At 41.7% G+C, this 57,671-nt stretch carries 52 protein-coding genes (2 of these 52 running past the window's edge); 38 read left to right on the forward strand and 14 right to left on the reverse strand.

All coding sequences use genetic code 11. The features are described from left to right. The 13 genes from AAHF22_RS16630 to AAHF22_RS16690 form a co-directional block, all read left to right on the forward strand. Positions 1-796 carry the 3' portion of a hypothetical protein gene (locus tag AAHF22_RS16630; RefSeq protein WP_347326144.1) on the forward strand. 281 nt of this gene lie to the left of the window's left edge, so the window shows 796 of its 1,077 coding nt (coding positions 282-1,077); its start codon lies beyond the left edge, outside the window; the stop codon is at positions 794-796. 5 nt (positions 797-801) lie between these two features. Continuing rightward, positions 802-1,311: a hypothetical protein gene (locus AAHF22_RS16635; RefSeq protein ID WP_347326145.1), complete on the forward strand. Its 510-nt coding sequence runs from the start codon at positions 802-804 to the stop codon at positions 1,309-1,311. Continuing rightward, positions 1,301-1,579 (forward strand): hypothetical protein, encoded by a 279-nt coding sequence (locus AAHF22_RS16640; RefSeq protein ID WP_347326146.1) that lies wholly within the window; start codon positions 1,301-1,303, stop codon positions 1,577-1,579. Before AAHF22_RS16635 ends, AAHF22_RS16640 begins: the two co-directional genes overlap by 11 nt. A gap of 608 nt (positions 1,580-2,187) precedes the next feature. Next, a complete protein-coding gene (locus AAHF22_RS16645) occupies positions 2,188-3,090 on the forward strand; it encodes a 3'-5' exoribonuclease YhaM family protein (RefSeq protein ID WP_347326147.1) in 903 nt (300 codons plus the stop codon). Positions 3,091-3,361: 271 nt separating this feature from the next. Beyond that, the gene (locus AAHF22_RS16650) at positions 3,362-4,705 is read left to right on the forward strand and encodes a hypothetical protein (RefSeq protein ID WP_347326148.1); all 1,344 of its coding nucleotides are present in this window, start codon (positions 3,362-3,364) and stop codon (positions 4,703-4,705) included. A gap of 45 nt (positions 4,706-4,750) precedes the next feature. After that, positions 4,751-5,710, forward strand: coding sequence for an LLM class oxidoreductase (locus AAHF22_RS16655; protein ID WP_347326149.1), 960 nt, complete (start codon positions 4,751-4,753; stop codon positions 5,708-5,710). 24 nt (positions 5,711-5,734) lie between these two features. Then, the gene (locus AAHF22_RS16660; RefSeq protein WP_347326150.1) at positions 5,735-6,709 is read left to right on the forward strand and encodes an ABC transporter ATP-binding protein; all 975 of its coding nucleotides are present in this window, start codon (positions 5,735-5,737) and stop codon (positions 6,707-6,709) included. 71 nt (positions 6,710-6,780) lie between these two features. Further along, positions 6,781-7,524: an ABC transporter permease gene (locus AAHF22_RS16665; protein ID WP_347326211.1), complete on the forward strand. Its 744-nt coding sequence runs from the start codon at positions 6,781-6,783 to the stop codon at positions 7,522-7,524. A 2-nt stretch (positions 7,525-7,526) separates the two neighbouring features. Then, positions 7,527-8,318, forward strand: coding sequence for an ABC transporter permease (locus tag AAHF22_RS16670; RefSeq protein ID WP_347326151.1), 792 nt, complete (start codon positions 7,527-7,529; stop codon positions 8,316-8,318). Between the two features lie 23 nt (positions 8,319-8,341). Then, positions 8,342-9,736 (forward strand): class I adenylate-forming enzyme family protein, encoded by a 1,395-nt coding sequence (locus AAHF22_RS16675; RefSeq protein ID WP_347326152.1) that lies wholly within the window; start codon positions 8,342-8,344, stop codon positions 9,734-9,736. 29 nt (positions 9,737-9,765) lie between these two features. Continuing rightward, entirely contained in the window at positions 9,766-10,908 is a 1,143-nt protein-coding gene (locus tag AAHF22_RS16680; protein ID WP_347326153.1) for a RidA family protein, read from the forward strand. A gap of 22 nt (positions 10,909-10,930) precedes the next feature. Then, on the forward strand, positions 10,931-11,197 hold the full coding sequence (locus tag AAHF22_RS16685; protein ID WP_347326154.1) for an acyl carrier protein: 267 nt from the start codon (positions 10,931-10,933) through the stop codon (positions 11,195-11,197). Further along, entirely contained in the window at positions 11,194-12,252 is a 1,059-nt protein-coding gene (locus AAHF22_RS16690; protein WP_347326155.1) for a hypothetical protein, read from the forward strand. The genes AAHF22_RS16685 and AAHF22_RS16690 overlap by 4 nt, the downstream gene beginning before the upstream one ends. Positions 12,253-12,479: 227 nt before the next feature. On the opposite strand, the gene AAHF22_RS16695 is transcribed toward AAHF22_RS16690, so the two are convergent. Continuing rightward, entirely contained in the window at positions 12,480-13,262 is a 783-nt protein-coding gene (locus AAHF22_RS16695) for a class I SAM-dependent methyltransferase (RefSeq protein ID WP_347326156.1), read from the reverse strand. Between the two features lie 659 nt (positions 13,263-13,921). Between AAHF22_RS16695 and AAHF22_RS16700 the strand changes: the two genes are divergently transcribed. The 3 genes from AAHF22_RS16700 (at position 13,922) to AAHF22_RS16710 (ending at position 16,388) form a co-directional block, all read left to right on the forward strand. Beyond that, positions 13,922-14,905: a tRNA dihydrouridine synthase gene (locus tag AAHF22_RS16700; RefSeq protein WP_347326157.1), complete on the forward strand. Its 984-nt coding sequence runs from the start codon at positions 13,922-13,924 to the stop codon at positions 14,903-14,905. A 296-nt stretch (positions 14,906-15,201) separates the two neighbouring features. Beyond that, entirely contained in the window at positions 15,202-15,648 is a 447-nt protein-coding gene (locus AAHF22_RS16705; protein WP_347326158.1) for a hypothetical protein, read from the forward strand. Between the two features lie 191 nt (positions 15,649-15,839). Further along, positions 15,840-16,388, forward strand: a complete 549-nt coding sequence (locus AAHF22_RS16710) for a GNAT family N-acetyltransferase (protein ID WP_347326159.1) — start codon at positions 15,840-15,842, stop codon at positions 16,386-16,388. A gap of 394 nt (positions 16,389-16,782) precedes the next feature. Here AAHF22_RS16710 and AAHF22_RS16715 read toward each other — a convergent pair whose 3' ends face one another. Further along, complete coding sequence (locus tag AAHF22_RS16715; protein WP_347326160.1) at positions 16,783-18,102, reverse strand: anti-phage deoxyguanosine triphosphatase; 1,320 nt, start codon at positions 18,100-18,102, stop codon at positions 16,783-16,785. Between the two features lie 554 nt (positions 18,103-18,656). On the opposite strand from AAHF22_RS16715, the gene xynA reads away from it, so the two are divergent. After that, positions 18,657-19,295 carry an endo-1,4-beta-xylanase XynA gene (xynA, locus tag AAHF22_RS16720; protein WP_347326161.1) on the forward strand — a complete coding sequence of 213 codons (639 nt, stop codon included), beginning with the start codon at positions 18,657-18,659 and terminating at the stop codon, positions 19,293-19,295. Between the two features lie 354 nt (positions 19,296-19,649). Here xynA and AAHF22_RS16725 read toward each other — a convergent pair whose 3' ends face one another. Beyond that, positions 19,650-19,847: a YqaE/Pmp3 family membrane protein gene (locus tag AAHF22_RS16725; protein ID WP_347326162.1), complete on the reverse strand. Its 198-nt coding sequence runs from the start codon at positions 19,845-19,847 to the stop codon at positions 19,650-19,652. A 596-nt stretch (positions 19,848-20,443) separates the two neighbouring features. Between AAHF22_RS16725 and AAHF22_RS16730 the strand changes: the two genes are divergently transcribed. From AAHF22_RS16730 to AAHF22_RS16755, 6 genes are all read left to right on the forward strand, one after another. After that, a complete protein-coding gene (locus AAHF22_RS16730) occupies positions 20,444-20,635 on the forward strand; it encodes a PspC domain-containing protein (RefSeq protein WP_347326163.1) in 192 nt (63 codons plus the stop codon). A 915-nt stretch (positions 20,636-21,550) separates the two neighbouring features. Beyond that, on the forward strand, positions 21,551-23,038 hold the full coding sequence (gene nikA, locus AAHF22_RS16735) for a nickel ABC transporter substrate-binding protein (RefSeq protein WP_347326212.1): 1,488 nt from the start codon (positions 21,551-21,553) through the stop codon (positions 23,036-23,038). Further along, the gene (nikB, locus tag AAHF22_RS16740; RefSeq protein ID WP_347326164.1) at positions 23,038-23,985 is read left to right on the forward strand and encodes a nickel ABC transporter permease; all 948 of its coding nucleotides are present in this window, start codon (positions 23,038-23,040) and stop codon (positions 23,983-23,985) included. The genes nikA and nikB overlap by 1 nt, the downstream gene beginning before the upstream one ends. 3 nt (positions 23,986-23,988) lie before the next feature. After that, positions 23,989-24,855 (forward strand): nickel transporter permease, encoded by an 867-nt coding sequence (gene nikC, locus AAHF22_RS16745; RefSeq protein ID WP_347326165.1) that lies wholly within the window; start codon positions 23,989-23,991, stop codon positions 24,853-24,855. Further along, a complete protein-coding gene (locus AAHF22_RS16750; RefSeq protein WP_347326166.1) occupies positions 24,855-25,676 on the forward strand; it encodes an ATP-binding cassette domain-containing protein in 822 nt (273 codons plus the stop codon). The genes nikC and AAHF22_RS16750 overlap by 1 nt, the downstream gene beginning before the upstream one ends. Then, positions 25,673-26,560 (forward strand): ABC transporter ATP-binding protein, encoded by an 888-nt coding sequence (locus tag AAHF22_RS16755; RefSeq protein WP_347326167.1) that lies wholly within the window; start codon positions 25,673-25,675, stop codon positions 26,558-26,560. The genes AAHF22_RS16750 and AAHF22_RS16755 overlap by 4 nt, the downstream gene beginning before the upstream one ends. A 412-nt stretch (positions 26,561-26,972) precedes the next feature. Here the strand turns inward: AAHF22_RS16755 and AAHF22_RS16760 are convergent, their stop codons facing one another. Continuing rightward, complete coding sequence (locus AAHF22_RS16760) at positions 26,973-27,542, reverse strand: helix-turn-helix domain-containing protein (protein ID WP_347326168.1); 570 nt, start codon at positions 27,540-27,542, stop codon at positions 26,973-26,975. Positions 27,543-27,780: 238 nt separating this feature from the next. Here AAHF22_RS16760 and AAHF22_RS16765 point away from each other — a divergent pair, with 238 nt between their 5' ends. After that, entirely contained in the window at positions 27,781-28,515 is a 735-nt protein-coding gene (locus tag AAHF22_RS16765; protein ID WP_347326169.1) for an AzlC family ABC transporter permease, read from the forward strand. Beyond that, the gene (locus AAHF22_RS16770) at positions 28,512-28,835 is read left to right on the forward strand and encodes an AzlD domain-containing protein (protein WP_347326170.1); all 324 of its coding nucleotides are present in this window, start codon (positions 28,512-28,514) and stop codon (positions 28,833-28,835) included. The genes AAHF22_RS16765 and AAHF22_RS16770 overlap by 4 nt, the downstream gene beginning before the upstream one ends. A 303-nt stretch (positions 28,836-29,138) precedes the next feature. Here AAHF22_RS16770 and AAHF22_RS23975 read toward each other — a convergent pair whose 3' ends face one another. The 4 genes from AAHF22_RS23975 to AAHF22_RS16785 all read right to left on the reverse strand — a co-directional run bounded on the left by AAHF22_RS23975 (position 29,139) and on the right by AAHF22_RS16785 (position 33,179). Continuing rightward, positions 29,139-29,306 (reverse strand): hypothetical protein, encoded by a 168-nt coding sequence (locus tag AAHF22_RS23975; protein ID WP_417629380.1) that lies wholly within the window; start codon positions 29,304-29,306, stop codon positions 29,139-29,141. A 312-nt stretch (positions 29,307-29,618) separates the two neighbouring features. Next, the gene (locus AAHF22_RS16775; protein WP_347326171.1) at positions 29,619-30,305 is read right to left on the reverse strand and encodes a Na-translocating system protein MpsC family protein; all 687 of its coding nucleotides are present in this window, start codon (positions 30,303-30,305) and stop codon (positions 29,619-29,621) included. A 389-nt stretch (positions 30,306-30,694) separates the two neighbouring features. Beyond that, positions 30,695-32,098 (reverse strand): pectate lyase family protein, encoded by a 1,404-nt coding sequence (locus AAHF22_RS16780; protein WP_371834083.1) that lies wholly within the window; start codon positions 32,096-32,098, stop codon positions 30,695-30,697. Positions 32,099-32,810: 712 nt separating this feature from the next. Beyond that, positions 32,811-33,179, reverse strand: coding sequence for a YtxH domain-containing protein (locus AAHF22_RS16785; RefSeq protein ID WP_347326173.1), 369 nt, complete (start codon positions 33,177-33,179; stop codon positions 32,811-32,813). Positions 33,180-33,580: 401 nt separating this feature from the next. Here AAHF22_RS16785 and AAHF22_RS16790 point away from each other — a divergent pair, with 401 nt between their 5' ends. Beyond that, on the forward strand, positions 33,581-34,045 hold the full coding sequence (locus AAHF22_RS16790; protein WP_347326174.1) for a GNAT family N-acetyltransferase: 465 nt from the start codon (positions 33,581-33,583) through the stop codon (positions 34,043-34,045). A 409-nt stretch (positions 34,046-34,454) separates the two neighbouring features. Here the strand turns inward: AAHF22_RS16790 and AAHF22_RS16795 are convergent, their stop codons facing one another. The 4 genes from AAHF22_RS16795 to AAHF22_RS16810 form a co-directional block, all read right to left on the reverse strand. Further along, positions 34,455-35,648, reverse strand: coding sequence for a M20 metallopeptidase family protein (locus tag AAHF22_RS16795; protein WP_347326175.1), 1,194 nt, complete (start codon positions 35,646-35,648; stop codon positions 34,455-34,457). Between the two features lie 537 nt (positions 35,649-36,185). Beyond that, positions 36,186-36,722: a DoxX family protein gene (locus AAHF22_RS16800; protein ID WP_347326213.1), complete on the reverse strand. Its 537-nt coding sequence runs from the start codon at positions 36,720-36,722 to the stop codon at positions 36,186-36,188. A 289-nt stretch (positions 36,723-37,011) separates the two neighbouring features. Next, positions 37,012-37,248, reverse strand: coding sequence for a hypothetical protein (locus AAHF22_RS16805; RefSeq protein ID WP_347326176.1), 237 nt, complete (start codon positions 37,246-37,248; stop codon positions 37,012-37,014). A 564-nt stretch (positions 37,249-37,812) separates the two neighbouring features. Then, the gene (locus tag AAHF22_RS16810; protein ID WP_347326177.1) at positions 37,813-38,883 is read right to left on the reverse strand and encodes a hypothetical protein; all 1,071 of its coding nucleotides are present in this window, start codon (positions 38,881-38,883) and stop codon (positions 37,813-37,815) included. Between the two features lie 342 nt (positions 38,884-39,225). Between AAHF22_RS16810 and AAHF22_RS16815 the strand changes: the two genes are divergently transcribed. Next, the gene (locus AAHF22_RS16815) at positions 39,226-40,101 is read left to right on the forward strand and encodes an aminoglycoside 6-adenylyltransferase (protein WP_347326178.1); all 876 of its coding nucleotides are present in this window, start codon (positions 39,226-39,228) and stop codon (positions 40,099-40,101) included. Between the two features lie 198 nt (positions 40,102-40,299). Here the strand turns inward: AAHF22_RS16815 and AAHF22_RS16820 are convergent, their stop codons facing one another. After that, complete coding sequence (locus AAHF22_RS16820; protein WP_347326179.1) at positions 40,300-41,349, reverse strand: BtrH N-terminal domain-containing protein; 1,050 nt, start codon at positions 41,347-41,349, stop codon at positions 40,300-40,302. Positions 41,350-41,726: 377 nt separating this feature from the next. On the opposite strand from AAHF22_RS16820, the gene htpG reads away from it, so the two are divergent. The 7 genes from htpG to AAHF22_RS16855 all read left to right on the forward strand — a co-directional run bounded on the left by htpG (position 41,727) and on the right by AAHF22_RS16855 (position 51,566). Further along, on the forward strand, positions 41,727-43,628 hold the full coding sequence (htpG, locus tag AAHF22_RS16825; protein ID WP_347326180.1) for a molecular chaperone HtpG: 1,902 nt from the start codon (positions 41,727-41,729) through the stop codon (positions 43,626-43,628). Between the two features lie 584 nt (positions 43,629-44,212). Further along, positions 44,213-45,424 carry an ABC transporter substrate-binding protein gene (locus AAHF22_RS16830; RefSeq protein ID WP_347326181.1) on the forward strand — a complete coding sequence of 404 codons (1,212 nt, stop codon included), beginning with the start codon at positions 44,213-44,215 and terminating at the stop codon, positions 45,422-45,424. A 326-nt stretch (positions 45,425-45,750) separates the two neighbouring features. Further along, positions 45,751-47,592, forward strand: coding sequence for an ABC transporter permease (locus AAHF22_RS16835; protein WP_347326182.1), 1,842 nt, complete (start codon positions 45,751-45,753; stop codon positions 47,590-47,592). Between the two features lies 1 nt (position 47,593). Then, entirely contained in the window at positions 47,594-48,802 is a 1,209-nt protein-coding gene (locus AAHF22_RS16840; protein ID WP_347326183.1) for an ABC transporter ATP-binding protein, read from the forward strand. Further along, complete coding sequence (locus tag AAHF22_RS16845) at positions 48,799-49,578, forward strand: PHP-associated domain-containing protein (RefSeq protein ID WP_347326184.1); 780 nt, start codon at positions 48,799-48,801, stop codon at positions 49,576-49,578. Before AAHF22_RS16840 ends, AAHF22_RS16845 begins: the two co-directional genes overlap by 4 nt. A gap of 205 nt (positions 49,579-49,783) precedes the next feature. After that, positions 49,784-50,620, forward strand: a complete 837-nt coding sequence (locus tag AAHF22_RS16850) for a MurR/RpiR family transcriptional regulator (protein ID WP_347326185.1) — start codon at positions 49,784-49,786, stop codon at positions 50,618-50,620. A 322-nt stretch (positions 50,621-50,942) separates the two neighbouring features. Further along, positions 50,943-51,566: a DUF6707 family protein gene (locus tag AAHF22_RS16855; RefSeq protein ID WP_347326186.1), complete on the forward strand. Its 624-nt coding sequence runs from the start codon at positions 50,943-50,945 to the stop codon at positions 51,564-51,566. Between the two features lie 383 nt (positions 51,567-51,949). Here AAHF22_RS16855 and AAHF22_RS16860 read toward each other — a convergent pair whose 3' ends face one another. After that, the gene (locus AAHF22_RS16860) at positions 51,950-54,277 is read right to left on the reverse strand and encodes a hypothetical protein (RefSeq protein ID WP_347326187.1); all 2,328 of its coding nucleotides are present in this window, start codon (positions 54,275-54,277) and stop codon (positions 51,950-51,952) included. 292 nt (positions 54,278-54,569) lie between these two features. Between AAHF22_RS16860 and AAHF22_RS16865 the strand changes: the two genes are divergently transcribed. The 4 genes from AAHF22_RS16865 to AAHF22_RS16880 form a co-directional block, all read left to right on the forward strand. After that, on the forward strand, positions 54,570-55,169 hold the full coding sequence (locus tag AAHF22_RS16865; RefSeq protein WP_347326188.1) for a HEAT repeat domain-containing protein: 600 nt from the start codon (positions 54,570-54,572) through the stop codon (positions 55,167-55,169). Between the two features lie 49 nt (positions 55,170-55,218). Continuing rightward, positions 55,219-55,482, forward strand: coding sequence for a NifU N-terminal domain-containing protein (locus tag AAHF22_RS16870; RefSeq protein WP_347326189.1), 264 nt, complete (start codon positions 55,219-55,221; stop codon positions 55,480-55,482). A 411-nt stretch (positions 55,483-55,893) separates the two neighbouring features. Beyond that, positions 55,894-56,853, forward strand: a complete 960-nt coding sequence (locus AAHF22_RS16875) for a glycosyltransferase family 4 protein (protein ID WP_347326190.1) — start codon at positions 55,894-55,896, stop codon at positions 56,851-56,853. Between the two features lie 297 nt (positions 56,854-57,150). Then, positions 57,151-57,671: the 5' portion of a DUF4261 domain-containing protein gene (locus AAHF22_RS16880; protein WP_347326191.1), read on the forward strand. The gene runs 403 nt beyond the window's last position; only the first 521 of its 924 coding nucleotides appear in the window; it begins with the start codon at positions 57,151-57,153; the stop codon falls past the right edge of the window.

Below are 57,671 nucleotides of genomic sequence, written 5' to 3' on the forward strand. Positions count from 1 at the left end.
ACATAATGGAGATGAAATCGATCAGGCAATAATGCCATCTGGACTTAAATCATTTATCAACCGTGATGGTATAAGTAGACCAGAGATTGGATTTCATCGACTTATGAGAGGACACGACCCTTTTTCTAAGTCTGGTGATAATCCATTTCAATTACTTTGCAATCAGCACGGACTTTTAAAGGGTATTTTGCAAGTATTTCGACATCTTACAGCTGATACATTTTCAAAACAGGGACTACCAATTCCATTTCATTCTTTTTTTGATTATGAAAAAGAAGGTAAGTTGAGTAACTGGTTGCTCAAGGTCACCAAAGATAGCGTCAAAGGTAATAATGTCAATCAAGTAACAGCTTTTAATCATATATTTACAGTTCGTATGCAGGATATTGCATCTCAAGGATTACTATACGCATTGTGTGAGGCATATTTTTTAGCTCGCGAAATAAAAGATGATATACGTAAAACGCAGTTGAGAATCATCACGTATACAAGTGGTTTTCTCACACATGGAATTACAGGTATGGCACGTCAGAGTGGTGTGCCTTATATTAATTGGCCGATGCTCTCTATGCTAATGAAAGAGATGTGCGTTTTTTTAAGGCTTAATTATCAGGAAATTAAAGCTATGGAGCGGATAACAGCTTCAATTATCGACGAAAATAAATTATTAGAGAGGCAGGTATTTGAAACTGGAAAATCACTCATCAGCTATTCAGATGGGAGCGGATATATACGAGAATTACAGAAACAGGACACAATTTTTGAGGATTTGGTTGATTTTTTTGAGGAGGAATAATAAATATGGCATTACCTATACTAGTACCGATTATTGCTGCACTAGGCGGTGTAGTTGCAGGGGCCTTATCCCGCCAACCTGAAGTTAATCGTTTAAAACAACAAGTTCGAAAATTACAATCCGAAATTCAACGACTTCAGCAGCTTGTGCAAGAGCAAGATCGGCAAATCAAAAATCTTAAAATTCGTTATAATGCGCTCAAAGCGTATCAGTTTACTGAAAAAATGAAACAAAAATCTAAACTAAAGGGAGTATTGATGTTTCAGTATTCTTTCAAAGAATACATGGATCTTCTTGTTGTACAAGTTAAGAATGATAATTATCTTCTGAGTGAAGATGAAATGTACTTTTTTAATTCATTTGAACGTCTTATGAATACTCAAGAAATTTCTATTGAGGAGAGACTACTGATTCGTACTTACATCCGAACAAAGTACGCTCATGAAATCGATAATCAAATTGATCCACAAATGAATGATATAATGGATAAGGTGGAGAACATCAATGTGGCTTAAGTCTGTTTTATGGTATTTGCTCTATTATTTAAAATATTTAGCTGCTGGAGCATTTATAAGTGCGATTATTGCATTTTTTTTTCCTACGGCTGCATTAGTTTTAATGGGAATAATATTAATTGGTGGTTTGCCAGCGTCTTACAAAGATCTGAAAGAGAAGCGGGTTCCACTTATGAAGGCAAAGAAGGTTAATAACCAGTACTCTAAACTAAAGAATGAATTTGAAGGATTTGAAGAAGCACTAAGGCTAACAAAGAGAAATTTTTAGTAATGCGTTTTAAATTCTGAGTATTGAGTTTTCGCTAAAATAAATTTTCTATTTTAGATGTGAACAGAAACTCTTTATTGAGGTATTTTCATAAAAACCGTCTCCGCGAGACATGCTGATTTGGTCGTCAATTTTAGACAGTATATCGTGTTACAGATTAGATGTGACAGGCATGGTCAATGTGAATGATCACGCTTGTCATGTCTTTTTGTTTGTGGAAAGATTTATAGAATGTATCTCGATTTTATAAGCTATAATTTCAATATATAAAGCTCTTTTTATCACCGGTCTATATAACTAGAGTTTGGTAAAATGTTGTTAGGAGATGTATTTAATTTATTGTTAGGCTGAGTGATCCTTAAATTCTATGAACTTGATGTAGTGGAAAATAAAGAATTTATCACTTATGATTAATTATGACAAGAATTAAGTAAGCATTATCAGCTAGAAGAAACACGTATAATATTGATTAATAAAAGATACATTGAAAAAAAGAATATATTATACTGGAAAATCATGAATATACTTATTAACAAAGGTGGTCGAACACCATTCTTATCAACCAACTCAAAGTAGGCGAAGAATTCATCGGCTTCTACTTACTCAAAATGCTCGAAACCAAACAAACCAACACCACACCAGCCAAAGACTATTTCGATATCATCCTCATGGATGCAACTGGAGAAGTTTCCGCCAAATATTGGGACGTAACCGCGGACGAAAAAGAAGCCTTCGCTGCGATGGAGCTAGTCAAAGTACAAGGTAGTGTGCAAACCTACCGAGATAAGCTCCAGGTGAAAATTAGCCGTATCCGCAAAGCCGTAGAAGAAGATCAGATTTCGCTAACCGATTTTATCAAAGCAGCACCGATCAGCCCGACCGATCTGATCCATACGATTCAAAACACAATGAATGAGATCCACGATCCAACAATCAAACAAATCGTATCCTATTGTGTTGCCAAAGTCGAAGACAAGCTGATGGAATACCCGGCGGCCAAATTTCATCACCATGCCTACTTTGCAGGACTCGCTTATCATATCGTGCGCATGCTGGAGCTTGGCGATTTTGTTTGTAAACAGCGTCCTTTTTTAAATGCGGATCTTGTGAAAGCCGGCATTATTCTCCATGATATTGCGAAGCCGGAAGAGATGAATGCACAACTAGGTATCGTGACAGATTATAGTGACCACGGCAAGCTGATCGGGCATATCGTGATGGCTTCCAATTGGATTGTGGAAGCAGCCATCACTCATCATATACCGCTGGACGCTAAGCAAGTAGTTGCTTTACAGCATCTGGTTCTGTCTCATCATAATTTGGGCGAATGGGGTAGCCCGGTACAGCCTCAATTGCCGGAAGCGGTCGCCCTGCATTATATCGATGTACTTGATGCGAAATTACAAATGGTGGAGGATGCTTTAGCCAATACATCTGCAACGGAATCGTGGACACCTATGATTAGAGGGCTGGAGAATAAAGCGTTATTGCGTATGACGTTTGATGAATAAATAGATGAAACTGGTATGTTGTGCCTTTTAAGAGAGTTAGCTGTATTGTTATATTTAGGCTAGAATAAGTATTAAACTAATAAATTATCAATAGTAAAATGATCTAAAGGGACGGTGAAATTCAGAGGACTAATCCTGAGCTTATCGTCCCCTTTATTTTATTGCTATCTATATTGTATATGTATAGTTAAAAATAAATTGTTGCCTAAATGATTGTGATGGTTTATATTGTACATATTATTTTTATGTTTTATTCGAGAGGAGTGTTATAGTGAAGGACGGTGTTTTTCTTGCACCTAGTAATCTTTTGAAATTGAAAATGGCTTTACATATTCCCATACCGACAGTCCCAGAAACTCATGTTATTCCTCCAATTGCTTTTTCAACTAGCGATAATGGACAGATTGCCATCATGGATAAGAAATTAGCTCATGGTCTTTTAGAAATCATGTTGATAGAAGTAAGTGAAAGAGAGAAGCGAACTATAAATCAGCTTTCTGAAGAGGAAGCTACATTATATACTGAATTAGTTGAGCTTTTTCTTTGTTTTATTAATGAAGAGGATATAAAAAAAGAATTTAATTTACATAATACAGTATCAAGAATCGTATTTAATTATGATCCTTGGACTGAGGACCGTGATGGTTTACAACCTGTAAAAAGATTTCATACTCATCTTTATATAGTGGATGATCATGTGATAAATCAATTAAATAAAAATACAGTCGTATATGAAGATTTACAAAGTAGATATGAGCGTAGGAAATTAGTAGATCCTTTTAGTTTTATTGGAACAAGCATTTTATTCGATATTCATCAAAATTTGTTGAATAAAAAAGATCTAAATATAAAAATAATGAACGTTGATCCCGTAGAGGCAATAGAACAAGGCTTACCTTTAGGATTAAATATTAAACTACGTAAAAATAGAAATGGAACCGTTAACAAAAAACTCAAAGAATACATATTAAAGATTAATGAGCTTATTGAAAATTCGTTTATTGATATTTATAAGGCTGTAACGGGAAGTATACCTCCAGCACAAAAATATAAGCGTCATGATCTGTTAGATACAGAAATAGCGATGGAAAATCTAAGTCAAATTAGTTGGTTATCAGAAAGAAGTATGAAGGGTTTATATGAGGTAGTCACAACGTTAAATTCGGAATCTTACAAGTTATTTCAAAGAAAAAAACACTTGGATCTTCTTCTATTTCATAATTTATTAAATGGATTAGCCTATACTTTTTCGATCAATATGAATATAGGTGAACCTCATTCAGAAATTGATATTTTAGATATTAATATTTCTGTGAGATTGTTTGGAGATTCAGGTGGTGCGGGCATGTTCGGTTTGAAAGAAAAAAGTATTGTATTGTTCAATCGTGGCGAAGGTATTTATAATAAAGAGCAACTGGCAAGAAGACATCAATTTCAAAGAAGATTTCAAAAGTATGTAATTGAGAAATTAAAACTGCAATATACGTACAATACGATAGAGGCAGTTAAAGCAAACAGATTATTGAATAAGTATTACAATAACAAAATAAAAGAAAGTCAAGGAATTACAGAGAAGATTTTATTGGAGATTATTGATTATCATCGAAATAAGTAAGGGTTTAGTTAACATCCTAAATCTAAAATGAAAGGATTAACAACATTGCATATCTATTCACAAACGCCTCATGCTGCTGGAATTGAAAACTATTATCAGCATGTAATTCAATTAGCACAATGCTCCGAGAAATATAATTATAGAGGGCTTCTTATAACATATTCCACAAGCAATATAAATCCGTGGTTAATTAGTAATCTTGTACTGGATAAAACTAAAAATATACGCCCACTCGTAGCTCTGCAACCAGATACTATGTCTATTGACACTTTGGGTAACATTATTAAAAGTACTATATATTTACATAAACGTGAAATCGCTTTAAATTTGATTGATGGTACTTCAAAAAGGCTTAACGGAACTACAGAAGATAGTTATAAAACTAATCGATATGATTGGCTTCTTGATTATATGCATGATCTACAGCAGAAATTATCTAGCACTGAATCCGATTATGATCATGGTCTGTATAATCAAAAAACTTATTTTGCTAATGAAAATAATTACCCGCTAGATTTCTTTATATCAGGGACGTCAAAGTATGCCTTTGAAAGTAGTAAAAATGGGGCGAATGGTTTTTTAACGGTTCCTGGGCCTATTGATTCCTTTAAACAAATGTTTGGAGAAATTACAGATTGTGATTTTGGTGTTTGTTTTGGCATTATTGCTCGAACTACAAGTGAAGAGGCTTGGGAAGTAGCTAAAGCAACTTTTCCATCATCCAGAGAAAATGAAATCCAACTATTACTCAAAAAAAATTCTAAGATGAATGCAGTAAGACAATTAGCTAATCTAGCTCTGGAAAATGAAGTTCACGATTCTGTATATTGGTTGGGTGTGTTTAAAAATGGTAGAAATATTTATCCCTATTTAGTAGGAAGTTATGATCAAGTCGCAAATTATTTAAAAAAATACAAAAATCATGGAGTGAAATCTTTGATTTTAAATGTACCTTTTAGCTTAGAAGAGTTTGAGCACAGAGAGCAGGTATTTAAGCGAATGTAACTACACTCAGGAGGAACTATAGCTATGATACAGGTAGAAAATTTATACAAAAAATATTACGTAAAGCAATATAGACAGGGTTTGATGGGTGGCATCAAAGATCTGATCAAACCTGTATGGCAAGATAAAGAAGCGGTAAAGCATATCAATTTCAATATAGAAAAAGGAGAAGTGGTTGGATATATCGGCCCTAATGGTTCGGGAAAATCGACAACGATAAAAATGCTAACAGGTATTTTAACTCCTTCTGATGGAAAAGTTTTAGTGAATGGTTTAGAACCTTATAAAGATAGAAAGAAAAATGCAATGAACATTGGTGTAGTTTTTGGTCAACGAACGCAATTATGGTGGGATTTAGCCATTAGGGAATCATTTGAGTTATTTAAATATATTTATAGAGTGCCTGATTCTATTTTTAATGAAAATCTAAACAAAATGATAGAGCTACTCAGTTTAAATGAGTTTTATTCTACTCCAGTAAGACAGCTAAGTTTAGGTCAGAGAATGCGTGCGGAAATTGCTGCGGCTTTTTTACATAGTCCTTCTATTGTGTTTTTGGATGAGCCTACCATCGGATTAGATGTTGTTGCTAAAGAGCAAGTGAGGAGCTTTCTTAGAGAAGTAAATAAGGAAAAAGAAACGACCATTATACTAACTACTCATGATATGGACGATATTGAACAGGTTTGCGATCGCTTATTGATGATTAATCAGGGTGTACTTATTTTTGATGGACAAATGAAGTCCTTTATTGACACCTATGGTAATGAAAGAATTATAACGGTGCAATTCGAGAAACCTATTCCGAATGTACAATTTGAATTTGGAAGCGTTTTATCGAATGAAGGAAACAAGGTAAAAATTTTATTCCAAAAAGAGCATGTTTCAGCAACTAAAATTGTACAAGAACTTTCCCGCAAGTTTCCTGTGGTAGATTGTCATTTAGAAGAACCCAAAATCGAACATTTAATTAGACAGGTGTACGAAGGCAGGAGTTGAAAGTAATGACAAGATCTTTATATTCGATTAGAACGTTTTATTATATTGCTCGGCAATCATTTTTAAATTCGATGGTGTTTAGGGCGAATTACTTTATTGATGTACTGATCGATATTGTATTTATCTATTTAAGCATTGCATTGTGGAGTACGATCTTTATGGATAATCCAGGAAATAACATGGTAAGTAAACCTGAATTAATTACATATATGGTTCTTGCAAGAATTGCAGCCAGAATCGATATGGGATTCGTTATGGAAGTGCAGAATCGCATATTAAATGGCGAAATTGCTAGTGATCTTACCAGACCGTTAAGTCTAAAGTTTTATCACTTTTCCCAAGAAGTAGGTAGTTATCTAAACAATCTATTGATTAAAGTCGTTCCTATTTTTTTAATAACAAATATGGTTTTTGATCTGAAATGGCCTCCAAGTATATATCAAACGTTTTTGTTTTTGATAAGTCTTTTGCTTTCATTTTTTTTAGTATTCAACCTCAACTTTATTGCAGCGATTATGGCTTTTTGGATTACGAAGTTGTTCAGTTTGAGTGTATTTAAAGATCAAACGATTCGATTGTTATCCGGAGCTATAGTACCATTGTGGTTTTTTCCAGAATCTATATTACCGTGGGTGAAGCTACTGCCTTTTTCAGGTATCGTCTTTATGCCTATTAATATCTATCTTAATAAAACAACAAATGAAGATATTATAACTACTTTTATAGTTCAGATTTTTTGGATTATTGTAACATCGGTTATAGGGAGGTATTTGTGGAATAAGGCTACAAAAAGGATCTCTATTAATGGGGGATAAGCATGTTTGCTATCAAATTGTATATCAAATCGATGTTGGTACAGATCAAAGGTAATCAGCAATACAGATTTAATTATTTTCTAACACTATTTACAGTCGTATTTCATTATTCTGTACAACTACTGGCGATCTGGATCACTTTGAGCCATTACGACAGTATAAGAGGTTGGAATATTTACGAGGTAAGTTTTATTTATATGTTTTTTATATTATCGTACGGAATTATGATCACTTTTTATGCAGGATTCAGAGATTTTTCTGGGATGATTCACAATGGTGAATTTGATGTGATACTCATTCGTCCGCATAATCCAATGTTACAAGTGATGAGTGGCAGGCTAGAACTCACTTCATTTGCACAAATAGGAAGTGGAATATTTCTATTTTTCTGGTGCAATCATTATTTGGAAATTCATTGGTCAGCCTACCAGATCTATTTATTCATACAAGGAATTATTGGCGCTGCCTTTATACAAGCCGCTTTATTATTATTATGGTCATGTTTAGGATTCCGAATCACGAACACATCCGCATTAACCCGATTCGGCTGGACATTAAATGCTAATTACTTAACCTATCCACTTGGGGCATTTAACAAAACGACTAAGCTTTTATTTACAGTATTTCCGCTGGGCTTCATCAGTTACTATCCTGCCAATGCAATTCTGGATAAAGATCATTTTGCATTTTCTAATTTGGGTAATTTTAGTGGAATCATAGGTATTTTATTTTTCATGTTAGTTTATTTATTTTGGGAGTATTCGATACGGCATTATAAAAGTACGGGAAACTAAGTATAACGTTAAGGAGAAGAATCGTGACTATTGGAATCCAGGCGAAAAACTTATATTCTTTTTTGATCAATACTAATTGCTCTCCTGCAAATACATTTATGTATGCTGGCGCAGAAAAGGTAACATATGGAGAATTACATGAACAAATTGAAAAACGAAGGAAAGAAATCGAAGAACAAGGCATATTAGAAGGGGATTTAGTAGCTGTACAGCTTCCTAGTTCACATACATTAATATACTTGTTATTAGCACTTTGGAAACAAGGCGCAAGTGTTTTTCTAATAGATGTTCGCTTAAAGGCTGATGAAAGGCTTGAATTATTTATAAAAACAAAACCTCGATATTTTATTAGTAGTGAAAGTTCTTTAAGCATTGCTGCAATTTCAGAAATTGAAATGAAGATAGAAAAATTGGACGATTCTACTATCGGAATCGATGCTCCGCTACTATTATCAACTTCGGGTTCTACCGGTTCTCCTAAAATTGTAGGTAGAACCTATGAGTCAATACATAAAGAAATAATTCGTTTCATAAGTATTCCAGATGGTATACATGCTAAAGATGTAATTATGATCCTTTCACCTATTACATTTTCGTATGGTTTAATGAGCGCATTACTGCCAAGTTTGTATATAGGTGCAAGTATAATTATGCCATCGATAAGAACTAATGACATCATATCAAGTATTTTAAAATATAAGGTTTCTGTTATTTACGGCGTTCCTTATCATTATAATCTACTTCAGTCGACATATGATGAAACTTCAAAACAAGCGAATTTATCTTCTTTAAGGGCTTGTATCTCAGCAGGAGAAAGACTAACTATAGAAGTTTTTAATTTGTTTAAAGACAAATTTGGTGTGAAAATTGGACAGTTATATGGGATGACTGAAATCGGATTGATTTCTGTAGATTTTAAGGGGGAATATGATGACTCGGTAGGAGTACCCTTATTATCTTTACAATTGAAAGATAACCACATTTTTGTTGAACAAAAGTATTCTCCTTATATTTATAATATGGATGAATCTTTGTATACTTCTCCCTGGTTGAAAACTGGCGACGTCGGAATTTTGACAGAACAAGCTCTGTACATAAAGGGAAGAAGTGATTCATTAATTATAAAAGGTGGAATTAAATTTTATTTATCTGAAATAGAAGAGGTTTTAAGAAGAAGTATTTATATTAAAGATGTGACGGTACAGCGCAACCCTAACAGCGGGGATATAATTGCATATTTAGAAATAGAAAAGATAGAGAGTATCGATCTTATTGTGTCTTATATAAGAAGTAATATATCCAATCATAAATCACCTGGGAAATTAGCTTTTTTGAAAAGTTTCCCGCGTACTATGTCAGGAAAGTTAGATAAAAAGCAACTAAACCATATTACTCCAATTAAAGAAGTCAAACTATAATTCATTTTAGAGAAAGGTTGGATTTGAAAATGAGTTCAGAAAATATAACCGTAAAGAAGCTGGAGCAAAAAGATTATGTCAGGCATTATTTAACACTTAACTTAAATAAAGCTTATAGTATAGAACAAATTGAAAAAGAATATAAAAATGCCTATCAGTATTTTATCGATTTAAATATGGATATCGTCTATGAGAAATGTTTTGGATTATTAAATACTAAAAATAAGTTGAGTTTTTTAAGAGAAGAAATATCTAATCATTATAATATTCAGCTTCCGCCGTTATCTTATATAGAAGGTACTCCAGCTTATGGAACCGCTCTTTCAAGTATTACAATTTATGGAATACATAAGAAAGATAAAAATGTTCAACTTGAATATATAACCAATGAGTCAGGAGGTACTATTGGAACTAAAGTAATAACGAGTCAAATGGAGTATATCTATTTGATGAATATTAATAATGTTCATCATAGTTACACAATGTCTGAGTTTGCGGCTACTTTTGCATGGTTAGGCGATTTTATGAAAAAGAATGAATTGTTAGGCCCTCATTTAGTGAGAACATGGATATATTTAAATGATATTAACAATAATTATGAGCAACTTAATACAGATCGCAGGGTGTTTTTTGAAAGATTTGCTATAGACTATAGTGAAAAATCAAATATTTTACCTGCTAGCACTTGTATCGGTGGAATATCAGATAAGAAGTGCAATATTTCTATGGATGTGATGTTTCTAAAAAGAAAAAATGATCGTCCTATAATTGAAAGAGTCTATACTGCATTGTTGAATGAAGCAGAAGGTGTCGAGTATTTATTTAAACCTACTTTTTCCAGAGCTTTGAAAATAGAAGATGAGGGAAATATAGAAATTCAACTTTCTGGAACAGCAAGTGTTAATTCTTTAGGGAGAACAGAATTTAAAAATGATGCTTACAAACAAATTAAAAAAGCATTAGAAAATGTCACTAGTATTCTTGAATCTAATAATCTTACTTTTGATCATTTTTATCAATCTACATGTTTTTTTAAGCGGCAACAAGACGTACATATCTTTGAAAAATTGTTAAAAGAGCTTAATATCCCAGCTTTTGCTAATACTTTTGTTGTCAACGATGTTTGTAGAGATGACTTATTATTTGAAATTGATGGTATTATTATTAAATAATTCTATTTAAGGAGAATTTGAAATGACTAATAGCACTTTGACCAAATTAGAAGCTGTTGTAGGAACTATTTTAAATAATCAAGAAAAAGTAGGATTGGAAGACAGTTTATCGACTTGGGGACTTGATTCATTGAAGACAGTAGAATTAATAGTTCTACTTGAGAAGGAATTTGATATCACATTTGATAATAGCGATCTATTACTTACTAATTTTAAAGATTTGAAACATATACTATTTTTGTTGGAAAACAAAATAAATAAACCGAAGACGATAGGAGATACTTTATGAATGCTGTAAAATTGCCAATTATTAAACCAGACATACACGGATATTTATGTAATGCCTATCCTCTCTCAGTTGCCATGCAACACCAATCGGCAGAGGCCTGGTTCTATAGCAATTATATTCAACTCATTTGTGCTGGCAATTTTCCAGAAGGCAAGTTTTTCTCATTTTATACATCCAATTTATCATGGTATGATTTTTTCTTGAGTTGTCCATTGATCAACTATCAACAAATAGATTACCGTTTTCTTGATAAGTACGAGGATGGACTTATTGGATTTATATGTGATTCTATTCATACAGGTCAGTATGTCTATCTGTATGTAGATGAGAGTTATATTTCTCACAAGAAAGCATACAAGAAATATCCTTTGCCACATGAGATGTTGATTTTTGGATATGATAAAGAGAATAGAAAATTTCATGTCTCTGGTTACAATGCTGATATAATTTTTGGAGAATACGAAGTAAACTTTGAAGAGTTTTTGCTTGCTTTTAATAATTGCGATAAAACTAAAAATAATCGACACTATATATCTTTGTTGGAATACAATGAAAAACATACTTATCGTTTTGATATAAACTTAGTTATTCAATCTTTAACCGAATTAAAGGATAGCTTGAATTCTTCATTTCATTTTCGCTCACTGTCGCCTCCTTCGAATTGGATTTATGGTTTGTCTATTTATGATCACATTATTCGTTATCTCGAATACGAAATTATCACATTAACAGAAAAAATAGATGTTCGAATTTTCCATACATTATGGGAACATAAAAACGTTATGGTTGGTAGATTGAAATATATGAAAGAGAATAAATACTTAAACCATTCAGAAAAATTTATTGAAAAGTATACAGAAATCGAGTCGATCTCTATGACTTTAAGAAGTATTGCTATGATGTATAATTTGAATGATAATCCAGCGCGTATAGGTTCTTTAATAGAGAAGTTAAAAGAGCTAAAGCAGATGGAAGAATCTATTTTGAGTGAATTGATTGTACAATTAGAGCAGATGGACCGAACAGAGATTTTGCAAGATCATTATTACTTATAATTATAACTAGTAAACTGAATGATATTAAAATGGCCTTTCCCGAAATGTATTCAGGAGAGGCTATTTAGTTTGCCGTATAAAACATTTTGATTTCAACAGTATTGAATGACATGTCATTCATACGATATTGCAACGTATAGCGTATTTACTTACTCTGCATCATAGTAGTATAGATTTCGCTAGCAGCTCTGGGCAGGTTAGGTTTCGATAGGATTGAACACTGTACACTACCCTTGCTTTACAGCAAACCAAACCGTCCAGCGATCCTGCTCCACAATCGGAAGCTCAGTCCCTTGTAGCTTATCGGCAATATAAGCGACTAACTCCTGCAACTCCTCCTCGGTCAATTCATGCAAAATAGAGCGGCCCGTTCGTAGCAGCAGGTCTTGCTCCAATTGTTCCATCGTCTCGTACACGCGTCTTGTTTCCCAAAGCGGTACGGTTTGAAATAAGCGCAAGCCGCTGGCTGTTAATGCTTGTTCCACTTGAATAGAATCGTATCGGGAAGTGGTCTCGCGATCTTTTAGACGAGAGAATTTTTCGAAAAAATAGCCTCTAATGTGACTTTGATCGCCAGGCAATAAGCAATCTTCAGGTGTGCGATCTTGCACGATAAAGATGCCGTTCGGTTTTAAAACTCGTGCCACTTCCTTAAAGCATTTTTCCAGATTGTTGAGATGATGGATCAATGCACGTTGAAGCACGATATCGAGTTCATGCGCAGGCAGGTTGGAGTGGTAGGCATCCCCTTTGTGAAAAGTTGCGTTGACCATATGCCTACAATTGTGCGTAGCTGCTTTTAACATTTCATCTGAAAAATCGACGCCAGTGACATGCGCAGCGCCCATTTCGATTAGTGCTTTTGTATAGATGCCACCACCACAGCCGATATCGGCGATTCGTTTGTGCGGGACATCTACATGTTTGGTAATGGCAGAAATCCAGGATGGATCTGCGTTTCGAGTAGCATATGTTTCTCGGTTTTGTTCATCGTGGAAGTTGATTGGCATGTGAATCGTCCTCCTGTTGATTTCGTTTTTTTGTTGATGTCGTTTTTTGCTAGATCTTCGTGGTCACTTGAAATGTTTATCTTTTATTCTTTTGCAACTATTCTCTTATGGTATCTATGTTCTTCTATTTAGTTTCGTCAGATGGAACAGTGTTTCGTTTTTATTTTAGCATGTTGTTGTATTAATTTCTACAAAAGCAGATAGAGTGTGAGCGGTAAGGTAGTATAGATTGTACATTGTATGATGAACATCTATATTTTCATTTATATTTTTATTAATACGGCTTATGTGTATTCGTTTATCGGACTACACCTAATTACATCTGACTCCCATCATGACTGAAGCGATGGCTATCATGGATTGGGATGGGATGTTCTATTCGCTGAGGTAGTCATCGCTACATGTTATTTCCACATTAATCGCTGAAATCATTGACATTTGCAGGTGTTTGTTTAAAGATGTTTAAGGACGCAATCGATAGAATGGATTGCATTGTAATTTAATGGTTGTTGTCGTTGAATCAAACGTTTGGAAGTACTTCACTTGCTGTGATCGTAAAGTACGAGCTTGAAGCATCATTTTAAAAGATGATCGTGAAGCAACTAGACGCACCCGTGTATCAATAATGAACGTGGATATAGAATGAAAGGATTTTTAATATGACAGACAATTTTTGGCGTGATTTACCGAAACCGTTTTTTATACTGGCTCCGATGGAGGATGTGACGGATGTGGTATTTCGTCATGTCGTGAGTGCGGCGGCGAGACCGGATGTGTTTTTTACGGAGTTTGCGAATACAGAGAGTTATTGTCATCCAGAGGGCAACCACAGTGTGCGTGGACGGCTGATGTTTACGGAAGATGAGCAGCCGATGGTGGCGCATATCTGGGGCGACAAGCCGGAATATTTCCGGCAGATGAGTATCGGGATGGCGGAGCAAGGGTTTAAAGGCATTGATATCAATATGGGCTGTCCGGTGCCCAACGTCGCTGAACATGGTAAAGGCAGCGGGTTGATCTGTCGTCCGCAGCTAGCAGGTGAGATCGTGCAGGCAGCGAAAGCGGGTGGTCTGCCGGTCAGCGTGAAAACACGATTGGGCTTTAGCGAAGTGGACGAATGGCGTAGCTGGCTGACGCATATTTTGCAGCAGGAGATTGCGAATCTATCGATTCACCTGCGCACGCGTGACGAGATGAGCAAAGTGCCAGCACACTGGGAGTTGATTCCTGAAATTAAAAAGCTGCGTGATGAGATTGCACCGCAAACGCTGCTGACGATTAACGGGGATATTGCCGATCGTGCAGCAGGGCTGGAACTGGTGGAGAAGTATGGGGTAGATGGTGTGATGATCGGGCGCGGGATTTTCAGTAATCCGTTTGCGTTTGAGCATGAGCCGAAGGAGCATACGAGTGAGGAACTGCTTGATCTGCTGCGACTGCATATGGATCTGCATGATAAATATTCGGCGATTGAACCGAGATCGTTTAAGCCGTTGCCACGGTTTTTTAAGATTTATGTGCGTGGCTTCCGCGGAGCGAGTGAGCTGCGGAATGAGTTGATGGGTGCACGTTCGACAGATGAGGTGCGGGCGATGTTGGATGCGTTTAAGGTGAAAGCGGTGGAATTGGAAGGATCGAGATAAGACCCATTTCTATTTAATTAAAATTGTATTATAAAGCTATGATGAATACGGAATTAGATTCAAGTAATTTAAGATTAGCTAAAAGTTGAACGTATAAATTATAGATACAGAGCCGGGACTTATAATGAGTCTACGGCTTTTTTGTATTCAGGCAACGTATTCCATTAAAGTGCATTGGACTTCGTATAATTCGCTATAGAGAAAAATCCACAACGCCTTTATAATGGAATTAATGGATATAGATTATAAAATATTCCATTTAAACATACATATTTTGTGATGGGAGCGAAAATATAATGACATCTCATGTAGAAGTATTATCTGTAGCGGCTGGAGATACAATTTTATTAACTAAAAAGCATTTCGTTCATGCTTGTCCGCATCATCTTCAAGGCTATCAATATAAACCTTCAACATTTATTACTTTTCGGGCTGCAAACGGCGGTGAAATGGAGTTCCTGTACAAAATCAAAGATATAGTCGTCATTGACCCATACGCTTTGGATTTGGATGAAGCACTTAAGGGCGTTGAAGCTGATTTTGCCAAGCGAATTAAAAGTTACCATGCGGATCGATTAATAACTAAAATCGGATTTGAATATAAAAATGAACCTTATCGTTTTTATAATTTAGATCAAAATAACATCATTGAGCTGAAGCATTTACCAAAACCACAGAAGAATAATGCTGGCGGATGGTATTATACTGTTGAGAAATTAGTTAGCGGCGATAAAATCGTTTAATTAGTGAACGATTTGGAGATATTGATAGAGCTTATAAACAAAAATACATGATATGGTTTGTTCCGAATTTAGATAGAACTAAAAAGTAGAGTGACTTCAATGTATACTACTTTTAAACATGATTATAATTAAAAGACTTATACAAAATATGATGTTATATCTATACTGGACTAGCTAGAAAGGAACCTACCATGCAACCGATCCAAACGAATCGTTTAATTCTACGCAATTTTAAACGAGCAGATGCTCCAGGCTTGCTGGAATATACATCCAACCCACGGGTAAACTGCTTTTTAGACGGCAAAATGAATACGCTGGAGGAAGCGGCGGCGGAAGTGCAGAAGCGAAACAGCGATGATTCACATATTGCGGTGAGCTTACAGGAAACGGATGAGCTGATCGGAGAGCTATTTCTAATGCAGGAGGAACGTGAGCCGGATACGTTCAATATTGGATGGAATTTTAATGCGCGATATGAAGGCAAAGGGCTGGCGCGTGAAAGTGCAGAGGCGTTACTGGATTATCTGTACATGCAAAAGGAAGCGCGCAGACTGTATGCTTATGTCGAGGATGATAATGTTCGCTCGCAAAAGTTGTGCGAAAAGCTCGGTATGCGTCAGGAAGGCTGTATGATGGAGTTCGTTACGTTTACGAATCATGCAGATGGTACGCCGAAGTATGAGAATACGTATATGTATGCCTTGCTAAAAAGGGAATGGTTGAAGCGTACTTCTATTTGAACAGGTATAATTAATTTCAAACCAATTGAATAACTGAAATGATTTAAAATTCATTACTTACAATTAAAGAATAAGCAGGTGGAACTATTTTTAAACGTATAAACTGCAATTGAAGTTCAGGTTTGAAGTTAATTAAAGTTTGAAACAAAAATTATAGAATTAGACTAGACGGCTACCCGTTGCAGGATACCCGTCTAATACAGAATATTATCTATTTGTGGATGAATCTACTTATATAAGGTGTAAGGTGAACATTTTACAAAAAATGGTTTAGAGTAATTTAAATAAAAATATGTTAGTACTTGAAGATACGTAAGATATATACTTCGCTATAAAAATCAACTTATTTTATCATATATATCAAGATATTATAGTATTATCAAATTAATAAATTTTAAATATCAAATAGTCGACTTTCTCTACCTTCGAATAATCTAGAATACATTCTTAGTGCATAAGAATCTGTCATTCCAGCTAAATAATCGCAAATTATTCTTGCTTTAGTAGATTCGCTTCCTTTTTCTATGAGCGATTGGTCCTCTGATGATAGTAATTTAGGTGTATCATAAAAGGCACCGAACATTTCTTTGATAATATTTCCTCCCTTCCATTCTATGGTTTGAACTCTTTGTAAACTTATAACCTTGTCATATACTAAATTAGTAAAATTTTTAATTAACTCTTTAAGTGGCTCGGGTAAGAATGCATGATAATGAAGTCGCTTATTATTCAAAGAATTTCTACTATTCAGATCTACATTTGAGATGAAAATGGATATCAAATCAGCAATAATATCTTTTATTTTATCAGACTCATGTCCAACTGCTTTTTTTTCTAATTTTTCTTTTATTTTTTTAAGAGTCGTATCAGTATGATATTTTTCTAAAATTGAAATGATTTCTTCATTTTTTATGAATTTTAATCGAATTGCATCTTCAAGGTCATGTGTAGCATAAGCAATGTCGTCTGCTAATTCAATAATAGAGCATTCAAGAGTTTTGTAGATTGTTTTTTTGTGTTCATTAATATTTTTGTGATGTGTACTAAGATAAAAGGCTTGTTCATTGCTATTCATAGGTTTAATTAACCAATCAAAAACTTCTTGATCTTCTACATAGACACTTGACTTAGGCGGCTTGTAACCAAAACTTTTATCTTCATATACGTCATAATTAACTGCTTTATCAAAGCGAATTGGGTATTTCAAAATTGCTAGTAAGGTTGCTCGTGTCAAATTTAAGCCTCGCCCTCTTTCAAGACTTGTAAGAATCCTAAAAGTCTGGGCATTTCCTTCAAAACCACTTTTTGCTACATTATGCATCATTTCATTTAATGCGCGCTCACCTTGATGTCCAAATGGAGGATGTCCAAAATCATGGGCTAATGCTGCTGCTTCTATCAAAGAAGAGTCGATTTTTTGATCACTTTCTATTAATAGTTTATTTTTTGAATTTAGTGATGAAGCAATCCCCCTTGCAATCTGCGCTACTTCCATAGAATGAGTTAAGCGTGTTCTCGGAAAATCACTTTCACCTACTCCTATTACCTGGGTTTTAGATTGAAGTCTACGAAATGCCGCTGAATGAACAATTCTACCATAATCTCTTTCAAATTCATCTCTAGATTGATCTTTAGTTCTAGGTGATTGAGGCTGTTGGCGTTCTTTATCTTGTGCATTATATAGTTTATTATCAGGCATTTTAGATTGAATCATACAAAACCCTCCCAAATATAATGTTGTATTGTTTTATTAAGTAATATAGTACATATAATTACATTTTAATATATTTTAATCATTGTTTACGATTAAAAATACAAATTTAATTGTGATTTTAAATAATATTAGTTTCACAATCAAACTATGTAAGTTTTAGTAGTTAAGTTGCTTTATATAAGATTATAAGTATTTTGTTTAAATTTTTTCTCTGTTAAAAGATCTTTGAAATCTATTTTATCATTATGTAAGCGTATACATTTTTCTGGGAAATGAATGGTAAACACCTTTAATTTATAAATTGTGTTCCCTTTATATGTATTTTATAATTTGAAATGGAGGTGAGGTATTATTTTCCAATTATGTGTATCTTAAATTAACAGATACGATAAAAGGAATCGATCAACACAGATGTGTATAGCCTGAACAGGCTAACACGGTTACGAATGGATACATTGACGATGATACCGGGGTATAGAATTGATCGCAGTCGTAAGGCAAAATGGCATTTGAGTTGCTATGTTAATGATCTACTACATTCAGGGAGGTACACCATGTTCAAATTTAAAAAGAAATTGATGACTACACTGCTTGCCGTAACGATGGGTTCCAGTCTGTTCGCAGCAACTTCCAGCGCAGCAACCGATTACTGGCAAAACTGGACTGATGGTGGCGGGATCGTCAACTCGGTAAACGGTTCTGGCGGTAACTACAGTGTAAACTGGCAAAATACAGGCAACTTTGTTGTAGGTAAAGGCTGGACGGTTGGTTCGCCAAACCGTGTTGTCAATTACAATGCAGGCCAGTTTGCACCGCAGGGCAACGGCTATCTGACATTGTACGGATGGACGCAAAATTCGCTGATCGAATATTATGTTGTCGATAGCTGGGGTACGTACCGTCCAACAGGTACATATAAAGGGACGGTAACGAGCGATGGCGGCACATATGATATCTACACAACGATGCGCTACAATGCACCTTCGATCGAAGGCAACAGCTCAACGTTCGTACAATACTGGAGTGTTCGTCAGACGAAACGTCCAATCGGCACCAACTCCACGATTACATTCAGCAACCATGTACGCGCTTGGGCTAGTCATGGTATGAATCTGGGCAGCAAATGGTCGTACCAGGTAATGGCGACTGAAGGCTACCAGAGCAGTGGTAGCTCTAATGTAACGGTGTGGTAATATAAAACGCTGGAACATATCGCTATGAGACGACATTGAAATACGCTTTTAAAAGAAAAGAGTGATCTACTTCTATTGCAGAAGGCGGATCACTCTTTTTATGAATAGTTGTATTGTGCATGTTGGTATAGATGGATATCGGGAAACAATTATACTTTTACAGATACAGATACAGATACAGATACAGATACAGATACAGATACAGATACAGATACAGATACAGATACAGATACAGATACAGATACAGATACAGATACAGATATTTGAAATTGCGCTGTGTTTGTACGATCGATATGGATTATCTACTTAATCCCATACCATCTGCAATCGAATCACTGTATAGGCGTAAAGGGATTAATGATAACGTCTAGCTTCTTCCAACATTTTGCGGTTACGTTTCTCGTTTTCAGTCTGGCTAATGACGATGAAAGCATGAATTACCCCTGGGAGCCATACGATCAGTGTCAGGATTAGATTTAGAATCGCTTTACCCGGTTTGCCGCAGAGCAGCACCGCTACTGGTGGCAGAAAAATAGCCAAAATATAGAGCATCGTCGTCACTCCTTTCGTATAATATCGGTTAATCTCTATTTACCAACCTTACATCTATAATAAACGGCGTTTGGATACATACGCATTGTACTGGTGATGGTTGCACGCTTGATGAGGAGTATAATCTTTTAGCTTGGTAAGTAGCCTGATCTTTTACGATTAAAAATATAGCGTATGCATCTTTGACCCAATGTAGAGGTCTAGCGCGCATCCCCGACCAAAGTCCAAGTTACAAAACCGTCTAACGGCGGTTGGAGCAGCACCGAATATTTCGTAACATAAATACATAAGCAACACACATCCAAACGCATAGGAAATACGAGAAACCTACACGAGCGCAGGCATGAAATGTTTAACAAGTGATAGGCAAATGGCAGGCGAGTGACAGACAAAAAACACATACATGAAACACATCATACACACGCGATAGATGATGTGAACCTACGGATAAGCGCGGCAGATGATGTGAACCTACGGATGAGATTGTTCGCGTATTTCTTTTGAAATGAGCTTTAATGATCCGTAACGCTATGTTCAATCAGACTACCAGGACAGAACATAAAACACACACGACTATATTAAAGGAGAGAAATAAAATGAAAAAATGGCATCGTTCGAGTCACGATAAGGTGATGGCAGGGTTAATCGGTGGATTGGCACAAATGATGGGTTGGGACGCAAGTCTGTTACGGATTTTGTTTGTCATTAGCATATTTCTAACAAGCGGTACGAGCTTGCTGATCTATCTGATCGCGTTACTGTTTGTACCGAAAGAATATCCGTATTAATTTCGAGCTTCACATTCGGAACTTCTCGTCAAATCTGCAAGTTAACATGAAGTTCTAGTGCGTTGACCGGGATTAATGTTAACTTTAAATTCGATGCAAATGCGGATTTATAAAAATGCTAGCATACGATAACATATACGATTTGACTTGTTTAATGAACTAAGGGGTATAGCAAACTTATATAGAAGCAAGTCGATGTGCGCTCCATCATTCACGAGCTGCCACGTTAGTGTCTAGCCAACTTATATAGAGGTAAGCCGTAATGGTAGATGCTATAGTAAAACATCGTGAGCAGAGAAAGAAATGAAAAGACAGCTGCCTTAAATAGCCTTTTACGCCCTATACGAAATAAAGAGAATATATGATATATCCATAGCAACATAATAAGCGGCAGTGTTCTGTTATATTCAACAGAATACTGCTTTTTTTGTTGTCAAATCGTAATGTTTACGATAATATGTAGATCGTAATTGTTACGGAATAAACAGAGACACTGAGTTCAAATAGGGGAGAGATACTTCAATGAGAGATACGAACAAGCACAAGGCAGCATCGACTATACATAATGTCATCGCGATGCTCGGTCGAATTGCACGACCACAGGCATCGAATGACGATGTACGCCTGACATCCTATATTAAAAGATCCATACGTTCTAACACATTAACGCACGTAATACATTCAGCGAAATTAATAAACGTAGTAAAGAAGATAAACACAATCAACGCAGCAAAGAAGATAAGCGCAATGAACGTAATGAACGCAACAAGCGCAATAAGCGCAATAAGCGCAGTGAATGCAGTAAACGCAGTAAACGCAGTAAACGCAATGAACCTTACAAAATCGGCAAATATAACAAGCTCGGCTCGCAGTAAACGGCGATATGGCTGGGCAGGTGCGCTGCTAGCGATCGTGATGTTGCTGGGAGCATGTTCCCCTGCGTCAAACTCGGCAGCTGAAGCGGAGCAGGGGAAGCATGTACATTTTCTATATAATTTCTCGACGCGTTCACTTGATCCGCATACGGATTCTAGCTATGTTCCACTGCGTGCAGGCATTACCGAGACGCTGGTGCGACTGGATGAGGACAAGCTAGCTGTAGCACCGTGGCTTGCGAAAAGCTGGGAAGGTGATGACGGTGAACATTGGACGATTCATCTGCGCGATGGCATTACGTTTCAAAATGGGAAGCCGCTAACTGGTGATGCGGTGAAGGCTTCGTTAGAGCGTGTCATTCAGGAAAATACAGGCGTGAACAATGCGCTGAAGATCCAATCGATTGAAGCGGATGGACAGACGCTTCATATTACGACGACAGAGCCATTTCCGGAATTTGTATCGGAGCTGGTCAATCCGAATACTTCGATTATCGATGTGAATGAGAGCGATATCGTGAATAAGCCAGTAGGTACCGGACCTTTTGTATTAAGCTCATTCACACCGGGAAGTCGTTTGGAATTGAAGCGTTATGATGGCTACTGGAATGGAGCCTCTCCACTGGATGGAATAACGTTTTCTTTCAACGAAGATGCTAATGCTCGCTCATTGGCGCTCAAGTCCGGTCAGGTCGATATTGTGTACCGTCCAGAGGTAGAAAGTCTAGCATCGTTGGATGCTCAAACTGGAATCCGTGTCGATGCCACGTCTACGTTTCGCGTGCATCAGATGACGATGAATATGCAGCGTCCAGCATTGCAGGATGTGAATGTGCGCCATGCGATTGATGCGCTGATCGATCGCAAAGAAATTGTGGATAGCATTTTACTTGGCTATGGTGAGCCGGCGACTGGGCCGTTTTTGCCATCATTGCCTTTTGCTCCGGTGTATAAGCAGCAAGCTGGTGGTGAAGAGGTTGCCAAGCAGTATTTACAAAAAGCAGGCTACACATTCGTCAATGGCACGATGCAAAAGGATGGTCAACCGCTAAAATTAACGCTGCTGACGTATTCATCACGTGCTGATCTGCCGCTGATTGCCCAGGTGTTCCAATCGGATGCAGGACGAATCGGCGTTGGAGTCGACATTCGTCAGATCGATACACCGGAAGAATATATGGCGGCCAATCGGGATTGGGATCTGGCGACGTACAGCAATCTAACCGCACCGCGCGGAGATGCAGGATATTACCTGAATGCGACCTACCATCCAAAAGGTGCGCTGAATTTTAGCGGTGTACATGATGATCAGCTGACGGCGATCATCGACAAGCTGAATCGTACCGTTGAACCACAGCAACGTGCCGTACTTGCCAAGCAGGCTGCTGATTATGTGCATGACCATGTGATTAATGCATTTGTGCTGTATCCATCGACCATTGTCGCCTATAACGAAAATAAAGTGAAAAACTGGGTCACCACTCGCAGTGAATACTATATGATCACGAATAAGCTGGATGTGATGTAATGCTTCGTATTATCATTCGTAAGCTGATGGAGACCGCAGGTTTTGTACTGTTCATCACGCTTATTAGCTTTTTATTTATTCGTCTTGCACCGGGTGATCCGGTGCTGACAATTCTGAACGTAGATGAGCTTTCTGTGAGCCGCGATCAGGTGGAAGCGCTGCGTGAGGAGCTGGGGTTTAACAAGCCGCTGCTGTTCCAATATGGGACATGGTTATGGGATCTAGTACGGTTGGACTTTGGCACTTCTTTTGTGACCGGACAGTCGGTAATACAGATGATTAGCGCTGGTTTGCCTGCTACGTTAGAGCTGGCAGGTGGCGGATTGCTCGTTATGTTACTGATCGCATTGCCGCTTGGTTCACTATCAGCGCTTTATCGTGATCGCTGGATCGATCATTTGAGCCGGGGGTTAGCAATTATCGGCGCTGCTGTGCCGAGCTTCTGGCTTGGGTTGTTGTTGATCGATTGGCTCGGTGTACGCTGGGCATGGTTGCCGACGATGGGACGAGATGGCTGGATTACGCTGATCCTGCCCTCGTTAACACTCGGTCTGGCAATCTCAGGTGTGTATGTGCGTCTATTACGCTCCAGTCTACTCGATTCGCTCAGTCAGGAATTTGTGCGAGCGGCAAGAGCAAGGGGCTATAGTGAATGGCGTATTTTCCGTGTACATGTATTTCGTCATAGCCTGCCGCCGGTCATTACAGTGTTCGGTGTAAGTCTAGGTAGTCTAATTGGCGGAGTGATCGTTATTGAGGTGCTGTTTGCCTATCCCGGCATCGGTAAGCTGATCGTCGATTCGATCCGGCAACGGGATTATCCGGTTATTCAGGGTTATATTTTGCTAATGGCTGTGATCGTATTTGTAGTGAACACAACGGTTGATCTATCCTACCGCTTCCTCAACCCGGAGCTGCGATTAAAGGAAAAGAAGGCAGGTGCATAAGAGATGGACATCGTGAAAAAACATAACCGTATCTCCTTACCGCTTCGCCGTTTGCAGCCGATAATCTTGATCTTCATCCTGGCGCTGGTGCTGGGTGCATGTGGGTATGCTTTTTTATATTTAAAGCATGATCCGCTATTAACTGATCTTGGTCAGCGACTGCAAGGGATGAGCTGGCAGCATCCACTTGGGACGGATCATCTGGGGAGAGATACACTGACCCGTTTGCTACTTGGTGGACAGCAGACGCTCGGTTATAGTTTGCTTGCACTCGGTGCAGCATTGTTGCTTGGTGTTCCATTTGGACTGCTGGCAGGATATCGTCGTGGCTGGGTAGATCGTATATTCGTACGAATCTCGAACGGCTTTCTAGCCTTTCCCGATACGATTGTAGCGATTGTGCTGAGTGGATTACTTGGCGCAGGGATCAGTAATCTGGTGCTGGCGATCGTTATTGTAAAATGGGTCAATTATGCGCGCTTGGTGCGTAGTGTCGTGCTTGGTGAAGCAGAGAAAGATTACATTCGGATTGCGCGCACGAATGGACTACAGAGTGGTACGATTATGCGTCGGCATCTATTGCCACATGTGATTGGACATGTGCTGGTGATGGCAAGTCTGGATCTGGGCAAAATTATTTTGCTTATTTCTTCATTTTCGTATATCGGGCTGGGTACACAGCCGCCCTTGCCGGAGTGGGGGGCGATGTTGAATGATGCAAGGCCGTATTTCCAATCTCGTCCAGCGTTAATGCTAGTGCCGGGCATGGCCATTGTTATTACGGTGCTGATGGCGAATATGCTTGGCGATATGCTACGTGATCGCTTTGATGTGAAAAAAGATGACTGGAGCAGGGAGGGGCAGTCCTAATGTTAGAACTGGATAAGCTGACCGTTCGCAGTCGTCAGCGCGTGCTCGTCGATGAGGTATCGCTATCGGTCGGTGCTGGTGAATGGCTGGCATTAGTTGGTGAAAGTGGAAGTGGTAAAAGCTTATTATCGCAGTCGATCGGTGGACTGTTGCCTGCGGGTATAGAGGCAAGCGGTAGCATCAGGTGGAACGATCAGGAATTGATGCAGCTCCCAGCACGGCAATTGCGACAGCTGCGTGGTAAGGAGATTGCTTATATTTTTCAAGATTATCAAGGCGCATTTACACCGTTTCGTACGATTGCTCAACATATGAATGAATATCAAAGCGTACATGGGGAAAAAGATCGGCAGCAGCGCCGGCAACGAAATGAACAGGCGCTTGAATCAGCAGGCTTATCGACAAAGTTGCTGCATCGGTATCCCTTTCAATTGAGTGGGGGACAGCTTCAGCGTGCCGCCATCGCGCTAACATTGCTATTGTCACCACGTCTGCTCATTGCGGATGAGGCAACGACTGCGCTGGATAGTGTGTCCGGTCATCGCATTCTGGAACTGTTGCGTCAGAAGCAGCAGGAGACAGGCTGTGCGATTCTGTTCATTACACATGACTGGCGACATGTGCGTCGTTATGCTGATCGCATTGCTGTGATGAAAGAAGGTAAGCTGGTAGAGAGCGGCAATCGGCATCGTGTGCTGGATCATCCGCGTCATCCGTATACTCAACAATTAATCGCGGCTGCGCCGATGTTAGAGCGAAGCGAGCCAATGCTACGTTCCGGTTTGGCGCCGCTGGAGCGATTGGAGGGGCAGAAGTCGTGACTTTACTACAGGTAGAACATTTATGTAAAACGTATGATGCCCATCATGATGATGTTGGATTGGAGAATGGGAAAGGGAATAGGGAAAACGCTAAGATCGCTGGAGTGAAGCGAACGGGTTGGCTGAATACATGGTTTAAACAGCATCACGACTATAATAAGCAGGCAGGCGTGGCGGCGTTGAACGATGTATCGTTTGAGCTACAGCATGGCGAATGTGTTGGGCTGGTGGGTGAGAGCGGCAGTGGTAAAAGTACGCTCGCTCGTTGTTTGCTTGGCATCGAGTCAGCAGACCGTGGTCGTATTGTGCTGGCAGGTGAGGCGTTTGGTGGGCACGCTCGGCGCATACGGCATGAGCAGCGCCGGCATATCCAGATCGTTTTTCAAAATCCGACTGCTGCGCTGAATCCGAAGTTGACGATTCGCACGTCATTACTTGATCCGTATCGGCAGTATGGGCACCAACTGGAGCTGAATCATTTTCACGGAGACAATGAAGATAGCTTTGCGCGACAGCTACTGGAAGCGGTAGAGCTTTCGCCATCGCTGCTGGATCGCTATCCACATCAGTTAAGCGGCGGACAGCGCCAGCGCGTTACGATTGCACGCGCGATTAGCATTGAGCCGAAGCTGGTTGTACTGGATGAACCAACTGCGAGTCTGGATGTGATTTCGCAGGCGGCGATTTTACAGTTGTTAGCACAATTAAAGCAGGAATTGGGGCTGGCGTATTTGTTCATTTCCCATGATTTGGCTGCTGTTTGCAAGTTGAGCGATCGGATAATGGTCATGAAGGATGGCTGTATTGTGGATCGGTGTGTGCGAGACGAGCTGTTTGCGGATGAGCGGCATCCGTATACACGGGAGTTAGTTTCGATTTTTTGATCGCACGGTTTTGAGCTAAGGAAGTTGATCTAAGGAAGTTAAGCTTGGGATTTTGATCTAAGGATGTTGATCTAAGGATGTTGATATAAGGAAGTTAAGCTTAGGATGTTGATCTAAAGATGTTGATCTAAAGATGTTGAGCTAGGGGTATTGATCTGAGTAGTTTGAGCTATAGCGTGTATGCAAACTCATATGCCTGCTCATAGTGGTGGCTGCCCCAACATCAGTTGGCGTACACGCCCTAATCATGTCACTTTAATGATTTTTATTTTGGGATATACATCTAATAATCAGTGTCATTCAGTGTCGTTTATACGAAATGGATTTTACTATACAAATCAGCGGTATATGCATAATGGAACGATGTGCGTATACCGCTGATTTTTTATTTTTATAATAAAGTTAAAGCGAGCTATACATTCACATCGGTGCCTTCCTCTGGATAATACATCATCATAAAATAACTGGCTTTCTCTGACGAGGGATTAAAGTAACCATGCGGGATCGTGCCGGAGAAATGCAGTGCATCGCCATCGGATACATGATACGGTTTGCCGTTAATTTCCACGATTAGCGAGCCTTCTTTTACAAATAAATATTCTTCACCTGGATGGGTTTTGGGCAGGTGTTCGCAGCCAGGCAGCAGATCCACAACATACAGTTCGAATCGGTTCTCTGGATGGTACGGGAAAAAGCTATACACTTTATACAGATCATCGCTATCTACAACAGGATCAAGTTCCCGAATATTTACCTGCTGGATCGGCTGTTCTTCTTCTTTTAGGAACATACTAAAGGATACTTGAAAGCCTTTAGCAATTTTCCAAAGCGTTGTTACAGTTGGATTGGATTTCTCATTTTCAATCTGGGCAAGCATCGCCTTGCTCACGCCTGTCAGTTCGGACGTTTGTTCCAGTGTAAGATTGCGACTTTTACGCAATTTGAGTAGATTACGAGCAATGATTTGCTGAATCGGTTCCATGAATAGACTCCTTTATGCAAAAATTTAATATAACAGACTATTGTATGTTATATTAAATTTTTGTATACTATATTAAACTTAAGTTCATTGTAGCATATCTGTTCCGGTCATGTGGATGCAAATTGTCCCATTCGGTAATGTTCAGTATCGGTGCATATCGAGCTTCCAGCTGTCCGATCGCTTGTTGCCCATTGGAAGGCCATGCTAGGACAAACGGTATACTAAAGGAGGAAATGAGATGTTGACCCACCAGATGGAATGCACCAAAGAAGTACCTATTGCAAGCTCGCCCACTTTTATGGAAGGGGTACGGGATTGTATACCGACACTGCTCGGTTATATTAGTATCGGTCTGGCTGCGGGGGTCGTAGGCGCCGCCTCCGGCTTGAGTGTAATGGAGATGGGCTTCATGTCGCTACTCGTCTATGCCGGAGCAGCTCAATTTATTATTTGCGCCCTGCTTGCTGTGCATACGCCGATATCAGCGATTGTACTGACTACATTTATCGTCAACTTGCGTAATTTCCTGCTTAGTGCGACACTGGCACCGCATTTTGGTAAATATTCGTTATTGAACAATATCGGAACGGGGTTGCTCGTGACTGATGAATCGTTTGGAGTCGCAGCGACACGGCTTGCTTCAGGCAAACCGCTTAGCAATCGCTGGATGCACGGATTGAATCTGACCGCATACATCGTATGGGTCATCTCCTGCACACTTGGTACGCTATTCGGTAACTGGATTGCCGATCCGCAAATGTTTGGACTGGATTATGCGCTGACCGCGATGTTTATTGCATTGCTTGTGTTGCAGCTTGGTAATGTGGTGCCCGCGAAGCTGAAGCATTATTTGAAGCTGATGGCGTATATGGTCATTGCGATGGTCGTATTGTCGCTATTCGTTTCAACGCAACTGGCGATTATTTTAGCGACCGTTATTGTCGCAACGATCGGGGTGGTGACGGAGCGATGATTGTAAATTGGACGGTATTTATCATTATTGTTGGTTGTGCGCTCGTGACGATGATCCCACGTGTAGCTCCCTTTTTCGTAGTGCGTAATATGGTGTTGCCGCAGGCAGTTATGAAATGGTTATCTTATATTCCAGTATGTATTTTTACTGCGCTTGTTGTGGAAAGTATGCTGGACAAGCAGAGTGGTACGCTGCATATCGAATGGCCTGCGGTCATTGTGCTGGTGCCCACCTTGCTTGTTGCACTAAAAACGAAAAGTCTTTCGTTGACGGTCGTTGTTGGGGTGGTGTGCATGGCAGTGGTGCGGTTTTTCTGGTGAGAGCACAAGGGTGATGATCGTAGTGGAGTATATGAAATTTTATGTTAGCATTCGACCAAAAGTTTCGATACCGTAGGTAGTTCATCATGGAAGCAATGATTTAGTTTTGAAATTATTAGGAATATAAGGTTATGGCAAAAAGGCTTCTTGTAGAGGAAGCCTTTTTGGTTTGCGTATTCGTGGTTGTATAGCTAGTGATGATAGGCATAGCGGTAGAATGTTTGTAGGTAGTGGTTGTGAAGTATGCCTTCGCACGGAGAGCGACTGGGCAGAGTCGACCAATTGTGACGCAAACGGCATGTTTCAATCCACGCTCTCGCACAGAGAGCGACAGATAATATCATGCGCTTCATACTGCCCAAGCTGTTTCAATCCAAGCTCTCGCACAGAGAGCGACGCCACGCCACTGACCGAGTTGATCCATTCGGATGTTTTAATCCACGCTCTCGCACAGAGAGCGACTGTTAGCACTTTTCTCCCTTACACCGCAAGGCTTTTCAGCATCAAAAGTGCGAACCTCAAAATTAGCCTACCTAAAACAGAGCAAAAAAACAAGAAAAATACGAAAAAGCCTTATAAATCAAGGGGTGCGAACCTCCCAGGAAAATCATGTTAGCTTGGGGTTCGCACTTTTGGTTTGAACATTCATTTGTACATACATATCTGATTTCGATCACATTAAAAGCCTGTCTACCATCCTTTGCCTAAAGCAGCGGATCGATGGACAGGCTTTTCGCATGTACACGTATATGCATTCACCATCGTAGGAATGGACCATTCTCCTCACTGGTCTGTCGAAAAAGTCAGTACCATCAGACTAATATCCTGGGCAAAATCCCAATCCAGATACGCCTGATCAAGTGATTTGCCAAGAACGGAATGTACAGGCAAGTCATGGACAAAACGATCCAACTCTAATTCACGTTTAGAAACGCGCAAGGCGTTGTTAAAGCCTTTTTTGATAATACGTTTTTCCAGACTGATCAATAATCCTTTGCGAATGATGACCAGTGTGGATGGATCGATCCAGTAGGATTCGATGTCGGCAGGTACTTTTTGCACATCTTCGGTAATCTGGCTGACCCGAATGTGCAGCTCTGCCTTGCCGGAGTACAGATCTTCTTTTTTACGATCCGGTTCCAATTCGAACATGATCGCGATGCAAGCGCGGTTCACATCCTCTTTCCAATCGATAAAATGGTGGATGATTTCTTGTCCAGCCGCTGCTTCAATCTTTTTACGGATCGCAGGGAAGACAAACTGATCAAGTAAAATGTACACATGCGTATATCGCTCATCCGGGTCATCTGGCAGGCGCTCATCATCCGGATCAATCAGCTCATTCAGAAAAATAACAACACTGTGCTCGTTGGTGCGAATAGTGATCGATTCCGGTGATTTGCCGAATTGACTTTGACCCAGCAGGCCGATTTGTTGAATAACAGCTTCCAGGTTAGCGGTTTGGGACACGGCAAATTCTCCTTTGCAGCAATAAAATAGAAATGTCTGATAAGTATTAACCACATGCTAGCCTTATGTAATCGCTGTTAAGCGACTTATTTAGCAAAACATTTGATTATTCAATCAATTGCAAACAAATAGTTGGATAGTCAATCCAATACATAGACCCTCACACGGATCGATCAAGGTGAGGGTCTATTGTTTATTGTATGGTGTATAAGGAAGTGATCCCATGTCTAGCAGACACGCATAACAATAAAGAAATCAGTTCGTTCGATGTGGATACGTAACCGACATCGATTCAGCATGGATCTGAGCTGCATTCGACCTCATTTAATATTGAATGAGCAGTGTGTTTCTATGACTTCAGTAGACGCATCCTCTACCATTCGAACCCATTAATATTGAACGAGCAGCCAGTTCGTTTTGCTCCAGCCCAGCTTGCCTGCGCCTGCACCGTCCGCTGCTTTCAAGCGGCTCACGAGTGTAGTGGGATCGTCAGTCTGGTAACTGTATGGAAGACTGTTAAAGCCATTCCATGAGAACGACAATGCAGCTGCTGGATACGGAGCGAGCGGACTACCTGCTGTATCGCTATTGCCACGGAAGGTTGTGCCATTGGCTGTGTACATCGTATCGACTGCGCGAATTTTGCCCGTATATTTGCTATTACTTGGATCGGTCTGATTGTTACGAATCGGCGAAGCAACACCGATGATTTGTGATTTCTCTACCAGCACCGCTCCACCTTCGGTAGAGATGGCGCCGTTGCTCGTTACGGTAAAATGATAGCCCTTTGAGTTAATCGCTTTATCCATTTCAGGTGTTAATTTTGCTTTAGCAGCGACCAGTCCTGAAGCGTCCATGACAATATTGTACACGTGTGCATTTCCGCCCCGCAGACGAGGCATCCGGTCCTGAGAGTCCTGATAGTAGTTATGGTGGAGTGTAATTTCCAGATCAGCATTGTCGGAAGCAAATTCGGTAGCACCGACGAGATGCGTTTTCTTTTGCCCACCAGCGATAGCGATAATATCCTGCTGACTCAGACCGACGCTACTACTGCGTAAATAGTTATACATAGGGTAAGCAGACTTGTCTGCTTCCATCGCTTTGACTTGCTGACTGACCCAGCTGTTGGAGCTACCATCATCACTGCGGAAGGAAGACCAGGAGATCGTTACACCTTTGCTGCCTTTTTTCACATCGACCACACCGTCATATGCTTTGTTAAAGGTGCAATGATCGATCCAGACTTTGTTCGTCTGTTCCAGTGTTAAATAATCCCAATCATTTTTGTCATAGTCGCCTTTGGTAGCTTCATCCCATTCCCATAGCTCGTCAAATTCCAGATTGCGGATGATCAGATTGGAGCTGCGTTTGACCGTAATGCCAACATGCTTGATTTTGGCACCATTGTTTGAAAATATCGTTAGCCCGTCAAAGCCATCGATCGTTAGCTTGCTCACACCGCTTTGTTTGAGGACAGGGTGAGTTAACGGTTTGTTATGCTCGGCAAATGGAGAGGTTTGGGCGGCAGACGGCAATTCGTTCCAGCCTAGATTTAAGTCGTTCATCACTTCAATGACTTTGACGCCGGAGCCTTTTTTGAGCGCTTGTGCTAGATCGGTGGCGGTATATACTTTTTTGTAACGTGCATCGGTGTCGGCAATCGTTCCGCCTCCGGTATTGCCTGTGGAGAAGCCGGTCAAATTATAGGCGCTGTATGTACCTGTTGCCTGCGCGCTTGCCAGTTGTGCTGTGTTTCCAGACGAGGTGAGAGAGCTACTGTTGTCGTTCATTTCAGTCTCCGTTTGCATAGCGACACCCGTAGCGTCCAGCATAGATGCAAAAATGTTAACGTTTGCAAAAGATGAAACAGAAGCTGGGGATGAAGCTGCTGCCGAAGGTGTGGCGAGCGATAATCCGCTCCATATCATCGCTCCGCTAAGCAATAAAACCGTTCCTTTTTGAAATCCCTTTTTTTTCATGCTTGATCTCTCCTTTGATTGTCGTTGGATGATAACAAGTTGAATAGGCCAGAAAAGGTATTGCATACCACATGTACAAGCTAACATGATAATTAAAGCGCTTACATAGAGCGGAAGAACTAATATTGATACCAAATACATCGAATTATAGAATTGTATAGTAAAATATGGAATTTATGATTAGGAAGGTGGGAGTTAAGCTATGCTTAAACGATTGGTCGTTGTTAAGAGGAGTATGATATGTTAATTATTTAATAACTAAAACAAGTAGCTCAAGGTATAGAAATGGAGCTGGTTATCATTTCGGTATATTTATAGATCGCTCTACATGCTTTGTACGCTAGACTATTATGGACGCTCCATAGTGGCTCTATAGATTATGAATACACTACACTTCCAGAAACGTTATACACATCTTGCTTAATGTGCGCCCATAACAAACAGCTCTTCCGGTAAATACCGGAAGAGCTGTTCTGCGAATATATCGCCTCAGCAATGTGATTGCTAAAGCGTCAAAAGGCAATTACATGGCGGTTGGTCCTTTCGTCAACGCTGGCGTTGGATCGGACGAGCTGCCCTTCAGCTTGTTAACCTCGCCAGTCAGTTCGCTTTTGGCATCGGTCAACATACCTTTCCATTCTTGCACAACACCAATCGCTTCTTTCACAACCGGCGTGATTTCTTTTGCCAGCTCGACCAGTTCTTCTGTGCTGGCCTTCATTTCACGGCCTTTCGATTTTAACGTAGCCGTCAAACTGCTAGCGGAGCTGTTTGCGCCTGATGTGAGTGTATGGCGCATATCTTCGCCCGATTTAGGCGCAAATAGAAGTGCTGCACCTGCACCAACCAGTGCGCCTGCGATAATCCCGAATACTAGATTTTTTTGTTCCATCATCATCATCTCCGTTCAATAAAGGATTAGGATTGTCATCCATGTCTAGCATGCTATCTATATGGTATTACCCACGATTGGCCGCTAAGCCTACGCATTCACCTGTCTGTCTACATAAATTGTATACCCATGTCAGCTAACAGGGATCGTTAGTGAACTACAGGTATACGGTTAGTGAGCGTATGCTTGTTTTTTACATCCTACCTGCTAGTAGAGAAGTAATCAGTAGCTGTGCAATATGTACTTATACAGCAATCGCGAGCAATAAGCGATATACTTAGCATACCGAAGACAGGGAGCAGGGTGCAACTGCGATCTCATAGTAAACATGATGTTAAAAGGTAGCCATGACATGCTATATCAAGCCACGTCATACTACACTTAAAGTAGGAGGGGTTCGGATGCACATCTATATGGAACATGCAACAGAGGAAGATTATGACTATCTTGTTCAATACGATGTACATATGCCGCAAGAGCGTCTGAGGACAAAGATCGCCGCTGGAGAAATTAATATGATTCGTCTGGTACAGGGCAGTGTTGCTGAATCGGTAAATGATAGCAGCCATAGGATCACGATCGGCTGGCTTCGTTATGGCTGGTTTTGGGATCATACGCCGTTTATGAATTTGTTATGGTTGGCGGAAGACTATCGCGGTCAGGGGATAGGCAAGCAGATCGTGCAATTATGGGAACAGCAGATGACAGCTCTTGGCTGTTCCAGTGTGATGACTTCGACTCAATCGGATGAGGAAGCACAGCATTTTTATCGTAAACTTGGTTATAAAGATGCAGGCGCGCTTATGCAGGAGAATGCGGCGATGGAAATTATTTCCACCAAAACGATTGTACCCACATCGTCGTAATCCGAAGTGCATTAAGTGATAAGAAGTACATTAAAGAGTAAGAAGTACATGAAGGACTAAGAAGCACATCAAGGAATAAAATGCGAATGAAAGAATAGATGGATAAAGCGATCAAGCTGATTATAGATGTATTAAAAATAGAAAATCACAGCAAAAAGCTCCTCATCACGTGAAGGTGACGGGGAGCTTTTCCGTTTGAGATATTTTACTGAGATATCTCGCTGCAATATTCATGAGGATCATAGCAGATTTCGTTCAAAACGTACATGTAAGAACATATACTCAATGCCTACAATCAAAAACATAGGGTCAAGAACAGATCGTCTACTGTACTTTAGTCTGGACAGAGATTGCGTCAATCATACGAATCGATCATACGATGCAATTTTCGTTATCCATCATACCAGCATCAGCCTGCTGTAACAGGAGATGGACGGAGCAATTTTTCAGCTACAATACCGAGGAAGATACGTCCTGTGTTCAGCAACGCGCGCTCGTCGATATCAAAGCGTGGATGATGATGTGCAAATGCAGTATCTTCGTCTTTTTGCGAGCCGACATAGAAGAAGTTGCCCGGACGTTCCTCCAGGAAATAAGCAAAGTCTTCTGCGCCCATAGCTGGTTCAATTTCAAACAAAGCTTCTTCGCCTAGCACATCGGCAACGATCGCACGCACTTGATCAGCCTGTTCCGGTGGATTTACCACAGCTGGATAGCCGTTCGTATACTCCAGTGAGAAGGTAGCACGCGATGCGGCCGTAATTCCTGCCAGCGTCGTCCGAATATCGTCTTCAATCTGCTTGCGTACTTCAGGGTCAAATGTACGCACCGTGCCTTCAATTTTCGCTGTATCGGCGATAATGTTAAAAGCAGAACCTGCCTGGAACACACCTACCGTAACGACAGCGGATTTGAGCGGGTTAATATGACGGGCCACGATATTTTGCAATGCGCCAACGACCTGACTGCCGACAACGATTGAATCGACCGTTTGGTCAGGACGCGCACCATGTCCGCCTTTACCTTGAATAACGATGGAGAAGCCATCGGCTGCTGCCATCGCAGGACCACCGATAACGGCGATTCTACCATACGGCAAATAGCTCGCCAGATGGGCACCGTACACTTCATCTACACCTTCCAGTGCGCCATCTTCGATCATCGCTTTGGCACCGCCCGGAATTTTCTCCTCCGCATGTTGGAAAATAAAACGTACATTGCCTTTCAGCTGATCCGCATGACGACTCAGCACATGAGCGACACCGAGCAGGGACGCGGTATGTCCGTCATGTCCGCAGGCGTGCATCACTCCATCATTTTGTGAACGGTAGGGAACATCATTTTCTTCATGGATCGGCAATGCATCAAAATCGGCTCGGAACGCGATCGTTGGTCCAGACTGTCCGCCTTTCAGATCGGCAATCACACCGCCTTCACCGACACCGGTACGCACTTCATAGCCAAATCCTATTAACGTATCTGCGATGAATTGCGAAGTTTTTACTTCCTGAAACGACAGTTCAGGATACTGGTGCATATGTCTGCGCCATCCGACAATATCCTGTTCAAGTACGGTCAATTCGTCTATCCACTGATTTCTCATATGCATCCTCCTGTTATATATGTTTCATGCTCTAATCATAAAATAAATTCCAGAATTTACAAAGGAAATTCACTTTAAAACTATCATGATGAATTTTATATGTCAAATTTGACATTTGTAAAAGAAGATCAATAAAAGCTAGGTGATTCGCTTCCATCCGATAGCGACGGGATCGACATCTCCTTACTAGTTATGAACAAAAATATGTCCAATCGATACGGCTAGCAAAGCTAGATGAACCTTTTTTCGCAAGTATCGACGTTATCGTTTGAATATTGAAAATGAATAGAACACAAACTGAATGAATGGAATACGACAGCAGATGAATAAATGGAGTACGATAGTAGAAAACAAAAACAGCCCACATGCTGTACACTTCGTTTGAAGCGTACAATATGTGGGCTTATCTTTTGAAGCATTTATTGAAAAGAATAGGGTGGAAGAAATCGTGTCATCGTCGTTGATGTAGGCTATGGAACAATTCAATATGGATTGATGGAACATGGAACGATGCAACATGGATCAATTGAAGTTCGATTAAGCGGCTCTGTGATCCGGTGCAGGTGCGGTGGGCGTGCCGCCGTCATGTTTATGTTGACGTTTGAACAGAGTAGCTTTCAGGTAAGGCATTACCCAGCGATCCAGACCGATACGACCTGCATTGGCGCCAGCCACGACGATGAAGATTTCAAGCAGGATCAGGTACGGGTTGGTGCTAATTGTACCCGAGAACAGGAAGGCAAAGTTCATTACCATACCCATTAGGGCAGCAATCGTAGTGAACGTACCGAGAATCAAACCAAGACCGACGAGGAATTCACCGATAGGGACAAGAATGTTGAACAGTTCTACATTGGGGAGGGCAAAATGTTGAAGGAAGCCAGCCCATGCGGCTTTGACGACCGGTTTGTCACCGGTGCTCATCGAGATTGCGTTAGTGAGGAAGCCGGTAGCATCGAAGCCACCTGTTAACTTGCCCCAGCCACCGTGAATCCATTGGAAGCCGACATAGAAACGAAGGACGGTTAATAACCACATTGCAACTTTGTTTTGTCTGAGCCATGCGTTCATAATTCATACACTCCTTGAATGATGTATTGGGTGCCTGTTCATTCAGGCGGTTGTAAACAGTGGACAGTATGGATACAGTCAGCTTCCCGTTTGCTGCGTATAGGCTACGATCTTGATGCCGAGGGATGGGCTGCTGTTGTCTGTTTGGTTGGGGATGATCATCTCTTCCATGGCTTTAGTTTAAAATAAAACTAAAATTTAATATGTGACAAAAATCACAATCTACTTTAAAAATTAAAATAAATTTGCGCCTATTCAACAGAGCCATTCAATCAACAGAGCTATCCAATATTCAGCGGGATTGTTGCTTACGCTGCTCATTCCACTTTTCCAAACGCTCCAAAATAAAATAAATCCATACCGCTACAGCGATATAGCAGGCAAGATTAACGAGATAGCGAATGATATTACCTGAGCTAAACCAGCCTTCCGCAACATCATATTGCAAAAAGGCAATCCTTTTAAAGCTCCAATTGCCGATGACATTGGAGAGCAAAAATGCAAGAATGAATTTACGCAGTACCTTCATATCGATCGCCTCCTTGCGAGTGTGGATAGGATGAGTATAGCATGGTGTTATCCATTTTCTCGTATAGATTTGCGCAAGAATATGTTGATCATAGTAATAAAAGATGGGATGGCTTATTCCTTTCAGAACAGAATACTATGATTGATCTCATGAAGTATTAGATTCAAAGGAAAATGTACTGAGGATCAATTGCAGAAGCTGAATCAAGTTATATATCAACCTTTGACCGTTTCATGTTATCTTCGTCTCTGTTCAATCAATTGAATGTAATATACACATTGTTCACTTGACTCTTCTCCAGAGCATTAATGTTAAGTTTATTTATATTGTAAGTGTCTTCTCGTTTTACTTGGTTGAAACTAAAAAGAGTAGCTATAGCTACTCTTTTTATAATTCATTTATTCATGAACAGGTGTTAGTTTATTTGAGATATAGATCCTAAACAAAAAAAAGGAGAGCAAAGCTAGATAAGTAAAACTATATTAGCTTATTCTCAAGCAGATATAATACCGATCAAGAAGTATATTTAAGTAGAAAAAGATTACAAAAAATTATGGATATGGATTAGCTAGGTTTGAGCATTGCAATGACACCATCTGGTCCAATACTATACTCAAAGCCAGTTTCAGGATCATGATCGATTTTAAGGTGTGTAAATTCTAAAGGTTCTAGTGTCTCCCTAACCGTCTCATACGTATTATTACCAAAAGTCAAAGTCCAAGCCAAATCGTATTCGTCGCCTTGCTCTATTTTTTCCTTAATTGCTTCTTTTATGAGTTTTACTTGAGGTTCGTAAATTTCATATATTTTAAGTAGTAAGCCTAATTTCAATTTTTCACTATGACAAGGGACATCAAACAATATAAATCTCTGACCATTTAAAGTTTTGATTTCAGTTTTTTGATATATTAATAGATCGACTAATTTAAAATAGTATTTTAATGACATTTCATCTGCATTTATGCTGATTTTATCACCTTTTTCCGGCTCAGGATCGATTATATCCATAAATAAAATTTCTTCCTTTTTACTATTATTCAGTTTTTTTGGATATATATGCGAAATTATTCTAGTTAAATTATTGTACTTATAGGCAATTGTGTTGCCGTTCGAAGTAAACTCGATCTCATCAATTGATTCTAATTGTTCTTTTGCTTTTTTTGCTGGCGACCCCTTTTTTATGCTGCTAGAGCCTTTCGCTTCGATAAGATATCCTTTATTTTTAGGTCCAATACCGAATAAATCAGGGTAATTTTTCTTTCCTGGTTTTAAACTATAGGTTATCAATTTTGGATCAGTTAGGTGAGCTGTCACCCGAATATTGTATCTTGATTGAGCCATAGCATGAGCAAAAATCATACCAAAGAAAAATCCTATGGTGACCTTTTCACTCGATTCTAAATAGTTTATATTTTTCAATTTAAAATATGTATCACTATCATCTACAAATGCATCAATCATTCTTTCTTTCCATGAAACTACCTCTATAGGAACTTTGTGTTCATTTATATCTAAACCTAATCCGACTGTTACACAGGCTGCATAAAGCGCTCCTTTGTTAACTTTAATGTCTCCAAGTTCATTGATGTTTCTAGGGAAATTCCCATATTTGTTATAAAAAGCGAATTTAAACATATTAGTCCTCATTTCTTAATATATAGTGTAAATATATTATACAATTAATCGGTTGTTTTACGATGTATAAAGCAAAATAATTTATATAAAGGGAATTAAAGAGTTACATTTGTTTTGGTGAAAAAATCGTTTACTTTAGATTGCAAATTAACATCTAGTCATTTTATATCAATGACGAAAGAAATTTGATTTGTTGGATTATCTATTGTCGCAACTTCCCAGACAAAAGACTATTATACATGTGAAGAGAACTACTATACGAGTATAAAGGGATAGCATATAGGGTAGTTGGGAGCTTGATGCGTAGACTGACAATCTACAAATAATAAAGGAGACTTAACGATGCGAAACCAGCAGCAGATGATGGAACTGATTCTTGATACGGCTCAGCACAATCCGCATATTCGTGCCGTAACGATGAATGGATCGAGGGTCAATCCAAATGTACCGAAAGATGTATTTCAAGATTACGATATCGTCTATCTGGTCGATACGTTAGAGCCTTTGGTGAGTGATCATCGCTGGATTGATGTGTTTGGAGAGCGGATGATCATGCAGCTGCCGGATCGGGAGCAACTGCCTATGCATGATGGAATGATCAAATTCATGTATTTAATCCAGCTCGCAGATGGCAATCGAATTGATTTACGATTGCAACACATCGATCACTGGCGGGAATATGTGAATGAAGATCGTTTAACCGTAATTTTGCTCGACAAGGATGGACGATTGCCGCAGCTTCCTGCGCCAGATGATCGAGATTATTGGATACAACGACCGACAGCAGCTGATTTTGCCGGATGCTGTAATGAATTTTGGTGGGTGTCGACGTATATTGCGAAAGGGCTATGGAGACAGGAACTGTTATATGCGCTGGATCATTTGAACCGCTATGTGCGTCCGCAGCTGGAGCAGATGCTATGCTGGCAAGCTGCAAGTCAGCATCAGTTTCAGATAACGACAGGCAAAAGCGGCAAATATTTGCCACAATATTTGGATGACTCGACAATGGCAAGACTGCTCGCTACGTATCCGCATGCAGATAACGAAGCGATCTGGCAGTCTGTATTTGTGATGGTAGAGCTATTTGATGAATGTGCGCGCCTGGTGGCAGAGCGTCTGGGGTATATGTACGATGATGGGGAGGCGCAGCGTGTTTGTGTTCATTTGCTTCATGTGTATGCATTGCCTGCCGATGCCATTCATATGTATGAATGAACATGATACAGGCTTGTTATAGGCAACATCGAATGTAAGGTTCAGCCAGGATATTACGTGCATACGTGATGAAGTAGTGTATAACCAACAATGGATAGCGATCTGCCAATGTATGAACTATGAAAACTTGTTGATTATAAAAATGTATTGATCATAACAGCTTATTTCATTATAAAAATAAGCATGGCAACTTCGAAACTAGCGCTCCGCAGCTGGACGAGACTGCTGCTCATAACCGTGCATAATGTCTCGCAGGCGGTTACCATGCAAAATGCTCTCAGCGGTAGATTGCTCCAGTGCAGCTATCGCACGAATATGTTCGGCGATACTGTTCAGCAACGGCTCGCGCGGTACTCTTGGCTCAAAGCTACGTAAATACGCGGTACGAACCAACGTCCAACTACGCACAGTTTCGTGAAAGGCGTTAACAATCTGTTCCATAAACGAGTCCTTAGACGCACGCTTTTGTTCAAGTAAATGCAGGAATTGTATTCTAGCTTGAATAATATACAGCAATTCCAGATTGAGCAGATTCATATCGCTTGCATGATGTTGTTGCTCTATATATAGACGATCCAGTTCAATAAAGCTGTCTGCCATATGACGCATCGAATCAAATACCGAATGAGCTTCATCGCCAAGCCCCAGATTGTTCGTAGCGCGGCGCGTCAGCACTTCGTACAGATCGGGCAATTGTGAAGGCAGGCTGTATTGGTCTTGATTTTGCTGTATGGTTAGCAGATCACCCGCAAAGCCGAGGCTAAAATCGCTAACCGATTGTGCCTGATGATACGTCATATAGGCAACATCGGTACAGAAGAGATGATTCGTCAGGTCATCATAGCCTGTAATCAGGTAAAAATGAGATCGATGTAACCGACCATAATCGGCAGGAAACCACGGACAATAGTACGTATCCCCTTTGACCAGTACAGGATGTCCTTGAGCAAGTTCTATGCGAATCATCGTTAACGCTTCTTCCGCAGGTAAGTGTCGCTCCATCCGATAATCCAGACCTGTACATTTCAAAATCTGATCATAAGAAGTATTGTACAATACCGACTCCTGACCGAGCGACGGCACTGCTTTGTTTCCATACTCTGTGAAGCAGGAAAATGTCCAGGCATCGGCAAATGCATACATATAATCACTGCTGAAATAGGCAGCAGCACTTGCTGCATTGCCGGTCAGACTGGACCAATCGAAGCCTTGCAATGGTTTGAGCGGAATCCTGTGCGATTGAGGCATGACCTTTCACTCCTTCTGTATACTGAGCCAGCGAGAGGCTGGTTAGCGGCTGGATCGTTGATCGTGCATGCGACCATTAAGACATAGTATATAATAGTTCAGTTAGTGAGGAAAGCACGTTTTACGTGGCAAAAATATACATATGATCCAGAGCTGTAGACGTTCGATCCTGCATGAACGAGCCTGTTCAGACATTGACATGGAAATTGGGAATATGTTATATAAAAGATAGGTTTAGCACTCTGTAGTTAAGAGTGCTAATATTGAGCAGTATATAGACGTGTAACGCGTATCATTCGTAGTTGAACGAATGATACAGACGGGCACGAATGTAAGGCACACATACATTTATTAATGGAGAGGGGAACACTACGACCATGACCAAAAAGCAATTTCAGGCTGAATCCAAGCGCCTGCTGGAAATGATGATTAACTCCATTTACACCCATCGTGAAATTTTCCTGCGCGAGCTGATTTCCAATGCCAGCGACGCGATTGACAAAATGTACTACAAAACGCTCACCGATGATGCGCTCACTTTTCATAAGGAAGATTACTACATCAAAATTACACCTGATCCAGCAGCACGTACACTGACGATCTCCGATACCGGTATCGGTATGACTGCCGAGGAACTGGAAAATAACCTCGGTGTGATCGCGAAAAGCGGCTCACTCGCTTTCAAAAAAGAGAACGAGGCACAGGAAGGTCATAATATTATTGGCCAATTCGGTGTCGGTTTCTATGCGGCATTTATGGTAGCGGATGAAGTAACTGTCATTACACGTGCACTTGGTAGCGATCAAGCGTACAAATGGCATTCCGAAGGTGCAGAAGGCTATACGATCGAGCCAGCGGATAAAGAAACCGTCGGTACGGACATTATTTTGAAAATTAAAGAAAATACCGAGGATGATCAATACGACGAGTATTTGGAAACGTATCGCCTGCGCGCCATCGTGAAGAAATACTCCGACTTTATCCGTTATCCGATTAAAATGGACATTACGAGCAGTCGTCCGGTTGAACCGGAAGAAGATGCTGCTGAAGATAAGCAACCAGAATACGTAGATTATACGGAAGAGCAAACGATCAACAGCATGATTCCGATCTGGCGCAAAAATAAAAGCGAGCTGACCGACGAAGACTATAACAACTTTTATCAAGAGAAGCGTTATGGCTTTGATAAGCCGCTCAAGCATGTGCATATTAGTGCTGACGGTGCGGTAGTATACAACGCGATCCTGTTTATTCCAGAAAATACGCCATTTGATTACTACACGAAGGAATATGAAAAAGGGCTGGAGCTGTATTCTAACGGCGTCCTGATTATGGATAAATGCGGCGATCTGCTGCCAGACTATTTTAGCTTTGTGAAAGGGATGGTTGATTCCGAAGATCTGTCCCTGAACATTTCGCGTGAGCTGCTACAGCATGACCGTCAGCTGAAGCTAATCGCTAAAAATATCAAAAACAAAATCAAATCCCAACTGCAAAGTATGATCAAAGACGAGCGTGATAGCTACGAGAAGTTTTATCAATCGTTCGGTCGTCAATTGAAGTTCGGTGTGTACAATGATTACGGTATGCACAAGGACGATCTACAGGATTTGATCATGTTCTACTCCTCCAAAGAGAAAAAGCTCGTTACGTTGGATGAGTACGTATCCCGTATGCCAGAAGATCAAAAGTATATTTACTACGCTGCTGGCGATTCAATCGAACGGATCGAGAAGCTGCCGCAAACCGAGATGGTTACCGACAAAGGCTACGAAATTCTGTATCTGACCGATGATATTGATGAATTTGCGATCAAAATCATTAGCACATATAAAGAAAAAGAATTTAAATCCGTATCCAGCGGCGACCTCGGTATTGAGCCGGACGAGAAGGACGAAGCGGCACAGGCAGAACAAAATGAAAGCAAAGAGCTGTTTGCCGCAATGAAGGATGTGCTCGGCGGCAAAGTGAAAGACGTACGCGCATCCAAACGCCTCAAATCGCATCCGGTTTGCCTCACTTCTGAAGGGGAATTGTCGATCGAGATGGAGAAAATTTTGCAAATGATGCCTAACAGCCAGGATGTGAAAGCCGAGAAAGTGCTGGAAATTAACATCAATCATGATGTGTTCCAATCGTTGAAAAAGGCGCATGAAGCGGATCAAGAGAAACTGGGATTGTATACGAATCTGCTGTACAATCAGGCACTGCTGATCGAAGGCTTGCCGATCCAGGATCCGGTTGAGTTTACGAATGATATTTGTAAAGTGATGGTATAAGCAGTACAGATTGTGCATAGTAAACTATATGGATTGTTCATGGTAAGTCATACTGATGGCTTATCGGAAAATAACGATCCCTGTAAAGAACAGTGCCTGTATAGTGAATGGATGCTTAGCTTATGGACTGTACAATAAGCTGAACCTATCGATAAAAAACAAAGCCCGGATGATTGCCCCTATACAGGTGCTCATCCGGGCTTTGTTGTGTTCTAGTGGTTTGTTGTGTTCTAGTGGGTGGGAGAGAGTGCTTCGTTTCGGTAGACACACAACTGGAATCCGTTTTGCTGCACAGAGGAAAGCAGGCTTTTTTTGAGCCTGATTTGATAATAAAATACCAAAATAAAATGAAGTGATAATTTTTTACCAAAATCAACATAAGCTTTAATTCTATTTTGACATTTCCTCCGTAATATTGAACATGCAGGTCGCGACAAAATACATACATTTTAATCCACACCTTGTGCGCCTGATCGATTTGTCTAATGGGACTGTATATCGAAGACTGATCAACACCTGAAGCATTCATAAAGAAACCAAAGCGTTCATGAGAAAGCAAACTATCATTATTTCAGGAGGAATGTATGAACACCACATTCAAAAAGAAATCTTCACTTAAAAGGAAATCTTCACTTCGCCAGGCTGGAACAAGCGGTTTACTATCCCTGTTGCTCATCCCGACACTTCTACTTTCAGCATGCGGCAACAGTACAGAAAACACGGTAGCAAATGGACAGGCAGCCTCAGCGCAAACAAGTACAAACGATTCGGTTGATGTACTTTATACACAGGCCAAGCAAGAGGGCAAAGTTGTCGTCTACTCCACTTCCGGTCGTGCGAACGATGCAGCGGAGACGTTTATGAAAAAGTATCCGGGCGTCAAAGTCGAAGTGAGCAAAGTGAAATCCGATGAAATGATGGATAAAGTGACAAATGAGCAGGATGCCGGACAATTCAATCCAGATGTGATCATCACGAAGGAAGTGAGCGGCGCGGTCGGCAAAGAGATGGTTGAGCAAGGACGTTATGTCAAATACTTGCCCGATGATATCGCCTCAACAGTTGACGAACCGTATCGCACACAAGCACCTGGCTATGCTAACTACGTCGAATTCCGCACGATCTTTTATAATACCGATCATTACAAGCAAATTCCGGTCACCAACTGGTGGGATCTGACCACCCCAGCATTTAAAAATAAAGTGTACGTTGCCGACCCGCTCAGTTCTCCAGCGTTTATGGATCTGTTCACGACGATGGTCATTCATAGCGATGATATGGCAGCTGCGTACAAGGAAAAGTTTGGCAAAGATATCGATCTGCAAGGTGAGGAAAATGCAGGTTATGCGTTCATCCATCAACTGTTCGCCAACGGCTTAACCGTCTTAAAAGGCAGTGACGACGTGCTTGATGCGATCGGCAAAACATCCAGCGATGCGGTAGGAATCGCCGTATCCGGTGACGTTTCCAAAGTCGAAGAAAAAGGCTGGCATGTACAGCCGATTTATGACATCAAGCCTCAAACATCTGTACCTGACGCAGGTTATCTGTATCTCGCCAAACAAGCCCCACATGAAGCCGCAGGCAAGTTGTTCATCCGCTGGATGATGGGCGAAAAAGACGGCAAAGGCGCAGGCATCGCTCCATTTAATGAAGTCGGTTCCTGGGTTCCACGTTCCGATGTAACGACTAAAAATCCAGTCGGCTTTGAAAAACTCAATCTGTGGAATTACGATGCCGACACTCTGTACATGACATCACCCAAAGTGCGCGATTTCTGGATTAAGCAGAAGTAGCATTGGAGAAGTAGAAGTAGAAGTAGAAGTAGAAGTAGAAGTGGAAATAAAATTACAGTGAAAGTAAAAATAGGAATAAAAGGAATTTGAACAAAGCATGTAAGTACATGCAATTAATGAATAAATTCAAATCAAAGATGTCAGGCGGAGAACGTGCGGACTGGTATTCCAATGATGCTATCTCTTCATTTTAATGATGCAATTACAGATATTTGATGATGGATTGATTAATGCCCCATGAATCAAACGGCTTCACTCTTCTAAGGCTGCACAAATCCTTTAGCCTTGAATGATTGGTTCGAATTCAAACTTAAAAGGAGGCACCCATGTCCGACAAGTCAATCATCACCCTCTCCCAGAGCAAAATCCGCCGCACCAAACAATGGAATCGGCTGTATGGCTGGCTACGCCGTCCGGTCAACCTGATCGGCTTGATCGGGCTGTTGTTTCTGGCGTATACGATCATCTGGCCGGTTGTCAATATTTTGCTGACTACATTTGTCTGGAAAACGCAGGATATGCGTATTACCGCTGAAGCGAATCCGGGGCATTTTACGCTGTACCACTGGCAACGCGTGCTGGCGAGCGATATGAGCTTGTCGCTTTTTTATAAACCGGTATGGCATGCAAGTGCCGTTGCACTTGTCGTATCCGTACTATCGATGATGATCGGTTGTGGATTAGCATGGCTCGTCACCCGTACCGATCTTCCATTTAAAAAAGCGATCGCTTTTCTGGCGGTCATCCCGTATTTATTGCCATCATGGGTCATCGCGCAAGCATGGTTAACCTTTTTCAAAAATGACAAAATCGGCGGCACACCGGGCATCTGGCAATCGCTCACACATCTGCACACACCGGATGCACTCGCCTATGGCTTTGTACCGATTGTGATTTCGCTCTCGATTCATGATAGTGTGTACTTTTTCCTGCTCGTCGGGGCGGCGCTCAGTTCGATGAACACACAGCTGGAAGAAGCGGCGAGTATGAATGGGGCAGGGCGATGGACGATTATACGTCAAATTGTGTTTCCGCTAATGCTACCTGCCATTTTGTCTGGGTTTATTCTTACGTTTACACGGGCGATTAGCTCATACGGGGTGCCGGCGATTCTCGGTACGCCTGTCGATTTTTATATGATTTCAACGATGCTATATTCTAGCATGCGGGCAAGGCTGACGACCGAAGCGCATGTGCTCAGTTTGATGTTGATGTTCATCTCGGTGCTGATGATTTACTGGAATAGCCGTGTGGTTGGACGACAGCGCAGTTTTGTTACGATTACGGGTAAGGATCATCCATCTACGCTGCAATCGCTTGGGCGCTGGCGCAAACCGACAGCGCTGCTCACGATCGGCAGTATGACACTTGTATCTGTCGTGCCGCTGCTTATTTTGCTCGTCCAGACGTTTATGCTGCGTGAAGGGGTGTATAGCTGGGATAACCTGACTTTACATTACTGGATCGGCGGCTCGATTAGCGATATTAATTCCGGGGAAAAGGGTGTGCTGCACAATCCGATCTTTTTGCTGGCGCTGCGTAATTCATTGCTGATCGCGGCATGTTCGGCTGTGCTTGCTGCCGTAATCGGCTTGCTGCTCGGCTATGCGGTGGCACGCGGGCGGCAGACATGGATTGGACGAGCGGTAGATCAGGTGTCCTTTCTTCCGTATTTGATGCCGGGCATTTCGTTATCTGCGATCTATATTACGATGTTTGCACGTCCACACTGGATCATTCCAGCACTGTATGGGACGGTCTGGTTGATCATTTTGATCACGGTTGTGAAGGAGCTTCCGTTTACCGTCAAAGCAGGCGGTGCGGCGGTGATGCAGGTAGGCGGTGAACTGGAAGAAGCGGCACAGATGAACGGTGCATCATGGTGGACGCGATTCCAGCGCATTGTATTGCCACTGAATCGGAAAAGTCTACTGTCTGCGTTCCTGATCGTATTTATCGGTGCGATGAAGGAGACGGAGCTGATCATTATGCTCGTCACGCCACGTACAGAAACGTTAACTACGCTTACATTTGAATATGTAGAAAAGGGTTATACGCAGCTGACCAACGTCGTATTGATGATCCTGATCGGTATCGTCATTCTCGTCTATGCGCTGGCCACACGTTATGGCAAAGCGGATCTGACTACTGGAATTGGAGGTCAATAATATGAGTGCCATTGAACTGCGCAATATTACTGTAAACATTGGCAGCAAGCAAGTGCTGCGCGGTATCGATCTGAATGTGGACAAGGGCGAGTTTATGACCTTTCTCGGTCCTTCCGGCTGTGGGAAAACAACGCTGCTGCGCACGATTGCCGGTTTGCAGCAGGCAAACGGGGGTACGATTGTGCTGAGTGGCAAGGAAGTGGCTAATGGTGACACGGCGTACCATCTGGATTCCGCCAAGCGCGGATTGAATCTTGTGTTTCAAAGCTATGCGCTATGGCCTCATATGACGGTATTCGATAATGTTGCTTTTGGATTACGTATTCGTCGCCATAGCAAAAGCGAGATTCGCCAGAAGGTGATGGCTGCACTTCATAAAGTACGCATCGGCGAACTGGCAGAGCGTTATCCTGGTGAGTTATCCGGCGGTCAGCAGCAGCGGGTGGCGATTGCACGGGCGATTGTGACCGAGCCAGAGCTATTGCTGCTGGATGAGCCGCTATCCAATCTGGATGCTCGCTTGCGAGTGGAAATGCGCGCGGAATTGAAGCGGCTGCATCGTGAGCTGGGTGCTACGATTATTTATGTTACACATGATCAGCAGGAGGCGTTGACATTATCATCGCGGATTGCGGTCTTTTTTGAAGGGAAGATTGTGCAGGTAGATCGTCCACAGGCATTGTATCGTCGTCCAGCTACGTTAACCATTGCCGACTTTTTTGGCAGTGGTGGGATGGAGATGAATCATGTGGAAGGACGTATCGGGCTGACTGGAGATGGCAGTCTGTATTTGTCGTCACCTGTATGCTCATTTGCACTGGATGCACAAATGAATACCGATAACGTCACTACGAAGGAGACAGCGGTGACGATAACGATCAAGCCGGAGCATGTACGATTGCAGCGCCATTATGTACCTGGAGCGATTGCCTGTCAGGTCGATACCGTATTTCCAGCAGGCTCGGAAACGACCGTAACCGTATGGGCTGGCGGACGTTTGCTTACTGTGCGTATGCTGGGCGATGCGGAGTATGAGATGGGGGACAACGCCTATATTTTATTAAGCCCAGAACATCTGAATTTGTATCACGGGGAGACCGGCGAGCTACTGGATGGATTATGTCCATGCTCGGTATCATCAACGAATAACGATGCTATACACTATTCTAATCATCCAAACCATTTACTTGCGGAGGGATCTACGCCATGAAAATCGACTTTCATATTCACGCCAAATTGTCCAAAAAAACCGACTTTTCGATGGAGCATTTCAACACCATTCTGGATGAAGCATTAACGCACGGTCTGGATGCGATTATTTTGACTGAGCATTTTAACACCCATCGCTTTGATGAAGTGTATGGCACGCTGGATCGCCATTTTCCGTGCAATGGGCATTATTATGAGCGCAACGGTTTTCGCATTTTTACCGGGATGGAAGTGGATGTGGCCGAGGGTGGACATATTCTGATTAGCGGCCCGAAAGATGAACTGCTGAATGTACGTCACTCACTGGAAGGGCATACGTCACCAGATCGTTTTATCGCGTTAAAGACGCTGTTTGATCTGTGCGAACCTGCCGGGCTGATGGTCATTGGCGGTCATCCGTTCCGTGCTTCCAATCATCTGTATCATGTGACACCAGAGCTGCTGCGTCGATTCGATGCATTGGATCTGAACGGGAAGGATTTGCACGAGCTTGGCATTCAGGAAAATATTGCGAAGGTGCTGACACTGGGTGAGCAGCACGATGTTCCCGTTGTGGCAGGCAGTGATGCGCATCAGATGTTTCAGGTCGGTTGTGTGTGGAATGAGCTGCCAGGCAACTATGAAACGGTTGCTGAAATTCGTGAAGCGATTCATGCTGGTGCATGTACACGACATATTGCACCGTCACTTCATTTACAGGTGCGCGCCGCGAATGCTGTGAAAAAGTTGCTTAAAAAGAAAGTCGAGGTCGTTGAGTCACTGCATGAGCAGGTGTAACTTATCGAGGTATGAAGCGCGTATTGTATATCTATGATCTGTGATGTTCAGTCTGCATAGTGAGCAGAAGTAAGAGTAAAAGCAATCATAAAAGTAATAGGGACAGCAACAGCAGCAACAATAACAATAGCTAAGGCAATCACAGACCGTAGGAACTTGATTTTGATACAGACACTTTGCCATGTTGCAGCAGGGAGGCTAGCCTATGGGCATGACATTTGATCATGTGAAGCTATCTCGCAGTCATCAGCGGGTAGCAGATTATATTTTAAAAAATATCGAAGGCATTCCGTTTATGGTAGAGGACGATATCGCTTCCGCATGTGAAGTGAGCGTATCAACTGTCTCTCGTTTCTGGGCAGAGATCGACTGTCGTAATTTGAAGGAATTTAAGCATCGGGTGAAAAAAGAAGGTCTAGTCTCACCGTCACTTAAATTGCAGGTCGCCTTCGAACGGATGGAAGAGCAGGGAAGTGCCGCTGCGCAAATGCTCGACACGTTACATTATGTACAACAGACAGCAGAACGGCTGGATCAGCATGAATTCGATAAAGCCGTACAAACGCTAGTAGAGGCAGGTACGATCCATGTGTATGGACCTGGCTCTGCACATTCACTCGCGACACTGCTGGAATTTCGACTGACCCGTTTTGGCAATCGAGTACGTAGGATTGAGCATGGCGGCCATGAGCTGCTGGAATCGTTAATCCATATGCGCAAAGGCGATGCGGTCGTTCTATTCGGCTTTGTTGCCGAATCACCTGAACTGGCGACACTACTCGATTATGCTACCGAATGCGGCTGTCGCACATTGCTCATTACCGATCTAACGGTAAGCGATATGCGGCAAAAGGCAGATATTGCACTATATAGCGCACGCGGCGAAGTATGGGAATTTCATTCCATGGCAGCACCACTGGTACTGCTGGAATCGCTAATCGTCGCCATTGGCAAATCGCAGGAACAACGCGCACTGCGCAACAGTGAACAGCTACACCGTTTACGGCGTCAATATAGCAAATGGCTGCCAAAGCGGTTGTAAATGTAGCAGAGAGCAGAGAGCAGTTTCAAGTTGTAAGTTGTACCATCCCTATCGTCTTCTACGTAAAGGTAATGTTTTCTCAGACCCATTGTTCTATTTTCTACGATGTTTCTTTCCATATTGTGAGCAAGTAAGACCGCTTACCAGTGTCAGCATATGCAGGATCATCACTTACTTTATAAAGGGTTAATACAGGGTAGCACTAGCATACATCCTATGCAAAGTGTTACCCTGTATGTTGTTAGGTACGCAAACTCGTAGGAGTGCTATCGCACCCTGTACATTGGCAATACATAACCTGAACTAGAAAGGAAACGACATCATGAACGAAACACTAACTTTGCAGCAGGCACTTGCACAAGTGATGGAACAGGCAACCGCAGCCGATTATATCGAGCGCTTGCCTGCACGTGATATGCGGAACGACCGGGACAAGCTTCAAACGTTAAGCGAGCTGGGCTGGTTATTATACGCACAGGGAGAAAATACGGCGGCATATGAGATTGCCAAGCCGCTATCTCAGGTTCCATTTGATGGAAATTATAATCGCTGGACATGGCTGGAACACGCGAATGTGCTATTGGCTCTCGTAGCACCGGCGGAGCAGGCGGAAGAAGCGAGGCAACACGCGATCACTGCCATTGAAGAAGCTGTACGCACAGGCAAGAAAGATATCGTGCAGGTGAAAAAGCAGGTGCATAAACGTTTTCTCAACGGCGAAACATTGGATACCGATGCGATCCAGCGTAACGTCGATGAGGGGAATCGTACAGATGAAGCGGCACGGCGATTGATTTTATTGAAAAGTTTGCGCAAAATCGAGCTGTTAGGCGGATCGAAAGCCTATCCAGCAGAACGAGCAGCACAGGAGGCGGAAGAGCAGATCGAAGCGGTGCGTCAAATTGCGGCTGAAGTCGGACGGTTTAAGCTATCTCCATTTGCTTGAATCATCATTGCGGGTAGTAGTACGATCTGAATGTGAACAACCTACACGATTCGCCATCATGATTCATGCTAGATTCGTGCTATACATGTACGATACAACGATGTTTTCACTCCTAAATCTATACATTTAAAATCCCATATTTTATAAGATTACGTAAACTAAACCAAATAAGCTTCTGTAAACTACACCAAATTACACTTCAGTTAGTTTATGCTTACTCTGGTTAAGTAGATAGGGAACGTCTATCCGTTCATTATAACGGCAAAAAGCTGACGATACAGATGAAAAAACCTACGCCCGATGCGCATAATTCATGCATCAGGCGTAGGTTTTATTTATTTTATAGTATGGAACATACCTTTAACTCAAGTGCGATATGACGATTAATTCGAAGCATACTGCATAATGACCGCTTCGCGTGTATGCTCATCATAAGATACCCATAGCTCATCGCCTGGTTGCACCCCGTACAATGGCTCGATCGATTGTTCAATCCGGTACTGCTGTCCATCGCGTTCAGCGATAATGCTGGCAAGTGGACGTTCACCCGTTGTCCCGTTATAGATGACGCGCTGTACCGTCATACTGCCTTGCTTGCCTTTTAATAGACGCAATTCGCGTGCAAATTCATGCCGATTCACACTAACTGGTATCCGCATACCATTGCGCATAATCTGTAGCGTCTGTTCCGGTACGAACAAGCTATTTATGCGCGTCACATTGCGATCACCTGCATGGATCGATACATTCATCAGCACAAGCTCGCGATGGTCTGCACGTACATTCATACGCTCATAATTCACCAGACTGGCATCCAGCGTAATTTGATCCTGTTCATCGTTATTGTTCACGCTGCTGCCGTACCGATATAAACGTACTACATCACCGATGCGAACTAGCATTACTGGCGTATATGGCTCATACGTGAAGCCGGGCGCCTGTACAACTGGAATACGATGCGTTTGTCCTGCGGCGTCTACATGCAAAACGACCACATCTGCCCCGCGTACCCTACCCTGACGTTCGATTCGCTGCAATGTAGCCTGTCGAATCATTTCGGGTTCTGCTTCGCGATTGCCGGTATTTGTACCAGGCACCGTATCATTTTCGGTAATAAAAATCGCTTTATCGCGTTTGGGATCGTAACTGATCATGACACGATCACCAACCGATGGTGCATTCAGATACGAGATGACCTTTGTCACATCGATCGTACGCAGTTGCCCTTCATGTTGGAACTCGATCGTGAAGCGCACAAGCGGCTGTTCATTGATGCGCGTACCTGTTTCCTTCATGCGCAGAATGGTCGCATCGTAGACGATACCGCGTTTTAATTTGCGTTGATGCGAACCGGCAGCAATTTTGATAATAACAAACGGCAGAGCGAGCGTCAGAAACGGGACAAACAGCCAGATAATCCAGTTAATTACCAGTGGACCGCCCTGACGAACGTAATCCCAGAAGCCGCGTAATGTTGGCGTATGGCTGTCTGTAGCTCCACTATGACCGTTAAGCTGCCACGCTTTGGCGTCTACATTGCTGAGCTGCTTGGATTGCCCGGTCTGAATATTCATCCATCCGCCAGACTTGCCGGTATAGGAATAATAGACAGCAGGACTATCAGCTTCTTTATAAAATTGCATTTGCCCACTGGTGATATCGTTAAGGCTCAAATTACGTACAAGAGCGGATACATCCGCAGTCTTGCCAGTGACCTCATTGTACACATAAGCACCGATGCGTCCTTCATCCGGATTTTTAGCAGTGGAGCCTGTGATCAGCACCTCGTCTTCATTCAATAAAAATCCGTTCGCTTGATATAACGGTTTAGGCAGTTTTAATAATTTGCGTGACTGACCATCTGCTGATTGGAGATAAGGTTGCTTGGGATAGTCGCTATTGATCACAACGACCGAGCGTCCGCTACGTCCCAGTTGCTTTTGAAAATATTGTTGTGCCTCATCCTTTAAGTCAAAGCTAGCTTTGTCACTGTTCGGCTTGTAATAGACGAGTGGTGTATCCTTATCTGTCAACACACCGCTAATATAAGCAGTCGTACTATCCGCGAGCGTTGCTTCATACATCGGTACCATCGCACCAGCCGTATCGAATGTACCTGAAACGGTATCCAGACGGGTTACTCGTTTTTGTTGCAGGCTGGCAAGTCGATCAAGTGAAGCGTAATGATATTTGCCCCCACGAATCATAGCTATTGCAGGTGCCTTGCTACCATCCGAATTCGATGCATCAGCAGCGGCGATAAGAATCTGTCCGCGCCAACTGATCGTACTGCTGTTTAGAAAACCGCTCTCTGTTATAGGCTTGTTTACAATGTTAGAGTATGTAGAATCCCGGTTGAACTGATAAGCAAGAATATTATCCTGCAAATCTTTAACTGCTATAATCGCGTTTCCTTGCTGGTAAGCGATTACGGTTTGACGAAACATATCGGAGTCCAATCTGGCCATGCCATAATACGTTGTACCTTCTCCGTTGTAAATATTCACAAGCATGTCATCGTCAGAGGAATCATCCATCACAGTGAGCACCTGGGTACCGTCTCCTGAATATAGCACCTGTTTGACATCGGATACGCCATTGCCTACAGCATCCGGTTCATACATTTTGCTAAAGTCGGACCAGACGGAAAAGCTAAGAATGATCGCGGGAATAAAAAAGATTAATGTAAATAGGACTAACGATTTCTTCACGTCGTACCTCCTGCTACTGAATTGAGCACAGAAAAATATATTTATGTATCTATTACATAAACGCCGTACCTGTCTATCGTAACATAGTTTAAACGAGCGACTCCAGCCATCGCTAGAAGACGTGTGCTGTAACATTGTATCGATGTATGGCATGCCAACTAAACAGGTGAGGTTATTTCATCATTTTAGCATATTAAAATCATGCAAAAGATTAGGCGTTCGCAATCGATTGTGTTAGTATTAGGGCAGAAACACACCAGCCCTGATGGGCGATAGAGAGGAACTGAACACATTGAGTAACGAAATGCAAGACAAGCACGAACAAGAGCTGCACACTTCCGAGGAGCATGACAGCGTAGATGAAGTCGCTGTACCTGTTACAGACGGTTATGAATTGCCTGAAAACTACAGCCAGTTGAAAAAGGATGCACATCGCCAGGCAGACTGGAAACGTCGTCTGCAAGCGGCACGTGAATTGGGACAATATTCGCAACCACCTGTCATTGATCTGCTCCAGCATTTGCTTCAGCATGATCTCGTTACAGCTGTACGCGAGGAAGCATATACACAACTGCGCGAGCTTGGTGTAGAAGTCGAACGCCCTGAACCTCAAAGTGGTGAACTGTTCAACCATATGACTAAAACGCTGATCCGTATTAAAAAGAGCCTGCCTGCGGATCATACGTATGAAGATTTCAAAGGTAAACTCAACCGTATGCGTGAAGACATCTATGATACGTATGAGGGCGTAAAAGGTGACGAGTTTGATAACTGGTTGCGCGGTCGCTGGGAAGCGCTCGACCTGACCGTTAATCCGAAGCGTGATCGACCAAAATCAAATCCACGCACAGGTGGCAAAGACACTGCATCGAAGCGTCAGCAACGTAAATAATCGTAACATCCTTACTACTAACTATATTCCAAGTGAAAAGGAGACTATTATGGCTATTCACATTCAAGTGCAACCTACTCCCAATCCTAACGCAGTCAAAGTCAATGCAGATCGTACGATTTTTGAAGGTACAGGTAGCACATCGGTTAAAGCAGGCGAGACGACAGAGCATGCTATCGCTCAAGCGCTTGTACAAATCGATGGTGTCGATAATATTTTCGGTATGCGCGATTTCGTAACCGTAAGCAAGTTGCCGGATGCAAGCTGGGACGATATTATGCCACATGTTGAGCGTATTTTTGAAGAAGCCTAATCGTTTGGTGTAGTACAAAATAGCAGTCTGGTCGTATACGCGATCAGGCTGCTATTTTGCGTTCAGGCATAGTCGCAACATGGATTAGGTATATCTAAATATTACGTTATCAATCAGAATGCTCTTAGTCTTAGCTATTATGAATACTGCATAGGCATGTTCGTGCTTCTACAAGCTCCTGTTCATCAACAATCTGATAAAACGCTACGGCCAATAATGACAAAAATATCAGTTTTCGCATATTGCTTGTCGTAGCATTTCGCTGTATATCTAAGTTAGATGTGTAGTGAAGCGAACGACTACGAGAATACAACGCATAAAGATTGTTTATCACTTCTAAAGTAGAGATCGATGGAGTGGGTCGAGCGCAGGAATTCAATACCAATGTCGTTCAAACTATAAGGAGGAACTATGCAATATGTAGCTGCATTTATCCTGTCGTTTGTGTTTGTGCTCATCGCTATTCCAATGGTACGCAAATGGGCAATTCGTATTGATTTTGTAGATAAACCGCGTCCAGATAATGAACGTAAACTGCACAAAGAACCTGTACCGCTAATGGCAGGCATTGCCTTGTTTGGAGGCTTTGCGATCTCTTACATATCGTTTATGAATACAGGCGGGTGGAAGATGGCAGCGGTATTGATCGGGGCACTGCTTGTGCTTGGTATCGGACTGCTGGATGATTGGTATAAAGTGAGTCGCCGTGAGTTTCCGGCACTTCCGAAAATGCTCGTACAGCTTGCGGCTGCACTTATTGTGTATATGGCAGGAATTCGCTTTTCCGGCTTCTCCAATCCGTTTAACGACCAGTATATTTTGCTGCCAGATTGGCTGCAACTGGTGTTGACGTTGCTATGGATTTTTGGAGTGACTACGGTCATTAATTTTACAGATGGCATGGATGGCCTGGCAGGAAGTTTGGCAACGATCTCGGCGGTAACGCTGTTTATCGTCGCAATGGCACAGGGACAATCGGATTCTGCGATTATGGCGATCAGTCTGGTCGGTGTGGGGATTGGCTATTTGCGCTACAACAAGCCGCCTGCACGGGTATATATGGGCGATTCAGGTGCGACCTTCCTCGGCTTTATTTTAGCGATCATAGCGCTGGATGGTGCGTTTAAGCAGGCGACATTGCTATCATTGTTCGTGCCGATTCTGGCATTGGGTGTACCGATTTTTGATAATATTTTTGTTGTGATTCGCCGGATGTTGCGGGGTCAGCCGATCTATGAAGCGGATGCGACACAGATCCATTATCGTCTGTTATCGAGCGGTCTGAGTCAGCAGCAGGTGTTGCTCGTATTGTGTTTGATTAGTCTATGTCTGAGTCTGTCTTCGATTATCCTGATGTTGCTGCCTGTTTAGGTGCAGCCATCGATTCGAAAGCAGTGTAGTCAAACTTAATCCATGCTAAGCTTGCCCAGGGCATTGTTAACATGGAGTATGATAAAGCCTGTCTGTTCCTATGTTGTATATAGCATAGGGGCAGGCAGGCTTTTTAGATGACATCGCCAGGGATAGGAAATTGATGGAATACCTGTTACACTAAAATAGAGCGAACATGATGTCTGATCTGTCGTATCAAGCAGGGGAATAGGCATCTGCTGGACGTTTTGTAGAAGGAAAGAGTTGACTACTACATACTAAAAGGAGCTGTAGATTATGGGTTTTTTTGATAAATTCCGTCGTAAAAAGCAGTCTACCGAACCAACACCACCACAGCGTACAGAGCAGGAGAGCGGACAGAAGTCGGCTGATTCAGCGAAAGTGAATAGTAATCCAACTGCCTACGGCTATGCTGCTGCCAACGCACCTGAACCGCCGGTAGCTGTACAGCAACCGAATTTACCGGAGCCAGCTAGCTTGCTGCTTGGCTTTGTTTTGCTGGATCGTGCAGAATTCCCGGCGGAGCAGATTATCGCAAATATGAGAGAAGAATGGGGCATTCAGATTGAAGGTCTGGAGCCGGATGACAATATGGTGTTCCAGTTGGCTGATATGCAGGTGGCTTTGGCTTATATGCCAGGACCGATCCCAGATCGTGAAGTAGAAGAGACGTGCAAATATAATATACTCTGGCCTGAAGGCGAGCAGGTCGTATCTACCCATCAGGCACATGTCATTGTGACAGTGATGGGAGTTACCGATCCGCTACTTGGGCATGCTCTGTTCACACAGCTTGC

It is taken from the genome of Paenibacillus wenxiniae, from assembly GCF_039822605.1.
Classification (GTDB): domain Bacteria; phylum Bacillota; class Bacilli; order Paenibacillales; family Paenibacillaceae; genus Saccharibacillus; species Saccharibacillus wenxiniae.

Coding starts and splice junctions, on each gene's coding strand:
- AAHF22_RS16715 (WP_347326160.1), bottom strand. CDS start 18,102: ATGATTCAATCTAAAATGCCTGATAATAAACTATATAATGCACAAGAT.
- AAHF22_RS16855 (WP_347326186.1), top strand. CDS start 50,943: ATGAACGAAACACTAACTTTGCAGCAGGCACTTGCACAAGTGATGGAA.
- htpG (WP_347326180.1), top strand. CDS start 41,727: ATGACCAAAAAGCAATTTCAGGCTGAATCCAAGCGCCTGCTGGAAATG.
- AAHF22_RS16690 (WP_347326155.1), top strand. CDS start 11,194: ATGAATGCTGTAAAATTGCCAATTATTAAACCAGACATACACGGATAT.
- AAHF22_RS16635 (WP_347326145.1), top strand. CDS start 802: ATGGCATTACCTATACTAGTACCGATTATTGCTGCACTAGGCGGTGTA.
- AAHF22_RS16765 (WP_347326169.1), top strand. CDS start 27,781: ATGTTGACCCACCAGATGGAATGCACCAAAGAAGTACCTATTGCAAGC.
- nikC (WP_347326165.1), top strand. CDS start 23,989: ATGGACATCGTGAAAAAACATAACCGTATCTCCTTACCGCTTCGCCGT.
- AAHF22_RS16810 (WP_347326177.1), bottom strand. CDS start 38,883: ATGTTTAAATTCGCTTTTTATAACAAATATGGGAATTTCCCTAGAAAC.
- AAHF22_RS16750 (WP_347326166.1), top strand. CDS start 24,855: ATGTTAGAACTGGATAAGCTGACCGTTCGCAGTCGTCAGCGCGTGCTC.
- AAHF22_RS16820 (WP_347326179.1), bottom strand. CDS start 41,349: ATGCCTCAATCGCACAGGATTCCGCTCAAACCATTGCAAGGCTTCGAT.
- AAHF22_RS16845 (WP_347326184.1), top strand. CDS start 48,799: ATGAAAATCGACTTTCATATTCACGCCAAATTGTCCAAAAAAACCGAC.
- xynA (WP_347326161.1), top strand. CDS start 18,657: ATGTTCAAATTTAAAAAGAAATTGATGACTACACTGCTTGCCGTAACG.
- AAHF22_RS16805 (WP_347326176.1), bottom strand. CDS start 37,248: ATGAAGGTACTGCGTAAATTCATTCTTGCATTTTTGCTCTCCAATGTC.
- AAHF22_RS16875 (WP_347326190.1), top strand. CDS start 55,894: ATGCAATATGTAGCTGCATTTATCCTGTCGTTTGTGTTTGTGCTCATC.
- AAHF22_RS16770 (WP_347326170.1), top strand. CDS start 28,512: ATGATTGTAAATTGGACGGTATTTATCATTATTGTTGGTTGTGCGCTC.
- AAHF22_RS16790 (WP_347326174.1), top strand. CDS start 33,581: ATGCACATCTATATGGAACATGCAACAGAGGAAGATTATGACTATCTT.
- AAHF22_RS16700 (WP_347326157.1), top strand. CDS start 13,922: ATGACAGACAATTTTTGGCGTGATTTACCGAAACCGTTTTTTATACTG.
- AAHF22_RS16835 (WP_347326182.1), top strand. CDS start 45,751: ATGTCCGACAAGTCAATCATCACCCTCTCCCAGAGCAAAATCCGCCGC.
- AAHF22_RS16705 (WP_347326158.1), top strand. CDS start 15,202: ATGACATCTCATGTAGAAGTATTATCTGTAGCGGCTGGAGATACAATT.
- AAHF22_RS16665 (WP_347326211.1), top strand. CDS start 6,781: ATGGTGTTTAGGGCGAATTACTTTATTGATGTACTGATCGATATTGTA.
- AAHF22_RS16815 (WP_347326178.1), top strand. CDS start 39,226: ATGCGAAACCAGCAGCAGATGATGGAACTGATTCTTGATACGGCTCAG.
- AAHF22_RS16695 (WP_347326156.1), bottom strand. CDS start 13,262: ATGCCAATCAACTTCCACGATGAACAAAACCGAGAAACATATGCTACT.
- AAHF22_RS16780 (WP_371834083.1), bottom strand. CDS start 32,098: ATGAACGACAACAGTAGCTCTCTCACCTCGTCTGGAAACACAGCACAA.
- AAHF22_RS16760 (WP_347326168.1), bottom strand. CDS start 27,542: ATGGAACCGATTCAGCAAATCATTGCTCGTAATCTACTCAAATTGCGT.
- nikB (WP_347326164.1), top strand. CDS start 23,038: ATGCTTCGTATTATCATTCGTAAGCTGATGGAGACCGCAGGTTTTGTA.
- AAHF22_RS16685 (WP_347326154.1), top strand. CDS start 10,931: ATGACTAATAGCACTTTGACCAAATTAGAAGCTGTTGTAGGAACTATT.
- nikA (WP_347326212.1), top strand. CDS start 21,551: ATGTTGCTGGGAGCATGTTCCCCTGCGTCAAACTCGGCAGCTGAAGCG.
- AAHF22_RS16710 (WP_347326159.1), top strand. CDS start 15,840: ATGCAACCGATCCAAACGAATCGTTTAATTCTACGCAATTTTAAACGA.
- AAHF22_RS16680 (WP_347326153.1), top strand. CDS start 9,766: ATGAGTTCAGAAAATATAACCGTAAAGAAGCTGGAGCAAAAAGATTAT.
- AAHF22_RS16830 (WP_347326181.1), top strand. CDS start 44,213: ATGAACACCACATTCAAAAAGAAATCTTCACTTAAAAGGAAATCTTCA.
- AAHF22_RS16730 (WP_347326163.1), top strand. CDS start 20,444: ATGAAAAAATGGCATCGTTCGAGTCACGATAAGGTGATGGCAGGGTTA.
- AAHF22_RS16670 (WP_347326151.1), top strand. CDS start 7,527: ATGTTTGCTATCAAATTGTATATCAAATCGATGTTGGTACAGATCAAA.
- AAHF22_RS16640 (WP_347326146.1), top strand. CDS start 1,301: ATGTGGCTTAAGTCTGTTTTATGGTATTTGCTCTATTATTTAAAATAT.
- AAHF22_RS16795 (WP_347326175.1), bottom strand. CDS start 35,648: ATGAGAAATCAGTGGATAGACGAATTGACCGTACTTGAACAGGATATT.
- AAHF22_RS16725 (WP_347326162.1), bottom strand. CDS start 19,847: ATGCTCTATATTTTGGCTATTTTTCTGCCACCAGTAGCGGTGCTGCTC.
- AAHF22_RS16660 (WP_347326150.1), top strand. CDS start 5,735: ATGATACAGGTAGAAAATTTATACAAAAAATATTACGTAAAGCAATAT.
- AAHF22_RS16840 (WP_347326183.1), top strand. CDS start 47,594: ATGAGTGCCATTGAACTGCGCAATATTACTGTAAACATTGGCAGCAAG.
- AAHF22_RS16850 (WP_347326185.1), top strand. CDS start 49,784: ATGGGCATGACATTTGATCATGTGAAGCTATCTCGCAGTCATCAGCGG.
- AAHF22_RS16870 (WP_347326189.1), top strand. CDS start 55,219: ATGGCTATTCACATTCAAGTGCAACCTACTCCCAATCCTAACGCAGTC.
- AAHF22_RS16645 (WP_347326147.1), top strand. CDS start 2,188: ATGCTCGAAACCAAACAAACCAACACCACACCAGCCAAAGACTATTTC.
- AAHF22_RS16785 (WP_347326173.1), bottom strand. CDS start 33,179: ATGGAACAAAAAAATCTAGTATTCGGGATTATCGCAGGCGCACTGGTT.